This window comes from Streptomyces sp. NPDC127068 (assembly GCF_042724695.1).
Classification (GTDB): Bacteria; Actinomycetota; Actinomycetes; order Streptomycetales; family Streptomycetaceae; genus Streptomyces.
The window spans coordinates 21359-79029 of sequence record NZ_JBHXEN010000032.1; the positions used below are offsets into that span (position 1 = coordinate 21359).

The window sequence follows — 57671 nt, forward strand, 5'->3', positions numbered from 1 at the left end:
TTTTTTTTTTTTATCCCCAGCTCTCATCTGGGGTGGGGTTGGGGGGGCCCCCCGGGGGGGGGGGGGGGGGGGTGCCGCCCCCCCCGCGCCCCCGACGTGGTCCTCGTCCAGGAGGCCCCGCGGTTCTTCCGCTGGCGCAAGAAGCTGGCCCGACTCGCCGCGGCGAGCGGCCTGTACGTGCTGTCCGGCGGAGCGACCGCCGCCGGTCCCGCCCTGCTCTGCTCGCTGGGGGCCACCGTGGAGCGCACCGAGGACACCCTCCTCCCGCTGACCCCCGGCCTGCACCGCCGCGGGTTCGCCACCGCGGTCCTCCGGTTCGGCGCCGCCCGGGTCGGCGTGCTCAGCTGCCACCTCTCGCTCCAGAAGGACGAGCGCCTCGCCCAGTCGGGCCTGCTGCTCGACCGGCTCGGGGAGCTCGGCACCCCGCACGCCATCGCCGGTGGTGACATCAACGAACGCCCCGACGGCCCCGCCTTCCGCCGACTCGCGGACTCGCTCCAGGACGGTTGGGCCACCCGACCCCTGGGGAACGAGTACACCTCGCCGGCCGAGGCCCCGCGCCAGCGGATCGACGCGGTCTTCGCGACGCACGGCATCGACGTGCTCGGCTGCGGCGTCCCCGAGAACCTGCCGGACGTCACGACCGCGGACCTGAGGGCGGCCACCGACCACCTGCCCGTCCTGGCCACCCTCCGGATTCCCCCCGAGCCCCGCTGACCGGCGCGGCCCGGTCCAGCCCGGTTCGCGGTGGCCCACCGCGGGCTCAGGCGTCCGCGGGCACCGGGCGGCGCAGCAGATAGACGCCCGCGGTCACGACCAGGACGGTCATGCAGGCGATGAACACCAGCCCCGCGCTCTCCAGCCCGATCGGCCCGGTCAGCAGCCCGACCCCGATCACCGGCACCGAGATGCCCGCGTACGCCACCACGAACAGGGTCGAGATCACCGCCGCCCGCTGGTCCGCCGGGGACGCCGCCGCCACCGCGGCCATCGCGCCGCGGAACGCCAAGCCCTGCCCGCAGCCCCCGACGAGCGCACTCAGCACCACCAGCGCCAACAGGTCCCAGTGCAGCGCCCCCGCGAGCAGCGCCAGCCCGGCCAGCAGCGCCGCACAGCCCAGCGGCAGGGACCTCCCCACCCCGACCCGGCCGACCGCCAGCTGCCCGGCGGTGGAGGCGAAGAAGGCCAGCGCGACGACCAGACCGCTGACGGCGTGGTCGTCGACGTCCAGGGACTGCGCGAGGAACGCGGGGCTGACCGAGGTGAACACCCCGAACAGCGCGAACCCCACGAAGGAGGCGATCGCCGCGGGCCCGAACACCGTCCGCACCTGCACGGGCAGCCCCGGCCGTCGTGGCCGTACGGCGCTCAGCGGCCGTCGTTCGCCCACCGTTTCGGGCAGGCCCAGCAGGACCAGGGCCGCGCCCGCCACCAGGGCCAGGTGCACGGCGAACGGCAGGTACAGCGGCCAGGGGGCGTACTCGGCCAGCAGCCCGGCGAGCAGCGGGCCGCAGCCCAGGCCGCCCATGTTGGCGGCCGTCGCCACGAAGGTGGCCCGGGCGGCGCCGCCGGGCGGTGCCAGCTCCATCACGTACGCCGTGGCGGCCCCGGTGAACAGCCCGGCGGACAGGCCCGACAGCAACCGTCCCGCGTACAGCCAGCCCAGCCCGGTGGCGCACAGGAAGCAGACCGCGCTCAGCGCGGCGCAGCCCAGCCCCCACGCCAGCACCTTGCGCCGGCCCACCGCGTCCGAGACGTTGCCCGTCAGCAGCAGCACGCCGATGACCCCGAAGGCGTACACGGCGTACACCACGGTCACCGTCAGCTCGGAGAACCCGAACTTCTCCTGGTACAGGGGGTACAAGGGGGTCGGCAGGGTGGTGCCGGCCATGCACACCGCGAACACCGCCCCGCTGAGCGAGCACGCGCGCCATCCCCGGCGGTCACCGTCCACGCCGCCGACCGTAACCCCGCACCCCGCCCGGGCCCGTACCGGCGCGCCCTCCGCACCACAGTTCCCGGCCGGTTCGGGTGGCGGCGGGGTCCCTTCGCGCGCGGGGCACTAGACGACCGCGCCGCGACCGGGGTCGTCGTCCTCCTCCTCGTCGCTGCGCATCCGCCCCACCAGCGTGGCGAACCCGCCGAGGAACCCGCCGACGCCGAGCAGGGTCAGCCACCAGGTCATCTGCCAGCCGAACAGCACCGCCAGCAACAGCAGCAGCGGGCCGCCCAGCACCCCGAGCCAGCCGAACTTGGCGGTGGCGTCGGCGGCGGGCAGCGGCGGCGGCTCCGGCGGCACGAAGTGCCCCTCGTCGTCGCCGTCGAAGTCCTCTTCGGACGCCTCCTGCGGGCTGTAGTCCCGTGGCCCGGCGACCCCGGGCGCGAAGGCGACGGAGCTGCCCAGCGGCTTGCTCGGCCCGTCGGCCGCGTCCTCGCCGGTCGCGTCCTCGTCGCTCGGGGGCGCGCTGGACGGCCCGTCGCCCGTCCTGTTCGGCTCGGCCTCCAACAGGGCCAGGTCCTCCACCGACTTGAACGGCTTCGCCCCGGGCGGGTCGACCGGCTCGTCCCCGTAACCGGCCACGATCGCCTCCCACGCCGCCGTCTCGTCCAGGGGCACGGCCTCACCCGCCGCCTGTTCCGCCGCGGCGCGGTCGTCGGGCTCGCGGCCCTCCTCACGGTCGTGCTCAGCCACCGGTGGCCGTCCCTTCCTCGCCGACACTGGGTGCGATCCGATCGATGAACGCGTGACTCTCCGCGAAGATCCGGTCCGCGTCGTAGTCCAACGTCGCGACGTGGTAGCTCTGTTCCAACAGGATCTCCGTGACGTCCGTGGAGGACACCCGGCTCAGGACCCGGCGCGAGTCCGAGGGCGGCACCACGTGGTCCTCCGGGCTGTGCAGCAACAGCAGCGGCTGGGTCACCTGCGGCAGCTCCCCGTCCACGAGCCGGAAGAACCGTCCCAGCGAGTACGCCGCGTGCAGGGGCACCCGGTCGTAGCCGATCTCGACCGGACCGTCCTTGGCGATGTCCCCGACCAGGCCCTTCGTCGAGGGCACCAGGTGCCGGACCACCGGCAGCACCCTGGCCCCCGCGCCGTGCACGGCGATCGCCGGGTTGACCACGACGATCCCGCTGATCGTGTCGCCGTGCTGGGCGGCGAGGCGCAGGGTCAGCGCCCCGCCCATGGACAGCCCGAAGACGAACACCCGGGCGCACCGGTCGCTGAGGACGCGCAGCTCCCGGTCCACCTCCGCGTACCAGTCCTGCCAACCGGTGGGCCGCATGTCCTCCCAGCGGGTGCCGTGCCCCGGGAGCAGCGGCAGCGACACGGTCAGCCCGCGGGCGGCCAGGAAGTCCGCCCAGGGGCGTAGGGACTGGGGGGAACCGGTGAATCCGTGACAGAGGAGGACACCGATGTCACCGCCTTCGTGGCGGAACGGCTCGGCACCGGGGAGGACCGTCACGTTCGGTCTCCTGTTCGTGTGGGAGGGGGCGGGGGGAACCGGGGCGCCCCGGGGCGGGGGAACGAGAGGGGGCACTTCACGGTACGCGACCGCCCTGACACCGACCAGGGCCATCGGACCGGTTCGGGGTGGACCGGGTTATGGTCTGTTCGACAGAAATAGGAGGCAGTCGGTTGATCTACGGCGCGATGAAGTTTTCCATCGGAGGGCCACTGAAGCTCGCCTTCAGGCCCTGGGTGGAGGGCATCGAGCACATTCCCGCCGAGGGTCCCGCCATCCTCGCGAGCAATCACCTCTCGTTCTCGGACTCGTTCTTCCTCCCCGCGGTCCTCGACCGCAAGGTCACCTTCATCGCGAAGGCGGAGTACTTCACCACCCCGGGCGTCAAGGGCCGGATGACGGCGGCGTTCTTCAAGGGCGTCGGCCAGCTCCCGGTGGACCGCTCGGGAGTGCGCGGCGCGGGCGAGGCGGCGATCCGCAGCGGCATCGAGGTGCTGGAGCGGGGCGAGCTGTTCGGCATCTACCCGGAGGGCACCCGTTCGCCGGACGGTCGCCTCTACCGGGGCAAGCCGGGCGGCCTGGCCCGGGTGGCACTGGCCACCGGCGCGCCCGTGATCCCGGTCGCGATGATCGACACCGAGAAGATCCAGCCGCCCGGCAAGGTGCTGCCCAAGCTGATGCGCCCGGGCATCCGGATCGGCAAGCCCCTCGACTTCACCCGCTACCAGGGCATGGACCACGACCGGTTCGTGCTGCGCGCGGTGACCGACGAGGTCATGTACGAGATCATGAAGCTCTCCGGTCAGGAGTACGTCGACATCTACGCGACCGCCGCCAAGCGGCAGATCGCCGATGCCGCGAAGGCCGAGCGGGAGGCGGCGAAGGCCGAGAAGGCAGCCGCCCAGCGGCCCGCCGGTCGCGCGGGCCAGGAACACCACCAGGAGCCGTCCGGCTCCTGAGCGACGGGCCCGGGCGCCGGGCGGTCGGACGGTCGGGGCCGTGCGGGCCGCCGGCCGGAGCGACACGGAACCGGTACCGACCGCGGTGCCGGGGGGAACACTGGGGGAGCGGTGGGCGGGACGGTCAAACGCTGGCGCGTGACACGCATGTCGGTCGAACAACCGCTGTGGCGTGCCCTCACCGGCTACCGCGTGCTCACCGCGCTGTACGCGATCGGCGTGTTCGTGTCGATGTACGACACCTTCGCCCGGCCGTGGGTCGCCATCGCGTACTACGTCGTGCTGGTGGTGTGGACCGCCGCGACCCTCGACAAGGTCTCCGGGGCGGCCCGCTGCACCCGGCGGTTCCTGTTCGTGGACCTGACCATCGCCCTCACCGGCATCCTGCTCACCCCGCTGGCCGCCTCGCCCGACCGCATCGTCGAGGGTTCGCCGACCCTGCCGTCGATATGGACCGCGGGCGCCGTGCTCGCCTTCGCGCTCAAGGGGGGCTGGCGCTGGGCCGCCGTCGCCTCCGCGCTGGTCGGCGTCGCGAACATCGTCCAGCGGGGTGCCGTCAGCCGGGACACCGTCCACAACGTGCTGTTGGTGTGGGTCGCCTCCATCGCCATCGGGTACGTCGTGGAGGTCGCCCGGGCCTCGGAGGCGACGCTCGCCCGGGCCCTGGAGATCGAAGCGGCCACCCGGGAGCGCGAACGCCTCGCCCGGGACATCCACGACGGCGTCCTCCAGGTCCTCGCGATGGTGCAGCGCCGCGGCAACGCCCTGGGCGGGGAGGCCGCCGAGCTGGGCCGGATGGCGGGGGAGCAGGAGGTCGCGCTGCGGACCCTGGTCTCCGAGGGACTGCCCTCACGTGCCTCGGGGGACGCGGCGGACGGCGCCTTCGTACGGGCCGTCGACGACCCCGGCGATCCCGCGGACCCTCCCGGCCCTGCTGCTCCCGATGACGAAGGACCGCACGACCTGCGGCACCTGCTCAGCGGACACGCGAGCGCCCTGGTGACCCTCTCGGACCCCGGTGCGCCGGTGCTCCTCCCGCCGGCGACGGCACGGGAGTTGGCCGCCGCCGTGGGCGCCGCGATGGACAACGTGCGGCGGCACGCGGGCGAGGGGGCACGGGCCTGGATCCTGGTCGAGGACGAACCGGACGCGGTGGTCGTGACGGTCCGTGACGACGGCCCCGGCATCCCCGAGGGCAGACTGGAGCGGGCCGAGGGCGAAGGGCGCCTCGGCGTGGCCCAGTCGATCCGCGGACGGCTGCGGGACCTCGGCGGTACGACCGAGCTGTACTCCGTACCGGGCCAGGGCACGGAAGTGGAACTGAGGGTGCCGCGCGGCGGCGCCCAGGGGAGGGCGGCACGATGACGCAGGACACGACCGGCAGACCGGTGACGATCAAGGTCATGGTCGTGGACGACCATCCGATGTGGCGGGACGCCGTCGCCCGGGACCTCGCCGGGGCCGGCTTCGAGGTGGTCGCCACCGCCGGCGACGGCGAGCAGGCGGTCCGTCGGGCCCGGGCCACCGCGCCCGACGTGGTCGTCCTCGACCTCAACCTGCCCGCCAAGCCGGGGGTCCAGGTCTGCAAGGAGGTCGTCGCCGCCAACCCCGCGCTCCGGGTGCTGGTGCTGTCGGCGAGCGGTGAGCACGCGGACGTCCTGGAAGCGGTGAAGTCCGGTGCGACCGGTTACCTCCTCAAGTCGGCGTCCACCGAGGAACTGATCGACGCGGTCCGCCGCACCGCCGACGGCGACGCGGTGTTCACCCCCGGGCTCGCCGGTCTCGTCCTCGGCGAGTACCGGCGGCTGGCCGCCGAGCCCCCGTCCACCGCCTCCGACGAGCCGGGCGCGCCCCGGCTGACCGACCGGGAGACGGAGGTGCTGCGGCTGGTCGCCAAGGGACTCAGCTACAAGCAGATAGCCGAACGCCTGGTCATCTCGCACCGGACGGTCCAGAACCACGTGCAGAACACCCTCGGCAAGCTCCAGCTCCACAACCGGGTGGAACTCGTCCGCTACGCGATCGAGCGCGGACTCGACGACTGACCGCCGGCGACCGCCCCCCGGGTGGGTCTCCACCGGGGGGCGGCCACCGGGCCCCGCCCGGTGGCCCCGCGTATATTCCGAACCGGCACCCGATCGCCCCGCACCGTGGAGGGACCCTCGTGGAGATCCTCGCCTTCGGCGTACAAGCCGACGAGAAGCCCCTGATCGAAGCCGCCTTCGAGGCCCCGCACGAGGCCCGCTGCCTGGACGTCTTCCTCAACGAGGACACCGCCCCGATCGCGGCCGGCTACGAGGTCGTCTCCACCAGCGTCAACGCGGACCTGGGGCACCGGGTGCTCCAGACGCTCGCCGCCGGCGGCACCCAGATGATCGCCCAGCGCTCCACCGGCTTCAACAACATCGACCTCGACGTCGCGGAACGCCTCGGCATGACCGTGGCGCGGGTCTCGTACTACTCCCCGTACGCGGTCGCCGAGTTCGCCTGGACCCTCGCCATGGCGGTCAACCGCCGCATCGTCCGGGCGAGCAACCGCACCCGCGACTTCGACTTCCGTCTCGACGGGCTGATGGGCCGCGACCTGCACGGCCGGACCGCCGGGGTGATCGGCACCGGCAAGATCGGCGAGGCGTTCGCCCGGATCGCCCACGGCTTCGGGATGCGGCTGCTCGGCTGGGACGTCGCCGAGAACCCGGCCTGCGCCGCCCTCGGCATGGAGTACGTCGACAAGGACCGGCTGTTCGCCGAGGCGGACCTGATCAGCCTGCACGTCCCGCTCCTCGCGAACACCCAGCACCTGATCGACGCGTCGGCGCTGCGGACGATGAAGGACGACGCGATCCTCGTCAACTCCAGCCGGGGCGGCCTGATCGACACGAAGGCCCTGGTGGAGGAGTTGCGGGCGGGCCGGTTCACCGGTGTCGGCCTGGACGTGTACGAGGCGGAGGCGGGCCTGTTCTTCCTCGACAAGTCCCTGGAAGCCGTCCCGGACGACGTCCTGGCCCGCCTCGTCACGTTCCCGAACGTGGTGGTGACCTCCCACCAGGCGTACTACACGGTGGACGCGGTGACCCAGATCGTGGACACCACCGTCTCCAACGTGCTCGACTACCTCGCCGGCCGCTGCAGCGGGAACGTCCTGGTCCCGGCGTCGCCCAGCAGCTGACCGGCCAACTCCCGCACGATCGCCGCCCCGCGCAGCGTCAGCACCGACTCGGGGTGGAACTGGACGCCCGCGAACCCGGGCCCGCGCAGTGCGTGCACCTCGCCCCGCGCGTCCCGGCTGACCTCCACCCCGTGCGCGGCCAGCTCCAGGGCGGCGTCCGCGTCGCAGCGGGCGACGAAGCTGTTGTAGAAGCCGACGGTCTCGGTCCGCCCGAACAGGTCGACCGCCGTCTGCGCCCCCTGGTACGGGACCTCCTTGCGGACGATGCCGAGCCCCAGCTCCGCCGCGATCAGCTCGTGCCCCAGACACACCCCGAGCACCCCGTACGGGTGGCAGCGGATCAGCTCGGCGGCCAGCTCCCGCAGGAACCGCATCTTCGGGTCCGCCGGGTCCGAGGGGTCGCCCGGCCCGGGGCCCAGCACCACGGGACCCGGATGGGCGAGCACCGCGGCGCGCAGCCCCGGTTCGTCGTAGCGGCGGACCGTGACCTCCAGCCCCGCGGACCGCAGCAGGTGCGCCAGCATCGCGGTGAACGTGTCCTCGCCGTCCACCACCAGGGCGTGCCCCTCCAGCACGTCGGAGCGCTCCTGCATCCGCAGCCAGAACGGCGCCAGTGCGGCCCGCCGCCCGGCGAGCGCCTCCCGTACCCGGGGGTCGTCCGCCAGCGCGCCCCGCACCGTGCCGGAGCGCGCGGGGCCCGGCCGCACCCCGAGGGCGGTGAGCACCCCGGCGGCCTTGGCATGGGTCTCCGCGACCTCGCCCCGCGGGTCCGAACCGCGCACCAGCGTCGCCCCGACCGGGACCTTGAGCGTTCCGTCGGCGCCGATGTCCGCGGTCCTGATGAGGATCGGCGAGTCCAGGGTCTGGGCGCCCCCCGGGTCCCGTCCGACCAGGGCCAGGGCCCCCGCGTAGTACCCCCGGCCGCCGCCGTCCGGCCCCGCCGGCTCGTACCGCTCGATCACCCGGCACGCGTTCTGCACCGGCGATCCGGTCACCGTCGCCGCGAACATCGTCTCCCGCAGCACCTCGCGGACCCCGAGCGAGGACCGGCCGCGCAGCTCGTACTCGGTGTGCGCCAGGTGGGACATCTCCCGCAGCCGCGGCCCCACCACCACACCGCCGCGGTCGCCGACCGTGCACATCATCTTGAGTTCCTCGTCCACCACCATCGACAGCTCCTCGATCTCCTTGCCGTCGGCGAGGAAGTCGAGCAGCCCCTCGGGGGTGGGCCCCTCGGCGGGGTAGCGGTACGTCCCGCTGATCGGGTTCATCACGACCGTGCCGCCGTTCATCCGCACGTGCACCTCGGGGCTGGCCCCGACCAGCGTGCGCTCACCGGTGTGCACCACGAACGTCCAGTACGCGCCCTCCTCCCCGACCAGCAGCCGCCGGAACAGGGCCAGCGCCCCGGCCCGTCCGAAGCCGGGGACCCGACCGGTGTAGGTGCGCCGGATGACGAAGTTGGCGCCCGAGCCCCGGCCGATCTCGTCGCGCAGCACCCGCTCCACGATGCCCGCGTACTCCTCGTCGCCGACGTCGAAGCCGCCGTCCAGGACCCGCACCGGCTCCCCGGCCAGCGCGGCCAGCGCGGTGAGCGCCTCGGCGAGGGGCACCTCGTACGACTCCTCGGGGACCAGCACCGCGAGCGGGGTGCCGTCGTCGCGCACGTCGAAGCCGCGTTCGCGGATCTGGCGGAACGGGACGAGGGCCAGCCCGTCCGGGATGTCGGCGAGCCGCTCGTGGTGGACGACCGGGCCGATCAGCACCTCGACGGTGTCGTGGTCGCGGCCCGGGGTGCGGCGGCGCAGCAGCGCGAACGGGGGGGAGTGGGGGTCGAGCAGACGGTTGAGGTCCACGGGTGATCGGTTCCTTCCCTGGCGGGCGCCGGCCGGGCGGTGCCCGGTGGCGGAGCGGAGGGAACGGCCCCGGAAAAGCAGGAAGGCCGCCCCTCGGGCGGCCTTCGCGTGATCTCGGGTACGCGCAGTCAGTGGGCCGCCGGATGAGCGGTCCACCACCAGCTACGGGTCGAGTGCACGAACATGCCGGGCACCCTACCCGATGCGCCGGTGCCCCCGCACGCGATCCTCCCCGCCGGGTTCCGCCCCGCCCGCGCTCCGGCGGCGCATCCCGCGCTCATTTGCGATGTGCGTCTCAAAAGATGAGCGGACGGATGGACACCCCCGGTCACCCCGTAATGTGGTGGAGGTGACCGTGAACGCTGAATCCCAGTCCGTCGACGCCGGGCCCACCTGGCGCGACCTGCCCGCGGCGCAGCAGCCCGAGTACCCGGATGCCGAGGCTCTGCGCGATGTGATCGCCGACCTCGAAAGCTATCCGCCACTGGTCTTCGCCGGTGAGTGCGACCAACTGCGCGCCCGGTTGGCCGCGGTCGCCAAGGGCGAGGCGTTCCTGCTCCAGGGCGGGGACTGCGCCGAGTCGTTCGACGCGGTCGGCGCCGACCAGATCCGGGCCAAGCTGAAGACCCTGCTCCAGATGGGCGCCGTCCTCACCTACGCCGCCTCGGTGCCGGTGGTGAAGGTCGGCCGGATCGCGGGCCAGTACTCCAAGCCGCGCTCCAAGCCCACCGAGACCCGCGACGGCGTGACCCTGCCGACGTACCGCGGCGACTCGGTGAACGGTTTCGCCTTCACCGAGGAGGAGCGGGTCCCGGACCCGCAGCGCCTCAAGCGGATGTACCACGCGTCGGCCTCCACGCTGAACCTCGTGCGCGCCTTCACCACCGGTGGTTACGCGGACCTGCGCCAGGTGCACGCCTGGAACCAGGACTTCGTGAAGTCCTCGCCGTCCGGTCAGCGCTACGAGCAGCTGGCGCGGGAGATCGACAACGCGCTGAACTTCATGCGGGCCTGCGGCACGGACCCCGAGGAGTTCAAGACGGTCGAGTTCTTCGCCTCCCACGAGGCGCTGCTCCTCGACTACGAGGGCGCCCTCACCCGGGTGGACTCCCGGACCGGACGGCTGTACGACACGTCCGGCCACATGGTGTGGATCGGTGAGCGCACCCGGCAGCTCGACGGCGCGCACATCGAGTTCGCGTCGAAGATCCGCAACCCGATCGGCATCAAGCTGGGCCCGACGACGACCGTCGACGAGGCGCTGACCTACATCGACCGCCTGGACCCCGACCGCGAGCCCGGCCGGCTCACGTTCATCGTCCGGATGGGTGCCGACAAGGTCCGCGACAAGCTGCCGAACCTGGTCGAGAAGGTCACCGCCTCCGGTGCCACCGTCGCCTGGGTCACCGACCCGATGCACGGCAACACCTTCGAGGCCGCCTCCGGTCACAAGACCCGTCGCTTCGACGACGTCCTGGACGAGGTCAAGGGCTTCTTCGAGGTCCACAAGGGCCTGGGCACCCACCCGGGCGGCATCCACGTGGAGCTGACCGGTGACGACGTCACCGAGTGCGTGGGCGGCGGCGACGAGATCTTCGTCGACGACCTCCACCAGCGCTACGAGACGGCCTGCGACCCGCGGCTCAACCGCAGCCAGTCGCTGGACCTGGCCTTCCTGGTGGCGGAGATGTACCGGGACCAGTAGGCCCGTGGCAGTGGGAGTCGGGTGATCTTGCCCGGATGTGTACCGATGGGGCGTGGATGCTGTGATCCGCGCCCCATCGGCACGTCCGGGACTTTTCCGCCACCCTCGGGGCGGGTAAGGTTAGGCAAGCCTCACCGAAATCTCGGGACGGCACCAGCGATCGGCTCGCGCCGGTCCCGAGCGATTCACCGGGGAGGTGACCGCGTGTACGTGTGCAGCTGCTTCGGTGTCACCGAAGCCCAGGTGCGTCAGCACGCGGCGGACGGAGCCTGCACCCCGCGCCAGATCGCCTCCGCGTCCAAAGCGGGCACGGACTGCGGTTCCTGCGTCCGGAGCATCCAGGCGCTGCTCGGCCGGGGCACGTGCCCCCGTCGGGCGCTGGTGGAGCAGGGTGAGCCCGCTCTCGCGAAGATCGGAGTCCCGCGTTCCGGCGGGCGTGTCGCAGGACTCGAAGAAGCCGCCTGACCGTTTCTCCACGTCGCTGGCGGGTCGTGGACGGCCCCGGGGCGGCCGGGGGAGGGGTCTCGGACGGTCGTCGGGCGGCCGTGACCCCGTCGAGGTCAGCTGCTCGGCTGCTCGATCTGCTGGGCCAGGTACAGCGACTCGCCGAGCTTCTCGATCAGCTCCAGCTGGGTGTCCAGGTAGTCGATGTGGTGCTCTTCGTCCTGGAGGATGTCCTCGAAGAGGCGTGCCGAGGTGACGTCGCCCTTGGCGCGCATCACGTCGATGCCGCGCTTCAGCCGGTCGATGGCCTCCACCTCGACCTGTCGGTCGGCCTGGAACATCTCCGTCACCGTCTGACCGACCCGGACGTGGAACAGCCGCTGGTAGTTCGGCAGGGCGTCCAGGAAGAGGATGCGCTCGGTGAGCCGGTCCGCGTGCTTCATCTCGTCGATGGACTCGGACCGCGTGTAGTTCGCCAGCTTGGTCCAGCCGTTGTTGTCCTGGATGCGGTAGTGCAACCAGTACTGGTTGATCGCGGTCAGCTCACCCGTGAGCTGTTCGTTCAGGAACTCGATGACCTCGGGGTCGCCCTGCATCGCAGAGGCTCCTTCCAGGTGGGGACCGGTTCGGTGGCCGCATCCTCGCACCGTGATTCCGAAGCCGTCCAGTAAGTGCCTCCTTAGTAGGAGTTGCCCCCACCGGGCCTGACCTGGTCATGAACACCTACCCGGTCTGTCAGGATGGAGTCATGGGTCAACCGGTCGGTAGCGAATCTCCACAGGCGGCGCAGCCGCAGCTACCGCCGGGGCAGCGACTCCAACGCGGATGGCCCGTCACGCACTACGGTCCGGTGCCCAGATTCCGCCCGGAGCGCTGGGAGTTCAGGGTCTTCGGCGCGACCGCCGACGGCGACAAACGGTGCTGGAACCACGAGCAGTTCTCGGCGCTGCCGTACACCACGGTCGTGGCCGATCTGCACTGCGTCACCAAGTTCAGCATGCTCGGTGCCGAGTGGGGCGGGGTACCGGCCCGGACGGTCCTGGACCTCGCGCCACCCGCCTCGAACGTCACCCATGTGATGGTCTGGGCGGAGTACGGCTTCAGCTCCAACATGCGGCTGTCCGACTTCGACGTCGAGGACGCGATCTTCGCCACGCACAAGGACGGTGAGCCGCTCACCGCGGAACACGGGTTCCCGCTGCGCCTCGTGGTGCCCCATCTGTACGCCTGGAAGGGCCCCAAATGGGTGCGGGGCGTCGAGTACATGACTGCGGACCGACGGGGCTTCTGGGAAGAACGCGGTTACCACAACGTGGGTGACCCCTGGCGGGAACAGCGCTACTCGTACCAGGAGGAGCCCGGCGAGGGCCCCGAGCTCTGATCCACGGCCCGCGGACCCCTTCGACGCCCGGCTACCCCGAAACCGCCGACGCGCCCCGCACCGGCGTGTCCGGGCGCCGGTCCTGGCAAGGTGGTCGGCGGTGTCGCGGCGGCGTTCAGTGGTAGGCGTGCAGCACGGCGTGGCCCTTGCCCTTGGCGATCAGCCACTTGTTCACCGGGGTGGTGATCAGGAAGGCGACCGCGAAGGCGATGGCAAGCGCGTACCAGAACAGCGCGTCGGACAGTTCGGCGTGCAGGGCGCCCGGCCAGAGGGCCAGCACGCTGTTGTCGGTGATCTCCATGACGGTGATCGAGAGGGTGTCGGCGGCCAGGGCGACCTTGACGGCGGCCCGGAAGGCCAGCCCGGCCCGGAGGACCGTGATCATGGTGAACGCGTAGCCGAAGACGAAGGCGAGGAAGATCGCCAGCGCCATGGTCGGCACGTTGTGCCAGCCGAGCGCGGTGCCGATCGCCATGCCCAGCACCTCGCCGACGGCGCAGCCGATCAGGCAGTGCAGCGTCGCCCTGGCGGCCATGGCCCAACTGACCTCGCCACCGTCGTGCCCGTGGCCGCCTCCCTGCCCGTGCCCGTGCCCGTGCCTGTCCTGCCTGCCGTCCTGCCTGCCGTGCTGCATGGGTGCCCCACTTCCGGCCGGTGCGTCCCGTGGTCGATGAGGACGTTCTACCCCTGGGGGGTGGGCAGACCGTCCCTGATCTTCTGGAGGAGCGCCACGTCACCCGCATGCCCGCTCTTGCCGCCGGGAGTCTCGATGACCAGGGGCACGCCCTCGGTCGCCGGATGCGCCAACAGGGCACGGAAGGGATCCTCACCGATGTGGCCGGCCCCGATGTTGGCGTGCCGGTCCTTGCGGGCACCGGCGCCCTCCTGGGAGTCGTTGGCGTGGATCAGTTTCAGCCGTCCCGCGCCGACCGTCGCCACCAACGCGTCGAGGGTCCGGTCCGTGCCGCCAGGAGCGGCCAGGTCGTGGCCGGCCGCGAAGACATGACACGTATCGAGACAGATCCCCAGCATCGGATGGGAGTCCAGCGCCTCGAAGTACGGTCCGAAGTCCTCCGCCCGGGAACACAGCGAGGACCCCTGCCCGGCCGTCGACTCCAACAGCAGGAACGGGTCGTCCTCGTGCGTCAACTCGTCCAACAGCGGCAACATCCGCTCGCGCACCTGCGCCAGGGCCACCGCACGCTCCCGGCCGCCGGTCGCCGACCCCGTGTGCACCACCACCCCCAGCGCCCCGATCGCCCGGGCCCGGCGCAGCGAGTGCCGCAGCGACTCGACCGAGCGGTCGACGGTCGCCTCCGTGTGCGAGCCGAAGTTGATCAGGTAGGGGGCGTGCACGTACGCGGGTACGCCCTCGGCGGCGCAGACCGCGCGGAACTCCTCGTCCTGCCGCGGGTTGCCGGGCGGGGTGGCCCAACCGCGCGGATTGGCGACGAAGACCTGAACGGTTTCGGCGCCCATCTCACGGGCGTACGCGAGACCGGTGGAGGCGAGGCCCCCGGCGACCGGGACGTGGCCGCCGACGGGGTTGCGGAGGTGGGTGACTGTCACCCCGCCAGGGTGGCACGCGCGGACCGGGCTCCCGTACCCGCACCGGGGTGCGCGGGACTCAGCCGATGCGGAGGGTGATCTCCGAGCCCTCGGGGGCCTCCTCGCCGGCGGCCACCGACTGCTCGTCCACCGTGTCCCCGAACAGCCCGAGGATGCCCCGGTCCACCTTCACCGCGAACCCGGCCGCCTCCAGGGTCTGCCGCGCGTCGTCCACGCCGTCCCCGACCACGTCCGGCACCTCGATCATCTCCGGCCCCTCGGACAGCGTCAGCGTGACGGTGTCGCCCTCGGCGACCTCGGACCGCGCCCGGGGGAACTGTTGCGCCACCTCGCCCGCCGGCACCTTCGCGGTGACCCGCTCCGGCGCGATCTCCGACTTCAGCCCCAGCTCCGCCAACGCCTCCTGCGCCTCCTCGAGCCCCTTCCCTTCGAGCTCGGGCACCGCCACCGGGGCGCCCCTGCTCAGGGTGATCGCGACGGCCGAACCCGCCCGGCGCTCCGTACCCGCAGCGGGGTCGGTGCTGATCACCTCGCCCCGCGGGACGGTGGTGTCGAAGGCGTCGGTGACCATCCCCGGCTCCAGCCCGGCGGCCGTGATCTCCTTGCGCGCCACGGCCAGCGTGCGGTCCGTCACATCGGGCACCCGCACGGTCTGCGGCCCCAGCGACACCGTCAGACCGACGCTGCCGTTGCCGCGGATGCGGGACCCGACGGTCGGGTCGGTGGCGATCACCGTGCCGCGGCGGTTGGTGTCGCTGTACTCCCGCCGGACGTCCCCGACGTCCAGCCCCGCGTCGGTGAGCCGCTCCCGGGCGTCCGCCTCGGTCTGGGTGAGCAGCGCGGGGACCTTCGTGAACTGTCCCGAGTTGATGTACCAGACGCCGATCCCGGCCAGCAGGACCAGCAGCAGGGCCCCGAGCCCGGCCACCGCCCGGCGCGGCGGCCGACCGGTGCGCAGGCCGCCGAACCGGGACCGCACGGGTACGGGACTCCCCAGCAGCGCGGTGCGCTGGACGTCGTCGGGGACGGCGATGTCGTCGTTCACCGGCAGCGGGCGGGGTATGCCGAGCGCCCGGGGGATGACACTGGTCCGGTCCTCGGCGCCGTCGTGCGCCGCCTCGTCGGCCCCCGGCGGGACCGCGTCGAGCTGCGCCTCGGTGAGGGCGGCCCGGGTCGACCTGAGCGCCGCGAGCAGCGCCACCGCGTCGCGCGGGCGCAGCCGGGGGTCGCGGGCCGTCGCCGCGGCGACCAGTTCGTCCAGCTCCACGGCCGTCCCGGGGACCGTCGCCGAAGGGGCCGGCACGTCCTCGTTGACGTGCCGGTAGAGGACCTGCGCCGTGGTGTCGCCGGTGTGGGGCTTGCCGCCGGTCAGCATCTCGTAGAGCACGATGCCGCAGGCGTACACGTCCACCCGGGTGTCCGCCGCACCGTCCTCGATCTGCTCCGGCGCGAGGTACGCCGCCGTCCCGAGCACCGGACCGGTCGAACCGGTCCGGGAGTCCACCGAGCGGACCAGACCGAAGTCGGCCACCTTGACCCGGCCGTCATCGCCGATCAGGACGTTCTCCGGCTTCATGTCCCGGTGGACCAGACCCGCCCGGTGCGCCGCGCCGAGGGCGGCGAGCACCGACTCCAGGACGTCCAGGGCGGCCCGCGGGCACAGCGCGACCCGCTCCCGCAGCACGTCCCGCAGCGTGCAGCCGGGCACGTACTCCATCGCGAGGTACACGTAGGCGCCCTGGGCGCCCTGGTCGAAGACGCCGACCACGTTCGGGTGCGAGAGCCGGGCCACCGACTTCGCCTCGCGGATGAACCGCTCCACGAAGCCCGCGTCCACCGCGAGGGCGGGGTGCATCACCTTGAGGGCGACCACCCGGTCCAGCCGGGTGTCCAGGGCGCGGTACACCGTGGCCATGCCGCCGGTGGCGATCCTCGCGTCCACCCGGTAGCGGGCGTCCAGCACGTGCCCGAGCAGCGGGTCCTGAAGCGAAGTGTCCACGGAGGCAGTCTAAGAGCCGGCGCAGTGGGGGCGTGCCGACCCGGGGGCGCGCCCCCGGGCGGTCCGTTCCCCCTTGCGGGGTCAGAACGCGGGGCGCTCCGGGTCCAGCCGGGCCTGCCCCGCGGCGGGCGAACTGGCCTGCGCGAAGAAGCGCCGCGGGATGCGCCCGGCGCGGTGGGCGAGGCGCCCGGCCGCCACGGCGTGCCGCACGGCCTCGGCCATCAGCACCGGCACCCGGGCCCGGGTCACCGCTGAGGCGAGCATCACCCCCGCACAGCCCAGCTCCATGGCCAGCGCCACGTCCGAGGCGGTTCCGGCCCCCGCGTCCAGGATGACCGGGACCCCCGCCCGCTCCACGATCAACTCGAAGTTGTGCGGATTGCGGATGCCCAGCCCGGAGCCGATGGGCGAGCCCAGCGGCATCACCGCCGCGCACCCCACGTCCTCCAGCTTGCGCGCCAGGACGGGATCGTCATTGGTGTACGGCAGGACGGTGAAACCGTCGTCGACGAGGATCTCGGCGGCGTCCAGCAACTCGACGGGATCGGGCAGCAGGGTCCGCTCGTCGGCGATGACCTCCAGCTTGACCAGGTCGGTGCCGAGCGCCTCCCGGGCCAGCCGCGCGGTGAGCACCGCCTCCCCGGCGGTGAAGCAGCCCGCGGTGTTGGGCAGCACCCGGATGCCGAGCCGGTCCAGCACGGACAGCACCGAGCCGGCGGTCGTCGGGTCGACCCGTCGCATCGCGACGGTGGTCAGCTCGGTGCCGGAGGCCACCAGCGAGCGTTCCAGCACGTCGAGGCTGGGGGCGCCGCCGGTGCCCATGATCAGCCGGGAGCCGTAGCTCCGGCCGCCGAGGACGAAGGGGTCGTCGGCCACGTCAGCCTCCCTGGACCGCGGTGAGGACCTCGACGCGGTCGCCGTCCGCGAGCACGACCCGCGGCCAGCCCGTGCGCGGGACGACCGTCTCGTTGAGGGCGGCGGCCACTCCGCCGGGCGCGGTGGTGAGCGAGGCGACCAGGTCGCCGAGGGTCGTCCCGGGGGTGACGTCCCGGTGCTCGCCGTTGAGGGTGACGCTCAGGGTCGTGGACCCGGGGGCGGGTGACGCGCTCATGCGGGCTGCTCCTGGGGGAGGCGGGCGAACCGGAGGGGGGTGAAGGGGCGTGCGGCGTCCGGCAGTGCACCGTGCACCAGGGCGTGGGCCAGGACGTCCCCGGTGACGGGGGTGAGCAGCACGCCGTTGCGGTGGTGGCCGGTGGCCAGCAGCAGCCCGTCCAAGGCGGTGGGGCCGAGCAGGGGAGCGTTGTCGGGCGAGCCGGGCCGTAGCCCCGCACGGGTCTCGACGAGCGGCAGTTCGGTGATGCCGGGGACCAGCTCGTGGGCGTCCCGCAGCAGTTCGTACACGCCGCCCGCGGTGACGGTGGTGTCCCAGCCCAGTTCCTCGCTGGTGGCTCCGAGGACCAGCTCACCGTCCTCGCGCGGCACCAGGTACACCTGCCCGCCGCGCACCACCGCCCGCACGGTCCGACTCAGGAACGGGCCGAAGCCGGGCGGCACCCTCAGCCGCAGGATCTGCCCCTTGACGGGCCGTACCGGTGGCACGACCTCGTCGGGGACCCCCGCGAGTCGTCCGCTGCGGCTGCCCGCGGCGAGGACGACCTGCCCGGCCGCCAGCTCGGTGCCGTCGGCGAGCAGGGCGCCCGCGGCCCGCTCCCGGCGGACGACCAGGTGTTCGGCCCGCTGCCGGTGGAAGACCACACCGGCCGACGCACAGGCGGTGACCAGGGCCGCGGCCAGCCGCCGCGGGTCGATCTGGTGGTCGTCGTCCACCCGCAGCCCGCCGCGCACGCCCGGCGCCAGCATCGGTTCGAGCCGCCGGCACTCCCGACCGTTGAGCCACTGGGGCGTCAGTCCCGCCGCGGTCTGCACGGCGTGCAACTCCCGCAGCTGGGACCGGTCGTCGGCGTCGAGGGCGACGGCGAGGGTGCCGCAGCGCCGGTAGCCGAGGTCCGCCCCGGTGACTTCGGACAGTTCGGCGACGAACGCCGGATAGGCCCGGGCCGAGGCGGTGTTGAGGGCGAGGAGCTGCTCCTCGCCGGGGTGCAGTTCGGTGACCGCGGCGAGCATCCCGGCCGCCACCTGCGCGGCGCCGCCGCCCGGCGCGGGGTCCACCAGCGCGGTGCTCAGACCGCGCCCGGCGGCCCGCCAGGCCGTCACCAGACCGATGATCCCGCCGCCCACCACCAGGACGTCCGCTGAACGAGACATGGGTGCTCCGCTCCTCCCTTCGCCGGCATGACCCGGATCAGGTTCGTACGGTCGGAGGCCGGTCAGCCTCCCTCTCAGCCCGGTGCGTCCGGGCTCCCGCGAGTTACGTTGGCCACCCTAACCCGATGCCCCGCACCCCAGTAAGGGAGTCGTGTCCCGTGCCCGACCAGCCGCACCGCCCCGACGCACCGGCCGCGCCCTCGCTCGACGGACGGGTCCTGGTACCCGTGGCCGACCAGGCGCCCGGCCAGGTCGGCACCCGCACCCGCTTCGCCTACCACGAGCGCGACGGCGTGGTCTGGGCCGACTACGCGGGCGGCGAGGTGGTCCGCGGCCACCTCGTCGGCACCCGCACCGGGGACCGGCTGGACTTCCGGTACGTCCAACTGCGCAGCGACGGGACGACCGCATCCGGACACTGCGCGTCCCGGGTGGTCGCCCTGCCGGACGGGCGGGTGCGGCTGTGGGAGACCTGGGAGTGGGAGTCCCACGAGGGGCGGGGAACGAGCGTGGTGGAGGAGACACCGCCCGAGCCGGGACCGACCGCCGACTGAGCCGGCGTCCGGGTGTCTAGGGTGACGACCGGGGACAGCCGGATGCCGGCCGACGGCCCCACGACCCAACGAGGCGGACGAGGGCGACATGCCAGACGAGACAGCCGAGACAGCCGAAACGTACGAGGCACCCGGGGCGACCGAAACGACTGGGACGACCGGGACGACCGGGGCCACGGAGACGGGCGCGGCGGGCAGGACGGCCGCGACGGCCGAACCGGGCAGTACGGCGGAGCGGCCACCGGGCGTCGTCATCGCGGGCGCGGGCATGGCCGGGGTGCAGACCGCGGTCGCCCTGCGCGAACAGGGCTTCGCCGGACCGGTCGTCCTGATCGGAGCCGAACCCCACCAGCCCTACGACCGGCCGCCGTTGTCCAAGGCCGTGCTCCTGGGCAAGGCCGAGGACTCCGCCTTCGACGTGGACTTCGGGGCGCTCGGCATCGACCTGCGGCTCGGCCTGGAGGTCACCGGCGTCCGCCCCGACGACCACGCACTCGACACCGAGGCCGGACCCGTCCCGTACGACACGCTGGTCATCGCGACCGGCGCCGAACCGATCCGGTTGCCGGGCGCGGACGGCGTCCCCGGAGTGCACCTGCTGCGCACCCTGGACGACGCCGAGCGGCTGCGCCCGGTGCTCGCCGACCAGCACGACGTCGTGGTGGTCGGCGCCGGCTGGATCGGCGCCGAGTTCGCGACGGCCGCCCGTGAGGCGGGCTGCGCGGTGACCGTGGTGGAGGCCGCCGACCGGCCGCTCGCCGGCGCCCTGCCCGCCGAGGTCGCCGCCCCCATGGCCGACTGGTACGCGGAGGCCGGGGCCACCCTGCGCACCCGGGCGCGCGTGGTCCGCGTCCAGCCGGGCGAAGTGGTCCTGGACGACGGCGGCGTGCTGCCCGCCGGCGCGGTGGTGGTGGGCATCGGCGCCCGCCCCGCCACCGACTGGCTCGCCGGCTCCGGGATCGCACTCGGCGCGCACCGGGAAGTACTTGCCGACGACCACCTGCGGACCTCGGTGCCCGACGTCTACGCGGTCGGCGACTGCGCCTCCTTCCCCTCCGCCCGGTACGGCGAACGCCTGCTGGTGCACCACTGGGACAACGCGCTCCAGGGCCCGCGCACGGTCGCCGCCGGCATCGTCGGCGAGGTGCCCGCCGTGTACGACCCGGTGCCGTACTTCTGGTCCGAGCAGTTCGGGCGCTTCGTCCAGTACGCGGGCCACCACGAAGGCGCCGACGCGGTGGTGTGGCGCGGGGAGCCCTCGGGCGCCGCCTGGTCGGTGTGCTGGCTGCGCGGCGGGCGGCTGGTGGCGCTGCTGGCCGTGGGGCGCCCCCGGGACCTGGCCCAGGGACGCAAGCTGATCGAGTCCGGCGCGGTGCTCGACACCGGGCTGCTGGTGGACCCGGCGCGCCCCCTGAAGTCGGCCGTCCGCTGACCCTCCGGGGCGGGCCGCCGGTGGGGCCGACCGGCCCCACCGGCAGCGGGCCGCTTTTCCGATGTCAGAAGGAAGTGGCAGGCTGGGGTACGTGACCGAGATTGACGCAAAGATTGATGCTCTCGTCCCCGCCTGGCTGACCCTCCCGGACATCGCCGAGCGGCTCGGCGTGGAGGTGACCCGTGTTCGGCAGCTCGTCAAGGAGGGCCAGCTGATCGCGGTGCGCCGCGGCGAGAACAGGGCCCTGCACGTACCCGCGGCCTTCATCGACGACGACAAGGTCGTCAAGGGCCTGAGCGGCACCTTGACGCTCCTGCGGGACGACGGCTTCACGGACGAAGAGACGCTCGAATGGCTCTTCACCCCCGACCCCAGCCTGCCGGGCACGCCCGCCCAGGCCCTGAGTGAGAACCGCGGTACGGAGGTGAAGCGCCGCGCGCAGGCGCTCGCCGTCTGAGCCGCGCACCCGCCGCCGTCTGAGCGGCCGACGCCGTCGGTGCGCGGACCCGAGGTGGTCCGCGCACCGTGTTCACCTGCGCGGTACGCCGCGCTCCCTCCGTACGCCCACCTGCGGTGCGCTGTTCGGTGGGGGTGCGCGGTGGCTTCGCGCAGTTCCCCGCGCCCCTGCTCGGGCGCGTCCTGCTCGGCGTGCGCTGTCCTGCGCGGACCCTGGGACGGCACTGACAGCCCACGCACCACCGCACCGTCCACGGGGGGATCCAGTACGCCATGCCCGAATCCACGCGCCGCGCCCGGCTCGCCGACGCGCGCCTCTACCTCTGCACGGACGCCCGCACCCGCCAGGGCGACCTCCCGGAGTTCCTCGACCGCGTCCTCACGTCCGGAGTGGACATCGTGCAACTGCGCGACAAGGGCATGGAGGCCGCCGAGGAACTGGACCACCTGCGGGTGTTCGCCGACGCCTGCCGGCGGCACGGCAAGCTGCTCGCGGTGAACGACCGGGCGGACGTCGCCCACGCCGTCGGCGCCGACGTGCTCCACCTGGGCCAGGGCGACCTGCCCGTCCCCGCCGCCCGGGCGATCCTCGGCGAGGACGTCCTGATCGGTCGCTCCACCCACGCCGACGAGGAGGCGGAGGCAGCGGCCCGGCAGCCGGGCGCCGACTACTTCTGCACGGGCCCGGTGTGGCCCACCCCCACCAAGCCGGGACGGCACGCCCCCGGCCTGGCCCTGGTCCGCCACACCGCCGGGCTGCGCCCCGAGCGGCCCTGGTTCGCCATCGGCGGCATCGACCTCGGCAACCTCGACCAGGTCATCGAGGCCGGGGCCCGCCGGGTGGTGGTCGTCCGGGCCGTCACCGAGGCCACCGACCCGGGCACGGCTGCCGCCGAGTTCGCCCGCCGACTGCGGAACCCGTAGGCCCCGGTCCCCCGCTGCGCCCACTCTGAGGACGGACAGTGTCCGAGGGGTGGACACCGCGGGGGTCTTTCGTCTGATTTATCCCTCGCCCGGTTGGGGGACGGCCCCGGCGTGGCTAACCTGCCCGTATGGCCCTTGGGACAGCTTCCACCAGGACGGATCGCGCGCGTACGGTCCGTGACATGCTCGCATCGGGTAAAACGACGTACTCGTTCGAGTTCTGGGCACCGAAAACCCCGAAGGGCGAGCGGAACCTCTGGAACGCGCTACGGCGCGTCGAGGCCGTCGCGCCGAGCTTCGTGTCGGTGACCTACGGTGCCGGCGGCTCCACCCGCGCGGGCACGGTCCGGGCCACCGAGCAGATCGCCTCCGACTCCACCCTGACCCCCGTCGCCCACCTCACGGCGGTGGACCACTCCATCGCGGAGCTGCGCAACATCATCGGTCAGTACGCCGACGCCGGCATCCGCAACATGCTCGCCGTCCGCGGCGACCCGCCCGGCGACCCCATGGGCGCCTGGGTGCCGCACCCCCAGGGCCTCACCTACGCGGCCGAACTCGTGCGACTCATCAAGGAGTCGGGGGACTTCTGCGTCGGCGTCGCCGCCTTCCCGGAGATGCACCCGCGCTCCCCCGACTGGGACGAGGACATCCGGCACTTCGTCGACAAGTGCCGGGCGGGCGCCGACTACGCCATCACCCAGATGTTCTTCGACCCCGAGTCCTACCTGCGGTTGCGCGACCGGGTGGTCGCGGCCGGGTGTAGCACGCCCGTCATTCCCGAGGTCATGCCGGTCACCAACGTCAAACAGCTCGAACGGCTGTCCCAGCTCAGCAACGCCGCCTTCCCGGCCGAGCTGAAAGACCGCATCCTCGCGGCACGGGACGATCCCGCCGCTGTACGCTCCATGGGAATCGCGTTCGCGACCGAGTTCTGTGCGCGGCTGCTGGACGAGGGCGTTCCCGGGCTGCACTTCATCACGCTCAACAACTCGACCGCGACGCTGGAAATCTACGAGAATCTGGGGCTGCACCACACGCAGGTCTAGATCGGTCGTGCGCGGTGGGGCGCCGACCGCACGAGAGGGGCGTACATGGGCTGGGCGGTCCTCTACATCGCGTTCGGCGTCGTCGCGCTGTGGCTGCTGGGCGAAGTGCTGTTGCAGTACAAGGCCAGGCTCCGCTGGCGGCTGCTGGCCTTCTGCGGCTTCCTCGGCGTGGTCATCGGCGTGGTCGTCTCCTCGGTCGTGGTGATCGGCATCGGCGCGATCGCGTTCGCCATCGGGCAGACGTACGTCACCATGTCCTTCCGCAAGGGCTTCTCCACGGGCTGGGCGATCGGCGGCCGGCCGGGCGCCAGCAAGCGCCGCAAGACGGAGACCGAGGGACGACAGGAGCCCACGCTCCAGGTGTCCGGCATGGAGGAGACGGGCGGATACCCCTCCGACGCCGCCTTCGCCGACGCCGCCACCACCATCGGGCCGGTCTTCGACGCGGACGCCTTCGGCCCCGGGGCGACCGGCCCCGACCACCCCACCGAGGTCTACGCGCCCGAGCCGATGCCGGACGACACCGGCCAGTACGGCGTGTACGGCGACCCCGTGCCCACCCCGCACGGCCAGGGCGTCCCGGATCACGGCTTCGGCCACGAGGCCCACCCCGGCCCCGGGCAGGACTACGGCTACGACCAGGGACAACAGCAGTACGCCGCCTACGCGGACCCCTACCCGACCGCCGCCCCGACGTACGAGGGCGCCCCGCACGACCCCTACGCCCAGCCCGCACCCGGCCAGGACCCGTACGGCGCGGGCTACCAGGAGACGCCGCCCGGCGGGGTCTGGGTCCCCCAGCAGCGCACCACGGCCGCCGACGGCAGCTACGGTGACGACTTCCCGGACGCGCAGCCCTACCCGTACCCGTATCCGCAATCGGACGACGGCCGGGGCGCCTACGACCCCGGTCACGACGAGCGGCAGCCGTACCGCTACTGACCCCCCGGCGTTCCGGGTCCGGTGACCGCCCGTCACTGGGAGCCGCGGAACTCCGGCCCCTCGACGACGAGTCCGGCGACCAGTGCGCCCGACATGCCCGCGTGCGGCAGCCCGCCGCCCGGGTGCGACCACCCCCCGACCAGGAACAGCCCCGGCAACCGGGTGCTGTTCGCCTGGTGCAGCAGCCGCCCCCCGGCCGCCGCGAGCGCCGGGCCGGGCACCGCCCCGTCCGGCACGCCGGTGGCCACCGCCACGTCCGCGGGGGTGCGCACCTCCTGCCACAGCAGCCGCTCCCGCAGGTCCGGCACGGCCCGACCGGCCGCCTCGACCATCCGTTCCGCCGCCCGCCGGTGCTCCACGAGCGCGCTGTCGCCCCCGCTGCCCAGCGCCGGGACGGTCGCCGTCAACGTCACCGCCTCGTGCTCCGCGTCCGGTGCGCCCGCCGGGTCGCCCGTGCGCAGCACCTCCACCGTCGGGTGCGCGGGCAACCGGGGCACGGCGCCGAACAGGGCGTCCAACTCGCCCTCCGGGTCGGTCGAGTGGACCACCGTGCGGTGCGCGGTGCCCCCGGGGCGTCCCCCGCGCAGCGCCAGGAAGACCGTGAGCCGGCTCGCACCGCCCGGTCGGGGCGGCACGTCACCCGGAGCGCGCAGCTCGGTGTCCGGCAGCAGCGAGGCCAGCACGGGCGGCGCCACCCCGGCGACCACGTGGTCCGCCTCGACCACCGTGCCGTCGGCCAACTCGACGCCCGCCGCGCGGCCGTCCGCCGCCACGATCCGGGTCACCGCCGTGCCGAACCGGAACTCCACCCGGCGGGCCGTGCAGCGCTCGTACACGGCGCGGGCCAGGGCGCGCATCCCGCCGCCCACCGACCAGACGCCGAACGTCTGCTCCAGATAGGGCAGGACCGCGGCGCTCGCCGGGGCCGTCCGCGGATCGAGCCCCCAGGCGAGGGGGTGGCACTCCAGCAGCGCCCGCAGCCGCGGCTCGCCCGCCAACTCCAGCTCCGCGACCTCCCGGACCGTCGTCGCCGTCCGGTCCCGGCGCAGCAGCCGCTTGACGGGGCGCGCCGGATACGGCTCCCGCTCCGCCAACACCTGCCAGTTGGGCCACAGGGGCTCCTCCAGCAGCGGACGGCGGGACCGGTCCCAGGCGTCCCGGGCACGGTTCACGAAGGCGGCCCACCGGTCACCCGCGCCCCCGCCGAGGGCCGCGTCCAGGGCTTCGGCGACGCCCGCGCGGGACGCGTTCGGCAGGGACACCACCGTGCCGTCCGCGAAGACGTGCCGCACCGCGGGCTCCACCTGGCACAGCTCGACGCAGCTCTCCAGCGGCTCCTTGCCCGTCTTGACGAACAGATCGCGCTGCACGGCGGGCAACAGCAGCAGTCCGGGCCCGGTGTCGAACGAGAAGCCGTCCCGCTCGAAGCGGCCCAGCGCCCCGCCGTACGTCTCCCCGCGTTCGTAGACCACCACGCGGTGGCCCGCCACGGCCAGCCGCGCGGCGGCAGCCATGGCGCCCATGCCCGCGCCGATCACCGCAATCCGTCCCATGCCGCGACCCTATCCGCCGCCACCGACAGTCCCACCACGCGCCCGGGGACCGCCGGTCGTGGCCGCCCGGGGTCCGTACGGGTACTCAGAGGGCCACCTGAGTACCCGTACGGATGGAAGCGGCCCCCGGACACGGAAGAGTGAGGGCAACGGGAGAGGGACACCGCGGACCGCACCGCCGACACGGGGCGGCGGAACGGCCGCAGCCCTCGACCGCGGCTCAGGCCGGGAACCCGTCCGCTCGGTCACGGGACTGATCGGGCGACGGGAGCAACGGGGAACGCGCCGCTGCGGCGAGGGCTCAGGGGGATGAGCTTCGCTGGAGCGGCGCGCTCCCCGTCAGCCGCCGCCGACCCGCCCCTGGAGCAGCCGGGACAACGCCGCGTGGACGTCGTCCAGGGACCGCTCGGGCTGGAACGACTGCCAGTCCAGCGCAGCCACCAGCACCATCCCGACCAGCGCCGAAGCCGTCAGCGGGACATCGATCTCGCCGCTCAGCTCACCCGCGTCGACACCGGCCCGCAGCACGTCCTCGACCACCGTGACCGCCTCCTGACGCACCACCATCAGGGTGGACTGCCAGGCCCGGTTGGTGCGCCACAGCTCCGCGACGTACAGCTGGGTGAAGGCCGGATAGCGCTCGATGAAGACGAGCCCCGCCCGGACCATCGCGTCCAACGCGTCGACGTTGCTGCCGCCCGCGCGTCTGGAGCCGTCGGCGGCGTCCCGCAGGGACGCGGCGAGCAGTCCCACGCCGTGCCGGAGCAGTTCCTCGAACAGGACCGACTTGCTGGCGAAGTTGTAGTACACCGTCCCCTTGGCCACTCCGGCCCGTTCGGCGATCTCGTCCACGGTCGTTGCCGAGAACCCCTGCTCGGCGATCAGGGTCACGGCGGCCTCGTACAGCTTCTGACGGGTCGCCTGACGTCGGGTGCTGCTCTGCATGGCGTCGATTCTCACAGGCTCGGCCCCGGGTCTCACAGGCTGAGCTCCGGGTGGAGCCGGTCCAGGGTCCACGACTGGCGACGGCGGGCGGTCAGCGCGGTCAGCGCGAGCGCCCCCGCGGTGAAGGCGAGGAGCACCGCGCACGCCTGCCACACCGGGCCCACGTCTCCGCCGGTGATCAGCCGCCGCAGGGCCGCCACGACGTGGGTCATCGGCAGGAACGGGTGGATCGCCTGGAAGAACCCCGGACTGGTCTGCACCGGGTACGTGCCGCCCGCCGAGGTGAGCTGGAGCATCAGCATCGCCAGGACCAGGATGCGCCCGGCCGCGCCGAAGCGGGCGTTGAGCCACTGGACGATCGCCGCGAAGCACCCCGTGACCAGGAGCAGGAAGGCGACCGTCCCCGCCGCACGGGCCAGCTGGAGTCCCAGCCCCCAGTGCAGCACCGACATCAGGGCGCCCGTCTGGAGCGCCCCCAGCGCGGCCACCGGCAGCCAGCCCGCGAGCGCGACGCGCCAGGCGGGTGCCCCGGCCGCCAGCGCCCGCCGGTTGAGCGGTGCGACCACCATGTACGCCACCATCACCCCCACCCACAGCGAGAGCGGGATGAAGTAGGGCGCGAAGCCGGTGCCGTAGTTGGCCGCCCGGTGGACCGACTCGGCGGCCAGCCGCACCGGATCGGCCATCACCTCGGTGCGCCGGTCGCGGTCGTCGGCGGAGTGGTCGGGGATCTTCCCCGCCCCGTCGTGCAGCCCGCTCGCCAGTGCGTGCGCGCCGTCGACCAGGGGGAACAGACCCCCGTCCAGATCGCCCGCGCCGGTCTTCAGACGTTCCACGCCGGCGTCCAGGTCGGCGGAGCCGGTGGCCGCCGCGGTGAGCCCCACCTGGAGGTCCGCGGCGCCGTCGGCGACCTTCTGGGCGCCCTCGTCGAGGGCGGTCACCCCGGTGACCGCGTCGTCCAGGTCCTTGCTCAGGGTCGGTGCGGCGTCGGCCAGGGCCTCGGCCTGGGTCTGGAGCGTGGTGAGGTCCTTCTCCAGGGCGGTGGTGTCGCCCCGGAGGTCGGTGACGACCGTGTCGACGTCCGCCACCAGCCGCGCGGCCCTGGCCGACTCGTCCCGCGCCTTCTTGAGGTCGGCGCAGGAGGCGTCGGGGCCGGGTGCCTGCGGTGTCGCGCCCGGCACCGGGCCGGGGGACTCCTGCGTACCCGGGGCCGTCTGCGGTCCGGGTGCCTCCTGCGGGGCGGGCGGGGGAGTGCCGGCGGCCGTCGGTGCGCCCGGTGCCGCGCACCGGCGCTCGTACACCGAGTCCAGGGCGTCGGCGGCCTCCCGGGTGCCCGTCCGGGCCGCGGGGGCCGTGGTCACGACGGCCTCCAGGTGCTCGCGCAGGGTGCCGGCCGCCCCGGCGACCGCCCGCGCGGTGTCCTCGACGCGGCGCCCGTCGTCCTTGAGGAACGGGCGCACCCGCTCGGCCGCCCCGCTGACCTCGTCCACGAGCGCGCGGGTCCCGTCCGCGACGTCCCGGGTCCCCGTCTCCAGGGCGAGGGCCCCGCCGGTGAGCTTCCCCAGGCCGCCCGCGAGGTCGCCGCTGCCGTCCTTGGCGTCCCGGAGGCCGTCCGCGAGGTCCTCGGCGCCCTGCTTGGCCTTCCCGATCCCGCCTTCGAGTGCGTCGGCGTCGCCGGCCGCCCGCTCGGTCTCCCCGTGGAGGTCCGAGAACGAGACGAACATGCGGTCCAGGTACTGGCGGGACGCGTCGGCGGAGGCCGCCCGACGCACCTCCGCGAACACCGAGCGGGACAGCTGCCCGACGAGGTAGTTGTTGGCGTCGTTGGTGCGCACCTTCAGGGCGCTCGCCTCGGGGGAGTCCCCGGCGCCGCCGGCGATCCGTTCGCTGAGCCGGGCGGGGATCGTCAGGGAGAGGTGGTACCTGCCGTCCGCCACGCCCTCCCGCGCCTGCCGGGCGTCCACCTCGTGCCACTGGAACGCGCCGCCGTCCCGCAGTTTCCCGGCGATCTCGTCGCCCACCGCGATCCGTTCCCCGGCGGCGGTGGCAGCAGTGCTGCCTTCGTCTTCGTTCACCAGGGCGACCGGCACGCGGTCCATGCGGCTGTACGGGTCCCAGAACGACCACAGGTACAGCGCCCCGTACAGCAGGGGCAGCACCAGCACCGCGACGAGCGCCGCGCGCGGGAGCCGTCCCCGGCCGAACCGTCGCAGTTCCAGCACGGCGAGCCTAGGCGGACGCATCGCACTCCTCCGGCTGTTCCTGTTCCTGTTCCTGTTCCTGTTCCTGCTCCTGTGGGCCGGGCGCCGTCGTCACCACGATCACGTCCCCCGCGTCCCCCTGGTCCCGCGGCGCCTCGCTGCACACCGCGAGGACGGTCAGTCCCTCGGCGGCGAGGTCCCGCAACAGCCGCCAGGCCACCGCGCGCTCACGGTCCGACAACTTGAGGTCCAGATCGTCGACGCCCAGCACCCGCGGCCGTCCGATCAGGGCCAGGGCCACCGACAGGCGCAGCGCCGCCAGCCGTTCGAGGTCCCGCACCGCGGTCCGCGGCCCCTTGGGCAGTGCGTCGGGGTCGAGGCCCGCGGCGCTGAGCGCGCCGTCGATCCGGCGACGGGTCTCGGCCGCCCGGTCGGCGCGCGGGCGCAGCAGCGACCGCAGGGAGCCGCCGAACCGCCGCTGGAGCAGCGCCCGTTCCCTCAGGTGTTCGTCGACGGTGAGCGCCGGGTCCAGGTCGGTGACCCCGGGGACGTGGGCGAGGGCGCTGATCCGGCGGACCGCGGCCGACTGCTTCGGCAGCCGCAGACCGGCCACCTCGGCACGGCCCGCGGAGGTCCGCATCCGCCCGGTGAGCGCCAACAGCAGGCAGGTGCGGCCCGACCCGGACGGGCCCTCGACCGCCACCAGCGAACCCGGCGGCGCATCGACCCTGACCCCTTCGAAGGCCCAGCCCCGGGGTCCCTTGACCCCCAGCCGGTCCGCCGTCACCGCGGCTCCGTCCACCGTTCCCCTCCGAGCACTCTTTGAACTGACTAGTCAGTTCAAAAACTATCCCGATGGTCCGCCCGCCCCCAAACCGGCAAGGAACCGCAGGTCAGCCCGCATTGTCAGTGGCGTACTCCACGATGGGGCACATAACGGCACCAGTGTTGTCAACTGACGACAGGAGGCTCGTCATGGCCAGTTCCCCAGCGGCAGCTGCCGCACTCCGCCACGTCGCCGCCGGCCCCGCCCCCTCACTGACCGGTCCCGCCGGCGACGTGCACCCCGTGCCGCGCCGCACCGGAGCCCCGCCCGCCGCCCTCGACATGCTCGCCAAGGCCCGTGCCGGGCTGGCCGAGGCCGCCGCCCTCACCACCCCCAACGAGCGCTACGCCACCGCGCACCTGGCCGCCCTGCGCACCGCGGCGGCCGTCCTCGCCGCCCGGGGCCGCCCCGAGCCGCCCGCCCGGCGCCGGGTCCCCATACGGAGCGCCTGGGAGGTCCTGCCGGAGATCGCCCCCGAGCTGACCGAGTGGAGTGCGCTGTTCGCCTCCGGCGCCGCCCGCCGGGCCCGTGCCGAGGCCGGGATCAAGGACGCGGCGAGCCCCCGGGACGCCGATGACCTGCTGCGGGACGCCGCGATGTTCCTCAGGCTCGTCGAACGGATGCTGGTGCTCCAGCCGGTGCCCCGCCCCCGTCACCGCCCCGGGGCGCTCGGGGACCGGGAGCCGCCCGCCGTGCCGGAGGCCGTCTGACGCCCCCGGCGGCGGCGGAGGCGGGACGGACGCGGGGGAGGCAGCCCGGTGCCGCGGCGAGGCAATAGGGTGGGACGACCTGAAGCTTCGCCGGGCACACGCCCGGGCCCTGTGCCCGGCCGGGGACAGAGCGAGGCACACCCGATCGCTACCGCCGCAGGACGGGCGGTGCCGTGCCGAGGAGTCAGTTGCAGTGTCGGACCCGATGCGCCCCCGCGCCTCCCTCCGTACCGCCGTGGTCTGGGACGTGCTGAAGGACGCCCTCGACCAGCGGGCTACGTCCACGGGACGCGAGGTGCTCGACGTCCTGGACACGGGCGGCGGCAGCGGCAACTTCGCCGTGCCCGTGGCCCGACTCGGCCATCGGGTGACCGTCGTCGACCCGAGCCCGAACGCCCTCTTCGCCCTGGAGCGCCGGGCCGCGGAAGCCGGTGTCGACGGCCTGGTCCAGGGTGTCCAGGGTGACGCGCACGGCCTCTTCGACGTCGTCGAGCGCGGTGGCTACGACGCGGTGCTGTGCCACGGAGTGCTGGAGTACGTGGACGACCCCGCCGAGGGGGTGCGCAACACGATCGGCGCCCTGCGCCCCGCCGGCGTGCTCAGCCTGCTCGCGGCGGGCGTCGGCGGCGCCGTCCTCGCCCGGGCCCTCGCCGGCCACTTCACCGAGGCCCGCCGGGCCCTGGGCGACCCCGACGGACGCTGGGGCGACAGCGATCCCGTGCCCCGTCGCTTCACCACCGAACAGCTCACCGAACTGGTGACCGCTTCGGGCGTCCGGGTGGACGCCGTGCACGGGGTGCGGGTCTTCGCGGACCTGGTCCCCGGTGTCCTGGTGGACACCGAGCCGGGAGCGTTGGACGCCCTGCTGCGGCTGGAGGCGGCGGCGGCCGAGCTGCCCGCCTTCCACTCGGTGGCCACCCAGCTGCACCTGCTCGGAGCCCGTCAGGACCCCGCGGACGCCTGAGTTCCCGGCCGGGATGCCGCTGATCAGGAACGCAGCAGCACATGGAGTACGCCACCGGCCACCCGATCGGGCGCCACTCGCCGTATGATCGAGGGAGACGGTCCGGCATGACGGACTGCCCGTCGGGGAATGGACGCCTCAGCGGGCCGAACCGCCACGACGGGTTCTGACTGGCGAATTGGCGTAGAGGGGCGGGTTTCACGGGGGCGATTCCCTGCCTATCCTGAAGGGAACCCCCCGGTCGCCCCGGCGACTGCACGATGAGGAGGACTCCGTGCCGCTCTCGGAGCACGAGCAGCGAATGCTCGAGCAGATGGAGCGAGCGCTGTACGCCGAAGATCCTAAGTTCGCGACAGCGCTTGAGGGAAGCGGGCTGCGTACGTACACCCGGCGTCGGGTGTACCAGGCGGTCGCCGGCTTCCTGGTGGGTATTGCGCTCCTCATGGCCGGAATGGTCGCCCAGCAGATCTGGATCAGCGTGGTCGGCTTCCTCGTCATGCTGGGGTGCGCGGTGCTCGCCGTTACCGGATGGCGCAAGGCGCCCAAGCCGGGTGAACAGGCGGGTTCCCCACCCGGTGCCCCGTCTGCTCGGCAGCAGAATCGACAGCGCCGGTCCATGATGAACCGGATCGAGCAGCGGTGGCAGCGCCGCCGTGACGAGCAAGAAGGCGGTCGCTGAGGCGCCCGCCCGTCCCTCGGCTTTCCTCAGGGTGCCCCTCCGCCGGAAGGGCACCCTTCGCCGTTCCCGGCGCCCCTTCGATACGTCCACCCGGCGGTGCGCTGCTCCGTGCGGGTGCGTGGTGCTTGCTCGCGCAGTTCCCCGCGCCCCTTTCGGGGCACGTCCGCCTGCGGTGCGCTGTCCGGCGGGGGTGCGCTGCGGTCGTCCGCGCCGTTCCCCGCGCCCCTGTCGGGGCTGCCTCTGGCGGTGCGTCGCCGGGTGCGGGTGCGTGGTGGTTGCTCGCGCCGTTCCCCGCGCCCCTGTCGGGGCACGTCCGCCTGCGGTGCGCTGTCCGGCGGGGCACGTCCCGGCTGAGGTGCGCCCCGAAGGGGCGCGGGGAACTGCGCGGACGACCACCGCGCACCCCCACCGGACGGCGCACGCCCAGGTGACCATCCCGAAGCGCCACAGCGCACCCCACCGGACAGCGCACCGCCAGGTGAACCGCACCGAAGAGCGGGCGCCCAAGAACCGCTCAGCGACGCAGCGCCCCCGCCCAGGCCGGCACCGCACCGGCCACCCGAACCCGCAGCCCGGTCCACCGATCGGCAACCGCCCACACCACCCGCACCGCAGACCGCGGCACCCACAGCGCCCGCACCCGATCCCTGCGCCCCACCGCCGCCCGCAGGGCCCCCCGCACGGTCCGGACCTCGTCCCCGAGCCCCGTCACCGGACGGGGAACCGGCGCGTACAGCGCCTGCTCCACCGCCTCGGCCACCCGCCGCACCGCTGCCGCCGCCGACTCGTCCAGCCGGGCGACCCGCACGATCCGGGCCGCTGCGGCCCGGGGCGTCTCGGAGGCGTCCGGACCGATGCCGTGGTCCCAGGCGGTGTCGACCAGTTCCCGCCACGCCGCCAGGGTCCGTGCCTGGGCGTCCGCTTCGGTGCGCCCCGGCGAGGAGCCCAGCCGGCGGGCCCGCACCCGGGCCCGCCACAGCATCGGCAGGAACGGCAGCGCCAGCGCGGTCACCGCCCCCGCCCCGATCAGCACGGCATGCCACCGCGGACCGCCGTCGCCCGAGGAGCCGGCCGCCACGGCGGGCGCCGTGGTCCCACAGCTGCCGTCCAACCGCTTCTGCTCCACCGAGCAGCTCTCCGTCTCGGACGGCGCCGTCGACGGAGCGTCGGACGCCGACTCGGTGGGCCGCGCCTCGGTGCTCGGCGCCGCCGAGGGGGCCTCGGGCCGGGTGTAGTCCGGTGCCGAGCCGCGGCTCGGCGTCGGCTCGAATCGGGTCCAGCCCACCCCTTCGAAGTACAGCTCGGGCCAGGCGTGCGCGTCCTTCAGCCCCACGGACATCTCCCCGTTCGGGCCGGGGGAGCCGGGGGTGAAGCCGACCGCGACCCGGGCCGGTATGCCGAGGGTGCGGGCCATCGCCGCCATCGCGAACGAGAAGTGCACGCAGAAGCCCTGCTTCTGCTGGAGGAACCGGGCGATCGCGGCGCTCCCGGTGCCCGCCGTCACCTCGGTGTCGTAGGTGAAGCCGCCGTCGAAGGCGAACCACTCCTGGAGCTTCACGGCCCGCTCGTAGTCGTTCGAGGCGCCCGCGGTGACCTTACGGGCCTGCTCGGCGACCTCGTCCGGCAGCGACGCCGGAACCTTGGTGAACTCGCGTTCGAACTCCGGCGGCGGTGCGGGGGCGTTCGCCAGCTGCTGTGCCGTGGGCTCCACGATCAGGCTCTCGACCGTGTACCGGGCGCCACGGGTGGTCTGCTCGTGGTCACCCACCAGGGTGCGGCCCACCGGCTCGAACCGCCACTGTCCGTCGATGTCCACCCGACTCGCCGGGAACGGCATCGGCAGCCAGTCCTGGGCGTACCAGTCCGCGGCCTCGATCCGGGTGGTGACCCCGCGGCGCGCCACCTCCGGGCTGAGCCCGGGGGGCGTCGGCAGGAAGGCCGGTACGTCGGTGACCTCGCGTTGCGAGGGCTTCCACGCACTGCCGTCGAAATCGTCGAGGGCGACGATCCGCAGGTACAGCTCCTGGGTGTCGGGGGTGCTGGTGGTGTACTTCAGCACCTCCCGGTCCTGGGGCTGGTTGAGGCTGTTCTGGAGCGAGACCAACGGGTTCACCGCGGAGATGGTGCCCCCCTCCGACTCGCCCGCTCCGCCGCGCTCGCGGTCCAGCAGGCCGCTGTCCAACGAGGGCAGCGCCAGCGGCACGACCACGGCGATCCCGAGGGCCAGGGCGCCGATCCGGTGGCCGGTGCGCACCCGGACCGTTGGCCGGCCGCTCTCCATCCCGGCCGTCACCGGCCCGCCACGGTTCGGGACCGGTCCACCGAAGACCCGCCCCCACTGGGCGAGCCGGTCCCGTCCCTCGGCGAGCAGGAGCAGCAGATAGCCGACGGCGGCCAGCAGGAACCAGGCCCAGCCCGCGTCGCCGCCGCCGATGCCCGCGGCGACCGAGTACAGCGCGAGCAGCGGCAGGCCCGCCGGGGCCGCGCTGCGCAGCGTCACCGCGAAGAGGTCCACCGCGAGCCCGATCAGCAGGACCCCGCTGACCAGCATCAGCCGTATCCCGTCCGACAGCGGCACCGGGGGCGCGTAGCGGCCCGCGTCGTCGCCCCCGTCCCGCAGCAGCTCGGCGAAGGCGTTGAGGGTGTCGGGACCGGGGACGAACCCCAGCAGCGCGCGGTCCCCGGCGAAGGACGCGGTCAGCAGCAGCACGGTGACGAGGAGCTGGGCGAACACCGTGAGTCCCCGGGACAGCGGGACGCGCCGGGCCAGTGCGCCCACCGCCGTCTGCACGCCCAGCAGCGCCGCCGCCTGGAGCAGCCAGGAGGTCGGCTCGACCAGCGGGAGCAGCGCCGTCGCCGCCAACAACGTGGCCAGCCAGGCGCACAGCGCCAGTCGTATCCGGCCGCTCATGACCAACCCCCCGTGGTTCCCGGTGCCGGGCCCGATCCGACGCGTTCCTGATCCGCCCTGCGCCACGCCTCGGCGACGCTCGACCCCGGTGCCACGGCGAGGGCGGTCCACCCCGCCTCCTGGAGCAGCCGCAGGCGGTGCGCGGCCTCGTCGCCCGGGCGTGCGCCCGGTCCGCCCGTCCACTGCACCGGGTCCAGGACGAAGGCGACCGCGGCGCCCACCCGCTGCCGCATCCGGGCGACCACCGCGGCCTGTTCCTCGTCGAGGTCGCCGAGGAACGCCACGAACAGCCCCTCACGGCCGCCGCGCACCTGGTCGAAGGCGCGTGACAGGCCCTCCCCGTCGGAGTGGTCGACCACGGCCAGCGTGTCCAACATCAGTCCGGCCGTCTCCGCGGACTCCTGGGCGGCCCCGGCGAAGCCGTCGCCCCCCTCGTCGGGCGCCGAGGCTCCGGTGTCGGTGAGCAGCCGGACCGAGAAGCCCTGCTCGATCATGTGGGTGAGGACCGAAGCGGCTCCGGACACGGCCCACTCGAAGGCGGAGTCGGGCCCCGCCCCCTCGTAGGCGAGGTACCGGGTGTCCAGCAGGACCGAGCAGCGCGCGCGTTGCGGTTGTTCCTCGCGGCGGACCATCAGCTCGCCGTGGCGGGCGGTGGACCGCCAGTGGACCCGACGCAGGTCGTCGCCGTAGCGGTAGCCGCGCGGGATGACGTCGTCCTCCCCGGCGAGGGCGAGGGACCGTTGCCGCCCCTCCCCGTACCCCTTGGCGTCGCCGCTGAGCCCGACCGGCGGCAGCGGCTCGACGCGGGGGACCACCGTGAGGTCGTCGTGGGTGGCGAAGGAGCGGGTCAGTTCGCACATCCCGAACGGGTCGCTCAGCCGCAGTTGGAGCGGTCCCAGCGGGTAACGGCCCCGCAGGTCGGACCGGACCCGGTAGGACACCTCGCGCCGGCCGCCCGCCTCGACCCGGTCCAGCACGAACCGGGGCCGCGGCCCGAGCACGTACGGCACCTGGTCCTGGAGCATCAGCAGCCCCGTCGGCAGTCGGGAGACGTTCTCCATCCGCAGGTGGACCCGGGCCTCCGAACCGGCCGACACCCGGCCGGGCGAGAGCCGGCGGCTGCTCGCGACCCGGTACCGGGTGCGCTGGAGGACCAGCGCGCACACCAGCGGCAGGACGGCGAGCAGCAGCCCCACGCGTAGCAGGTCGCCCTGGCCCAACACGTAGGCGCAGACCGCGGCGGCGATCCCGGCGGCGAGGAACGACCTGCCGCGGGTGGTGAGCCCCGCCAGCGCCGCGCGGGCCCCGCCCCGGTCCTCCTGGGGGCGGGCGCCCGACGGATCGGCGGGAGCCGTCATCACAGCCTCCGGGCGCCCGGCGGACGCTCGCCGTAGGCCGGGGGGACCGGCCCGCGGCCCGGGTAGCCACCCGCACCGTGGTGCGCCACCGGCGCGGGGGTGCGCTGGAGGATGTCCAGCACGACCTGCTCGGCGGTGCGTCGGTTCAGCTGGGCCTGCGGGGTGGGCAGCAGCCGGTGGGCGAGTACGGGCGCGGCGAGCGACTGCACGTCGTCCGGCAGCGCGTACTCACGGCCCGCGAGGGCGGCGGCGGCCTTGGCGGCGCGCAGCAGGTGCAGCGTCGCGCGCGGGGAGGCGCCGAGCCGGAGGTCCGGGTGGCTGCGCGTCGCGGACACGAGGTCCACCACGTAGCGGCGGACGGTGTCGGCGACGTGGACCGAGCGGACGGCCTCGATCAGCTTCACGATGTCGTGCGCGTGGGCGACCGGTTGGAGGTCGTCCAGGGGGGACACCCCGCCGTGCACGCCGAGCATCTCCAACTCCGCCTCGGGGCTCGGGTAGCCGATGGACACCCGGGCCATGAAGCGGTCGCGCTGGGCCTCGGGGAGGGGGTAGGTGCCCTCCATCTCGACCGGGTTCTGCGTGGCCACCACCATGAACGGATCGGGCAGTTCGTAGCTGTGGCCGTCGATGGTGACCTGTCGTTCCTCCATCGACTCCAGCAGCGCCGACTGCGTCTTCGGCGAGGCCCGGTTGATCTCGTCGCCGATCACGATCTGGGCGAAGATCGCGCCCGGCTTGAACTCGAAGTCCCGCGCTTCCTGGTCCCAGATCGACACGCCCGTGATGTCCGAAGGCAACAGGTCGGGAGTGAACTGGATGCGGCGCACCGAGCAGTCGATGGACCGCGCGAGCGCCTTGGCGAGCATGGTCTTGCCCACGCCCGGTACGTCCTCGATGAGCAGGTGCCCCTCAGCGAGGAGCACGGTCAGCGAAAGCCGTACGACCTCCGGCTTGCCCTCGATCACGCTCTCCACCGACCCGCGGACGCGCTCCGCTGTGGTGGTCAGATCAGTGAGGCTCGCTCGATCGTCATAGGTCGTCACCCGGCCCTCCTCGGCCCTCCCCCTGGCTCCTCGCGGCGCCGGGGATTCCCCAACTTCGGGCCGGTGCGCTGCGCCGCGGACCGGCCCACCCCGAAACACGGGCACCACGCGTCAGGCGTTCGGCGCGGTGCTCGTACGCGCATTCTGACGTGTCCCGGCCGCCTCGTGTCACTCGGCGCAGGACGAGGCCCGCGTCGTATGCCCCGCTTGTGGTGCTCCGGTGCCTCAGCGTATGCCGTCCCGACGGGCGGCGTGGTCCGTGGCGGGCTCCCGGGCGGATCGTCCCGGTGGGGAGGGGAGTTCCGGCGGCCGGGTCGGATGCCGCGCCCGCGCGCGGCACCCGATCGCCGTTACGACGGGTCGATCTCGCGCAGCAGTCCGGTGCGCACGTCGAAGACGAATCCGCGCACGTGCCCGGTCTCCAGCAGGAACGGCGAGGTCCGCACCCGCTGCATGGACTGCCGGACGTCCTGGTCGACGTCCCGGAACGCCTCCACCGCCCAGGCGGGCCGCTGGCCGACCTCCATCTCCAGCTCGTGCCGGAACTCCTCGGTGAGGGTCTCCAGACCGCATCCGGTGTGGTGGATGAGGACGACGCTGCGGGTGCCGAGCGCCCGCTGGCTGATGGTGAGCGAGCGGATCACGTCATCGGTGACGACGCCGCCGGCGTTGCGGATGGTGTGGCAGTCGCCCAGCTCCAGGCCGAGCGCCGCGTGCAGGTCGAGCCGGGCGTCCATGCAGGCCACCACGGCGACCTTGAGGACGGGACGGGCGTCCATGCCCGGGTCGGTGAAGGCTGCTGCGTAGTCGGTGTTCGCCTCGATGAGCCGGTCGGTGACGGTGTGACCGGCACTTATGGCGGCTTCGGTGCCTGACGGGAGGGGTGCGGAAGTCGTCATGCCTCCGACCGTAGTGGGGACCGACCCGACGGGCAGGGCGTGGGAGTGGACAAAGAACGTCATTGCGCCTTGTTGTGAGGTAACCCACAGGTGTGCAGGTCACCCCGCCGAACGGGTGACGCACCCGCGGTCCCGGCCCGGCCGCGCACTCATCGAGTCTGTGTGCGAACGCCGCCCGCGACGCGCAGGCGCGTTGATTGACCGTGCGACAGGGTGGACTAAAGTGACGCGAAGCGGGAGGCCCCGAGCGCTCCCTGCTGGACTGTGGACATCCAGAGATCCGAACGATCTCCCCGCGCGCGCGACGCGCCCCGTACGGCTCGGCCCCCTCCCGCTCCGGACGGCCGCGCGCTCCCCGACGACGGGGCCCGCGCCGGCGGTCCCCTCTCCCCACCGGCGGGCGGCGGCCCGGCGGTGCGGGCGCCGCGCCCGGACCTGAGAGGGCACATGCAAGGGCGCGCAGGGGACACCCCCGGACCCGACGGCAGCACCGTCACCAGCAGCGGTGACGAAGGGGTCGACGGGGCTCCCGCGGCCGAGGGCACACCGCGGCCCCCCGGTACCCGGCACGTTCCCGTGATGCTGCGGCGCTGTCTGGACCTGCTGGCACCCGCCCTGCAACCCGCCACCGGCCCGGCGCCCGTGGTGGTCGACTGCACCCTCGGTCTCGGCGGCCACAGCGAGGCCCTCCTCACCGAGTTCCCCGCCGCCCGGCTGATCGCCCTGGACCGGGACCCGGAGGCCCTGCGCCTGTCCGGCGAGCGCCTGGCGCCCTTCGGTGACCGGGCGACCCTCGTGCACGCCGTGTACGACGAGCTGCCCGAGGTCCTCGCCCGTCTGCGGGTGCCCAAGGTCGCGGGCGTCCTGTTCGACCTGGGGGTCTCCTCCATGCAACTGGACGAGGCCGACCGGGGCTTCGCCTACGCCCAGGACGCGCCCCTGGACATGCGCATGGACCAGACGACCGGCATCGGCGCCGCCGAGGTCCTCAACACCTACCCACCGGGCGAACTGGTCCGACTGCTGCGCGCCTACGGCGAGGAGAAGCAGGCCAAGCGGATCGTCTCCGCCGTGGTGCGGGAGCGGGAGAAGGAACCGTTCACCCGCAGCGCCCGACTGGTCGAAGTGATCCGCGACGCCCTGCCGCAGGCCGCCAAGCGCACCGGCGGCAACCCCGCCAAACGCACCTTCCAGGCCCTGCGGATCGAGGTGAACGGCGAGCTGTCCGTCCTGGAGCGGGCCGTCCCCGCCGCGGTGGCCGCCCTCGCCGTCGGCGGCCGGATCGCCGTCCTGTCGTACCACTCGCTGGAGGACCGCCTGGTCAAACAGGTGCTCGCGGCGGGCGCGGCGAACACCGCGCCCCCCGGGCTGCCCGTGGTGCCGGAGCGGTACCAGCCGCGGCTGCGACTGCTGACCCGCGGCGCCGAACTCCCCACCGAGCAGGAGATCGCCGACAACCGCCGGGCCGCCCCCGCGCGGCTGCGCGGCGCCGAACGCATCCGCGAGGACGACGCCGGATGACCCGCGGGGCGAGCGGTCACGCGGTACCGGCGGTACGACCGGGGAGGGGCGCATGAGCAGACGACCGGCACTGCGCGGACGGGCCGCCCAACTCGCCGGGCTGCTGCCCGCCGGGCCCAGCCGGGCCGCCCGCACCCCCTTCGTCCTGCTGATGGTGCTGCTGCTCGGCGGCGGTCTGATCACCCTGCTGATGCTGAACTCGTCCCTCAACGAGGGGTCCTTCCGGCTGAGCGAACTGAAGCGGGAGACCACCGAGCTGACCGACGAGGAGCAGGCGCTCCAACGGGACGTCGACGCCTACTCCAAGCCCGGTGCGCTGCTGCGCCGCGCCCGGGACCTGGGCATGGTGCCCGGCGGCAACCCGGCCTTCCTGGAACCCGACGGAAGGGTGCGCGGGGTCCCCGGCGAGCCGGCGCCCACCGCGCTGAGCGCCCCCGGAACGCTCCCGGCCGCCTCGGGCACCCCGTCCCCGGGACCCTCGACCCCGGCCGCCCCCGCCGCGAGCGCGTCCACCGCCCCGACGGGGACCGCCACCTCGACTCCGTCCGCGACCGCCTCCCCGTCGGCCCCCTCGGCCTCGGCCGCGCCCCCTTCTCTTCCCGCATCCTCGCCCAGCCCCGAACCGACGACCTCCGGCAGGTGACACGGTGACCGACAGGGAACCTCCGCGACGCAGGGTCCCCGGCCCGTCCCGTCCGGACCGCCGACCCCGCCGCGACCCCGGTGAACGCCTCTCCCACGACCCCGACCGCCCGGCGCGCCCGGACCGCGGCCGGTCGGACGGTGCCGACCGGCACGCGCACGGCGAGGGCGACCGCCGGGGCGGCGAACGCATCCGCCGACCCGCCGCCCCGCGCCGCCCGGGCGGGTCCGAGCACGCCCGGACCGGTGAAGCAGAGCCCACCGCCGGCGTGCGCCCCCCGCGCCGCCCCCGCCCGTCCACGGGTTCCTCCGGCCCGCCCAAGGGGCCCCGGCAGGGCAAGACGCTGCGGCTGGGCAGCCCCCGGCCCCGGCTGCGGATGGTCAGCGTGGCGATGACCCTCGTCATGCTCGCCTTCGTGGTCCGGCTGCTCCAGGTCCAGGCCGTCGACGCGAGCGAGTACTCCGCGAAGGCCGAGGCCAACCGCTATCTGACCCGGGTGGTCGCCGCCGAGCGCGGCGCGATCACCGACCGCTCCGGGGTCGCCCTCGCGACCAGCGTCGCCGCGTACGACATCACCGCCGACCCGGTGATGTTCAGCCCGGAGGAGACCAAGACCGCGGACGCCGCCGAGCAGGCCGCCGCGCTCCTCGCCCCCATCCTCGGCCAGGACACCGGCGAACTGACCAAGAAGCTCAGGACGCCCAAGACCCGGTACGTGGTGCTGGCGCGTCGTCAGACCCCGCAGGTCTGGAACCAGATCAAGGACCTCAAGAGCACGCTCGCCGACAAGGCCCGTGCCGACAAGGCGGCCGGCGACAAGGACGCCGCGAACGTCCTCGGGGGCGTCTTCCAGGAGCCCACCAGCCAGCGCGTCTACCCCAACGGCGACCTCGCGGCCGGCCTCCTCGGCTTCGTCAACGCCCAGGGCAAGGGCGGCGGCGGCATGGAACAGCAACTCGACCGGCGACTCGCGGGCCGTGACGGCGAGGTCACCTACGCCCAGTCGGGCGGTCGCCAGGTTCCCACCGCGGGCGGCACCGAGACGCCGGCGGTCCCCGGCTCCGACGTCGAGCTGACCATCGACCGGGACATCCAGTGGGCGGCCCAGAACGCCATCGCCGAGCAGGTCAAGAAGTCCAAGGCCGACCGCGGCTACGTGATAGTCCAGGACACCCGCACGGGCGAGGTCCTGGCCATGGCCAACGCCCCCGGCTTCGACCCCGGCGACCTCTCCGCCGCCGGCTCCGCCTCCCTCGGCAACGCCGCGCTCCAGGACGCCTTCGAACCCGGCTCCACCGCCAAGGTCATGTCGATGGCGGCCGTCCTGGAGGAGAACGCGGCCACCCCGTCCACCAAGGTCACCGTCCCCAACCGGCTGCACCGCGGCGACCGGCTCTTCCAGGACGACGTCGACCACCCCACCTGGTACCTCACCCTGAACGGGGTCCTCGCCAAGTCCAGCAACATCGGCACCATCCTCGCCACCGGCCAACTCGGCAAGACGCAGCCCCAGGCGAACCGGGTCCTCCACTCGTACCTGCGCAAGTTCGGCATCGGCGGCCCGACCGGGCTCGGCTTCCCGGGCGAGACCCCCGGCATCCTCGCGGCCCCCGACAAGTGGTCGACCTCGCAGCAGTACACGATCCCCTTCGGCCAGGGCGTGTCCATCAACGCGATGCAGGCGGCCTCCGTCTACTCCACCATCGCCAACGGCGGGGTCCGCGTCGAACCGAGCCTCGTGCGCGGCCACCACGGCCCCGACGACCGGTTCACCCCCGCTCCGGAACCCGAGGAGACCCGGGTCGTCAGCGAGCGCACCGCGCGGACCCTCTCCCGGATGCTGGAGTCGGTGGTCGACGACGAGCAGGGCACCGGCGTCAAGGCCCGCATCCCCGGCTACCGCGTGGCGGGCAAGACCGGCACCGCCAACCGCGTCGACCCGGTCACCGGCAAGTACCGCGGCTACACCTCGTCGTTCGCCGGTTTCGCCCCGGCCGACCAACCCCGGGTCACCGTCTACTGCGCCATCCAGAACGCCACCAAGGGCAGCTACTTCGGTGGCCAGATCTGTGGCCCCGTCTACAAGGAAGTCATGCAGTTCGCCCTCAAGAGCCTCCAGGTGCCGCCGACCGGCACCCCGCCCGCGCGGCTCCCCGTCACGTTCACGCCCTGACCGCACGCGGTGGCCCTGACCGGCCCGCCGAGCGACCGCCGCACCACCCGAGAGCCACCAGGAACCGCCCGTGACCACGAACACCCCTCCGCCGCGGAACCGACCCGGAGTTCCCGCCCGGCGCCCCGCACCCACCGACGGACCGGCCGTGACCGTCGCGAACCGGCCATTTAGCCCCCAGTACGGTGTGCCGGGTACGCTCACCGCCGTGTCACACGCCGATCCGTCACACCTCACCCAGAAGGGCGCTTCCGTGAGCTACCCGGGGCCGCCGCGACCGGCCCATGTCCCTGAGACCACCCTCGCGGAGCTGGCCGATCAGCTGGGCCTGACGGCCCCCGCCCAGGGGAAGGTCACCGGCATCACCCACGACTCCCGCGCGGTGCGCCCCGGCGACCTGTACGCCGCGCTGCCCGGCGCCCGGCTCCACGGTGCCGACTTCGCCGACCAGGCCGCCGGGCTCGGCGCCACTGCCGTCCTGACCGACCCGTCAGGAGCCGACCGCGCCGCCGCCACCGGACTCCCGGTCCTCGTGGTCGACGATCCCCGCGCCCGGATGGGCGCCCTCGCGGCCACCGTCTACGGACACCCCGGCGAGGAACTGCTCCAGATCGGCATCACCGGCACCTCCGGCAAGACCACCACCGCGTACCTGGTGCAGGGCGGCCTGGACGCGGCGGTCGGCGGGGTCAGCGGGCTCATCGGCACCGTCGAGATGCGGATCGGCGACGAACGCGTCAAGTCCGAGCGCACCACCCCCGAGGCCACCGACCTCCAGGCGCTGTTCGCGGTGATGCGCGAACGCGGCGCCGAGGCGGTCGCGATGGAGGTTTCCAGCCATGCACTGGTCCTCGGCCGGGTCGACGGCTGCGTCTTCGACGTCGCCGTCTTCAACAACCTGAGCCCGGAGCACATGGAGTTCCACTCCGACATGGAGGACTACTTCCGGGCCAAGGCACAGCTGTTCACCCCGGACCGCAGCAAACAGGGCGTCGTCAACTACGACGACGCGTACGGCCGTCGACTGGTCGCCGAGGCGACCGTCCCGGTCGTCACCTTCTCCGCGGAGGGCCACCCCGACGCCGACTGGCGCGCCGAGGACGTGGAGATCGGCCCCCTCGGCTCCACCTTCACCGTGCGGGGCCCGGCGGGGGAGCGGCTCAGCGCCCGCGCCCCGCTGCCCGGCCCGTTCAACGTCGCCAACACCCTCGCCGCGATCGTCACCCTGGCCACCGCCGGCCTCGACGCGCACGCCGTCGCCGAGGGCATCGCGGCCGTCCCCGGGGTCCCCGGCCGGCTGGAGCGCGTCGACGTCGGCCAGCCCTACCTGGCGGTCGTCGACTACGCCCACAAGACCGATGCCGTCGAATCGGTGCTGCGCGCCCTGCGCAAGGTCACCGAGGGACGGCTGCACATCGTGCTCGGCTGCGGCGGCGACCGCGACACCACCAAGCGCCGCCCGATGGGCGCCGCCGCCGCCCGGCTCGCCGACACCGCCCTGCTGACCTCCGACAACCCCCGCTCCGAGGACCCCCTCGCGATCCTCGCGGCCATGCTCGCGGGCGCCGCCGAGGTGCCCGCCCACGAACGCGGCGAGGTCCGGGTCTTCGAGGACCGGGCCGCCGCGATCACCGCGGCCGTCGCGCTCGCCGGCCCGGGCGACACCGTGCTCGTCGCGGGCAAGGGCCACGAACAGGGCCAGGACATCGGCGGGGTGGTCCGACCCTTCGACGACCGGCACGTGCTGCGTGACGCCATCGAGTCCTCCCGTGCCGCCCGGCGCGCCCTCGCCGCCGCCGACGGCCCCGCCCCCGCAGCCGCCGCTGCCGACGCCGGCGGTGCGCAAGCCGGCGAAGCGGCCCAGCAGACCCAGGGATGAACACGTGATCGCCCTCTCCCTCGCCGAGATCGCCTCCGTAGTCGGCGGGCAACCCCACGACATACCGGACCCCTCGGTACGCGTCACCGGACCCGTCGTCCGTGACTCCCGCGAGGTGGTCCCCGGCAGCCTCTTCGTCGCCTTCGCCGGGGAACGCGTCGACGGCCACGACTTCGCCGCCCACGTGGTCGCCGCGGGCGCGGTGGCGGTGCTGGCCGCCCGGCCCGTCGGCGTCCCCGCGATCGTCGTGGACGACGTCCAGAGCGCCCTGGGCGCCCTGGCCCGGGCCGTCGTGGAACGCCTCGGCGCCACCCTGGTCGCCCTCACCGGCTCGGCGGGCAAGACCAGCACCAAGGACCTCCTCGCCCAGGTGCTCCAGCGCCACGGGCCGACGGTCTGGACGCCGGGCTCGCTCAACAACGAGATCGGGCTGCCGCTCACCGCCCTCAGCGCCACCGACGACACGCGTTACCTGGTCCTGGAGATGGGGGCGCGCGGAATCGGCCACATCCAGTACCTCACCGAACTGACCCCACCGCGCATCGGGCTCGTCCTCAACGTCGGGAGCGCCCACATCGGCGAGTTCGGCGGCCGGGAGCAGATCGCCCGGGCGAAGGGCGAACTCGTGGAGGCCCTGCCGGCCGCCGCCGAGGGCGGAGTCGCGATCCTCAACGCCGACGATCCGCTCGTCCGCGCGATGGCCACCCGCACCAAGGCCCGGGTCGTGCTCTTCGGGGAATCCGGCGAAGCGGACGTACGCGCCGAGAACGTCCGGCTCACAGCGTCCGGACAGCCTTGCTTCAGCCTTCACACACCCTCCGGGTGCGAAGACGTGACCTTGCGCCTGTACGGTGAGCACCACGTGTCGAACGCGCTTGCCGCGGCGGCCGTCGCCCATGAGCTGGGCATGCCCGTGGATGAGGTCGCACGCGCGCTCTCCGGAGCGGGCACCCTCTCCCGCTGGCGGATGGAGGTCACCGAGCGCCCCGACGGCGTGACGGTGGTCAACGACGCCTACAACGCGAACCCCGAGTCCATGAGGGCCGCCCTGCGCGCGCTTGCCGCGATGGGAGGCGGCTCCCGGGACCGAGGGGGCCGCACGTGGGCGGTGCTCGGTGCGATGGCCGAGCTCGGTGACGAGGCGCTCGCCGAGCACGACGCGATCGGACGGCTAGCCGTCCGGCTCAACGTGAGCAAGCTCGTGGCAGTCGGGGGCAGGGAAGCGGCCTGGCTGCGCATGGGCGCCTATAACGAGGGTTCGTGGGGTGAGGAGTCGGTGCACGTGTCCGACGCACAGGCGGCGATCGACCTATTGCGCGGTGAACTGCGGCCGGGGGACGTAGTCCTCGTCAAGGCATCCCGGGCGATCGGCTTGGAGCGGGTGGCCCTGGGGCTGCTGGAAGGGGACGCGAGCGGCGAGGGTGAGGTCGCCGCCCGATGATGAATCAGATCCTCTTCGCCGGTGTCATCGGTTTGTTCCTGACGCTGGTGGGCACGCCGCTGCTGATCAAGCTGCTGGCCCGCAAGGGCTACGGCCAGTACATCCGCGACGACGGCCCGCGCGAGCACCACAGCAAGCGCGGTACGCCGACCATGGGCGGCATCGCCTTCATCCTGGCGACGCTCATCGCGTACTTCCTGAGCAAGCTCATCACCGGGGCCCCGGTCACGGTCTCCGGACTCCTGGTCCTCGGCCTGATGGCCGGAATGGGCCTGGTCGGCTTCCTCGACGACTACATCAAGATCGTCAAGCGCCGTTCGCTGGGCCTGCGGGCCAAGGCGAAGATGGCCGGACAGCTCATCGTCGGCATCGCCTTCGCGCTCCTGGCCTTGCAGTTCAAAGACCAGCGCGGACTCGCCCCGGCCTCCACCAAGCTCTCCTTCGTCATGGACTTCGGCTGGACCATCGGCCCCGTCCTGTTCGTGGTGTGGGCGCTGTTCATGATCCTCGCCATGTCCAACGGCGTGAACCTCACCGACGGACTCGACGGCCTGGCCACCGGTGCCTCGGTGATGGTCTTCGGCGCCTACACCTTCATCGGCGTCTGGCAGTACCAGGAGTCCTGTGCCGACGCGAACAAGCTGACCAACCCGGGCGCCTGTTTCGAGGTCCGGGACCCGCTGGACCTCGCGGTGGTCGCCGCCGCCCTGATGGGCGCCTGCTTCGGCTTCCTGTGGTGGAACACCTCGCCGGCCAAGATCTTCATGGGCGACACCGGTTCGCTGGCACTCGGCGGTGCCCTCGCGGGCCTCGCCATCTGCTCCCGCACCGAGCTGCTGCTCGCGCTGCTCGGCGGCCTCTTCGTCCTCATCACCATGTCGGTCGTCATCCAGGTCGGCAGCTTCCGACTTACCGGGAAGCGCGTCTTCCGGATGGCACCGCTCCAACACCACTTCGAACTCAAGGGCTGGTCCGAAGTCCTGGTCGTGGTCCGCTTCTGGATCATCCAGGGCATGTGCGTGATCGTCGGACTCGGCCTCTTCTACGCCGGATGGGCAGCGGACAAGTGACCTTCGAGGGCACCCGACCCGCGGATTCCTTCGCGGGGCAGCACATCACCGTCGCCGGCCTCGGCGTGAGCGGCCTCAGCGCCGCCCGCGCCCTGGCCGGCTGCGGTGCGCACGTCACCGTCGTCGACGGCGGTGACGACGACACCCGCCGGCAGACGGCGGCCGTCCTCGCCGAGGAGGGCATCGCGGTCCGCCTCGGCGACGCCGACTCCCTGCCCGACGGGACCGGCCTGGTGGTCACCTCGCCCGGCTGGAAGCCCTCCTCGCCGCTGTTCGCCGCGGCGGGCGTCGACGTGATCGGCGACGTCGAGGTCGCCTGGCGGCTGCGCGGCCCCGACGCGGCACCCTGGCTCGCGGTCACCGGCACCAACGGCAAGACCACGACGACCCGGATGCTCGGCTCCATCCTGCGCGCCGCCGGACTGCGCACCGCCGAGGTCGGCAACATCGGCACCCCGATCGTCGACGTGGTCCTCGGCCAGGAACGCGGCGACGGCGCGACCCACGACGTGCTCGCCGTCGAACTCTCCAGCTACCAGCTGCACTGGGCGCCCTCGGTGCGCGCCCACTCGGCCGCCGTCCTCAACCTCGCCCCCGACCACCTGGACTGGCACGGCTCCATGGCCGCGTACGCCCGGGACAAGGGGCGCGTCTACGAGGGCAACCGGGTCGCCTGCGTCTACAACACCGCCGACCGGGCCACCGAGGACCTGGTGCGCGAGGCCGACGTCGAGGAGGGCTGCCGGGCCGTCGGCTTCACGCTCGGCCCGCCCGGCCCCTCCCAACTCGGGGTCGTCGACGGCATCCTCGTGGACCGCGCGTTCGTGGCGGACCGGCAGCGGCAGGCCCAGGAGCTCGCCGAGGTCGCGGACGTGAACCCGCCGGCCCCGCACAACATCGCCAACGCGCTCGCCGCCGCGGCGCTCGCCCGGGCCTTCGGCGTGCCCGCCGCAGCGGTACGGGACGGGCTGCGCGCCTTCCGCCCGGACGCCCACCGGATCTCGCACGTCGCCGACGTGGACTCGGTCGCCTACGTGGACGACTCCAAGGCCACCAACACGCACGCCGCCGAGGCCTCGCTCGCCGCCTACGAGCCGGTGGTGTGGATCGCGGGCGGGCTCGCCAAGGGGGCGTCCTTCGACGAACTCGTCGCCTCCGCCGCCAAGCGGCTGCGGGGCGTGGTCCTGCTGGGTGCCGATCGCGCGCTGATCGGAGAAGCCCTCGCGCGACACGCGCCCGAGGTGCCCGTGGTCGACGTGGACCGGACCGACACTGGGGCGATGTCCGCGGTGGTCGGGGCCGCCCGGGGGCTGGCGCGCGCGGGGGACACCGTCCTCCTGGCCCCGGCCTGTGCCTCCATGGACATGTTCACCAACTACAACGAGCGCGGGGACGCGTTCGCGGCGGCGGTCCGCGAACTCGACTCCGACGGCGCCTGAGCCGGTCACGTGGACGCGCGGGGCGCCCGTAGGCCTGGGAGGGTTCGCGTGAGTGCGTCGTGGCCGGAGCGTGGCGGTCGGAGTTGCGCGTGGTGAGCGGCAGCGGGCGGGCCGCGGCGGCCACCCGGCGGGAGCCGGCGCCCGCGGTGCCCGTCACGGGGCGGCGCGAGTCGTCGTTGAGGCGCCTTCGCGGCCGGGCCCGACGGGCCTGGGACCGCCCGTTGACCGCCTATTATCTGATTCTCGGCAGTAGCTTCCTCATCACCCTGTTGGGGTTGGTGATGGTCTACTCGGCGTCCATCATCCGGGCGTTGCAGCTCTCCCTGCCCGGGTCGTACTTCTTCCGCAAGCAGTTGCTGGCCGCCGCGCTCGGCGCGATCCTGCTGCTGGTCGCCTCCCGCATGCCCATCAAGCTGCACCGGGCGCTCGCCTATCCGATGCTCGCCGGTGCGGTCACCCTGATGGTGCTCGTCCAGGTGCCGGGGATAGGGGTCGCGGTCAACGGCAACCAGAACTGGATCGAGTTCGGCATCTTCCAGCTCCAGCCGAGCGAGTTCGGCAAGCTGGCCCTCGTGCTGTGGGGCGCCGACCTCCTCGCCCGCAAACAGGACAAACGACTGCTGAACCAGTGGAAGCACATGCTCGTGCCCCTGGTCCCGGTCGCGTTCATGGTGCTGGGCCTGATCATGCTCGGCGGGGACATGGGGACGGCGATCATCCTGACCGCCATCCTGTTCGGACTGCTGTGGCTCGCGGGAGCGCCCACCCGGCTGTTCGCCGGAGTCCTCGCGGTCGCCCTGGTGGTCGGCGCGGTCCTCATCAGGACCAGCCCCAACCGGATGTCCCGCCTCCAGTGCATCGGCGCCTCGGAACTGGGCGGCCCCACCGACCCCTGCTGGCAGGCCGTCCACGGAATCTACGCACTGGCGTCCGGCGGACTCTTTGGTTCCGGACTCGGTGCCAGTGTGGAAAAATGGGGTCAACTCCCGGAAGCCCACACTGACTTCATCTTCGCGATTGCCGGTGAAGAACTGGGTCTCGCGGGCACTCTGTCCGTGCTGGGGCTCTTCGCGGCTCTAGGCTATGCGGGTATCCGCGTGGCCGGACGCACGGAGGACCCCTTCGTGAGGTACGCCGCGGGTGGCGTGACCACCTGGATCATGGCCCAGGCCGTGATCAACATGGGTGCGGTGCTCGGCCTGCTGCCGATCGCCGGTGTCCCGCTCCCGCTGTTCTCATACGGGGGGTCGGCCCTGCTGCCGACCATGTTCGCCGTCGGCCTGCTGATCGCCTTCGCGAGGGACGAACCCGCGGCCCGGGCGGCACTCGCCCGGCAACGGGCCCACGGCCGCAAGCGGACCGCGGGAAGGGGCTCCGGGACGGACCGGGCGTCCCGGAGTTGGAACACGATGCGACGGCGCGTCAGGACGCGCCCGTCCGGAGAGCGGTGAATTTCGGTGCATGTCGTACTCGCCGGCGGAGGTACCGCCGGACACATCGAGCCCGCGCTCGCCCTGGCGGACGCCCTGCGTAGGCACGATCCGACCGTGGGGATCACGGCGCTGGGCACCGAGCGCGGCCTGGAGACCCGGTTGGTCCCCGAGCGGGGCTACGAACTGGCACTGATCCCCGCCGTGCCCCTGCCCCGCAAGCCGACCCCGGAGCTGATCACCGTTCCCGGCCGGCTGCGCGGCACCATCAAGGCGGCGGAGCAGATCCTCGAACGCACCCGGGCGGACGCCGTGGTCGGTTTCGGCGGCTACGTCGCCCTGCCCGGCTACCTGGCAGCCAAGCGCCGCGGCGTGCCCATCGTGATCCACGAGGCCAACGCCCGCCCCGGCCTCGCCAACAAGATCGGCTCCCGGTACGCGGCCCAGGTCGCGGTCTCCACCCCGGACAACAAGCTGCGCGGCGCCCGCTACATCGGCATCCCGCTGCGCCGCTCGATCGCCACCCTCGACCGGGCGGCCGTCCGGCCCGAGGCGCGGGCCGCCTTCGGGCTCGACCCGAACCTGCCGACGCTCCTGGTCTCGGGCGGCTCCCAGGGCGCCCGCCGCCTCAACGAGGTGGTCCAGCAGGCCGCGCCGTACCTCCAGCAGGCCGGCATCCAGATCCTGCACGCGGTCGGCCCCAAGAACGAACTGCCGCACATCGACAACATGCCCGGGATGCCGCCCTACATCCCGGTACCGTACGTGGACCGGATGGACCTCGCGTACGCCGCGGCCGACATGATGCTCTGCCGCGCGGGCGCGATGACCGTCGCCGAACTGTCCGCCGTCGGACTGCCGGCCGCCTACGTCCCGCTGCCCATCGGCAACGGGGAACAGCGGCTCAACGCCCAGCCGGTGGTCAAGGCGGGCGGTGGACTGCTCGTCGACGACGCCGAGCTGACGCCGCAGTGGGTGCAGGGCAACGTCCTGCCGGTGCTGGCGGACCCGCACCGGCTGTACCAGATGTCCCGTGCCGCGTCGGAGTTCGGCCGCCGGGACGCCGACGACCTGCTCGTCGGCATGGTGTACGAAGCGATCGCGTCACGCGCCAGGGCGTGACCCCAGTGCGGTGCGCGCCCAGCGCGTGACGGAAGGCAGGGAACGTGGCCGGACCGACGACCGCGGACGGTGAGCGGGACCCGGGCTCCGGCCCGCCCGGTCCCCCCGGGGAGCCGGGCCGGTTCGCCGCCCTGGCGTCCCGGTTGGCCGGCCGTCTGCCCCGGGCCCGTACCCGCACGCTGGTACTGTCCGCGGCGGCCCTGGCCGTCCTCGTCGCCGGGGGGATCTGGACCCTGTACGGGTCCCCGTGGCTGAGGGTCGGCAAGGTGAACGTCTCCGGAACCGGCGTCCTCGGTCCGGACGAGGTGCGGGAGGCCGCCGGAATCCGGCTCGGCACCCCGTTGATTTCCGTCGACACGGACCGGATCGCGGATCGACTCGCCAGCGAGTTGCCCCGAATCGATGAGATTGACGTCATTCGTTCCTGGCCGCGGGGAATCCGACTGGAAGTCACCGAGCGGAAACCGGTCCTGATTGTGGAAAAGGGCGGAAAGTTCATCGAAGTGGACGGGGAAGCGGTGCGGTTCGCGACCGTCGCCCGGGCTCCCGCGGGTGTCCCCGTCCTGGAATTGACGCCCCGTCGGACCCCCGGGCCCCAGCGCTTCGCCACCGGGGAACTCACCCGTGCCGCCGTCGAGGTCATGTCCGCCGTCCCGGCCCGGGTGGCCCGGCAGACGCGTACCCTCAAGGTCCGTAGTTATGACTCGATCACGCTGGAGTTGGCCGGTGGTCGTACGGTCGACTGGGGCAGCGTCGAGAAGGGCGAGGCGAAGGGCGTCACCCTCACCGCGTTGATGAAAGCGGCTCCCAAGGCCAGGCACTTCGACGTCAGTGTTCCCACCGCCCCGGCGTCAGCGGCGAGTTGACGCACATTTGCCCAGGCCAGCACCCTGAGTGGGCAGCGCTACGGCTGATCACATAGGGTGAAAAGAAAAACGGGAGGTTCGGCGTGTTCGTTGAACGCGCGCCACTTGTCGACTTAGTGTCCTGTTCGGAAGAGTCCAGGGAACAGGCACACTGGTAACCCTAAACTTCAGCGTTAGGGTTCGGGTCGGCGTTCGGACCGTCCCAATTCGGCATTGGCCGTCGCGGCGCGACACGGCGAGCGACGGCACGTAATCGAGGCGAGAGGCTCTCGACGTGGCAGCACCGCAGAACTACCTCGCAGTCATCAAGGTCATCGGTGTCGGCGGCGGTGGTGTCAATGCCATCAACCGGATGATCGAGGTCGGCCTCAAGGGTGTCGAGTTCATCGCGATCAACACCGACGCCCAGGCGTTGTTGATGAGCGACGCCGACGTCAAGCTCGACGTCGGTCGCGAACTCACCCGGGGCCTGGGAGCCGGGGCCAACCCGGCCGTCGGCCGCAAGGCCGCCGAGGACCACCGCGAAGAGATCGAGGAGGTCCTCAAGGGGGCCGACATGGTCTTCGTCACCGCCGGCGAAGGCGGCGGCACCGGCACCGGCGGCGCACCCGTCGTCGCCAACATCGCCCGCTCGCTGGGCGCCCTCACCATCGGCGTGGTCACCCGGCCCTTCACCTTCGAAGGCCGCCGCCGCGCCAACCAGGCCGAGGACGGCATCGCGGAACTCCGCGAAGAGGTCGACACCCTCATCGTCATCCCCAACGACCGACTGCTGTCCATCTCGGACCGCCAGGTCAGCGTGCTCGACGCGTTCAAGTCGGCCGACCAGGTCCTGCTCTCGGGCGTCCAGGGCATCACCGACCTCATCACCACCCCCGGTCTCATCAACCTCGACTTCGCCGATGTGAAGTCGGTGATGTCCGAAGCCGGTTCCGCGCTCATGGGCATCGGTTCCGCCCGCGGCGACGACCGCGCGGTGGCCGCCGCCGAGATGGCGATCTCCTCGCCGCTGCTCGAAGCCTCCATCGACGGGGCCCGCGGGGTGCTGCTGTCCATCTCCGGCGGCTCGGACCTCGGCCTCTTCGAGATCAACGAGGCCGCCCAACTCGTCAGCGAGGCCGCCCACCCCGAAGCCAACATCATCTTCGGCGCCGTCATCGACGACGCCCTCGGTGACGAGGTGCGGGTCACGGTCATCGCCGCTGGGTTCGACGGGGGCCAGCCCCCGGCCAAGCAGCACGGCAGCCTCAGCGCCAGCAGCACCAAGCGCGAGGACTCCGCCCCCGCCCGCTCCGCCGAGTCCCGTCCGACCTACGGCGGCCTCGGCAGCGTCACGCCGCGCGAGGAGCCGCCGGTGAAGTCGGAGCCCGTCGAGGCTCCGGTCGCGGGTGACTACACGTCGGCTTCCTCCGGCGCCCCGGGTTCCTCCGGCCTCTCGCCGCAGGTGCCGCCCGCCCGGTACGACAGCGCCGCGGAGGAACTGGACGTGCCGGACTTCCTCAAGTGATAGGTCGATCCGGCGAGGTGATCCCGGACCGGAGCACCACGAGCGGCGCGCACTTCGCCTTCACCGACAGGTGGGGCGGGGTGAGCGCCGCTCCGTACGAACAGCTGAACCTCGGCGGGGCCGTCGGAGACGACCCCGCCGCAGTCCGTGCCAACCGCCGCATCGCCGCCGGCAACCTGGGGTTCGACCCGGCCGCCGTCGTCTGGATGAACCAGGTCCACGGCAAGGACGTCGTCGTGACCGACGGGCCCTGGGGCGAGTCCCCGGCCCCCCGGGTCGACGCCGTCGTCACCGCCCGGCGCGGAGTGCCGCTCGCCGTGCTCACCGCGGACTGCGTGCCCGTCCTGCTGGCCGACCCGGTCGCGGGGGTCGCCGCCGCCGCGCACGCCGGACGCCCCGGCCTGGTCGCCGGGGTGGTCCCCGCCGCAGTGGCCGCCATGGCGGAACTCGGCGCCGAACCCGCCCGGATCATCGCGCGGACCGGTCCCGCGGTCTGCGGCGGCTGCTACGAGGTGCCCGAGGCGATGCGCGCCGAGGTGGCCGCCGTCGAACCGGCCGCCCACGCGGAAACCACCTGGGGCACCCCCGCCGTCGACGTGTCCGCCGGAGTGCACGCCCAGTTGGAGCGCCTCGGCGTGCACGACCGGAAGCGTTCCGAGGTGTGTACGCGGGAGTCGCACCACCACTTCTCGTACCGCCGCGACCGCACCACGGGTCGGCTCGCGGGCTATGTCTGGTTGGACTGGTAGGGCATGACGGACCGTAAGGGACAACTAGCGGCCAATCTGGCGAAGGTGGAGGAACGCCTCGCGGCGGCCTGTGCCGCCTCGGGCCGGGACCGGGCGGACGTCACTCTCGTCGTGGTCACCAAGACCTACCCGGCCAGTGATGTCCGTCTCCTGTGGGAGCTCGGCGTCCGGCAGGTCGCGGAGAACCGGGACCAGGACGCCGCCCCCAAGGCCGCCGCCTGCGCCGACCTCCCGCTGACCTGGCACTTCGTCGGGCAGTTGCAGACCAACAAGGTTCGCTCGGTCCTCGGTTACGCCTCCGAGGTGCAGTCCGTCGACCGGGCCAGGCTGGTGACCGCGCTGTCGGGGGAGGCGGTGCGCGCCGGCCGCGAGGTCGGCTGTCTCGTGCAGGTGGCGCTCGACGCCCGGGAGAGCGCCCGCGGCGAGCGCGGCGGGGTCGGACCCGACGGGATCGGGGAGTTGGCGGCCCTGATCGCCGGGGCCGAAGGGCTCCGGCTGGACGGTCTGATGACCGTCGCACCGCTCACCGGTCCGTACGCCGGACGGCAACGCGAGGCGTTCGGGCGGTTGATGGATTTGTCGACTGCCCTGCGCGCGGAGCATCCTGCTGCGAACATGGTGTCAGCAGGGATGAGCGGGGACCTCGAAGAGGCCGTTGCGGCCGGAGCGACACATGTGCGCGTCGGTAGTGCGGTACTCGGAGTCCGTCCCGGGCTCGGGTAACGTCACCAAGAAGTCGGACCACAGCAGAAAATATGGTCATTACCGTTGATTTGACGGGCAGACCACGTGGATCGCGGAGACTTGGTTGGCGTCAGCCGATCCACCACGCCGATCCACCACAGAGCGGAGGACTCAGAGCATGGCCGGCGCGATGCGCAAGATGGCGGTCTACCTCGGCCTCGTGGAGGACGATGGGTACGACGGCAGGGGTTTCGACCCCGATGACGATTTCGAACCCGAGTTGGACCCGGAGTCCGAGCGGGATCACCGGCGACACGACACGCCGCACCAGTCCCATCAGGGCCATGGCCAACCGCTACAGTCCCAGCGGGACGAATCGGTACGAGTGGTGCAACCCCCCGTGCAGCGCGACCCCGTGCCCCAGTCCGCCGCGCTCGCGGTGGAATCGGCACGCCCGGCGCGCATTGCTCCCGTGGCATCCATCACACCCGACCGCCAGAGCTTGGAGAAGAACGCGCCGGTGATCATGCCCAAGGTCGTGTCCGAGCGGGAGCCGTACCGGATCACCACGCTGCACCCGCGGACGTACAACGAAGCCCGTACCATCGGCGAACACTTCCGCGAGGGCACTCCGGTGATCATGAACCTGACCGAGATGGACGACACCGACGCGAAGCGACTTGTCGACTTTGCCGCTGGCCTCGTCTTCGGTCTGCACGGCAGTATTGAACGCGTGACCCAGAAGGTGTTCCTGTTGTCTCCTGCTAACGTCGATGTCACGGCGGAGGACAAGGCTCGCATCGCAGAGGGCGGGTTCTTCAACCAGAGCTGAGACGCAGGACCGGCCGCAGGCCGATAATCCGGTACGACGACACAGGCACGAACCAGGGGAGAGGGACAGCACCAGATGCGCGTGTTCTTGGACGTGATCTACATCGCGCTGATGTGTTTCCTCATCGTGCTCATCTTCCGGTTGGTCATGGACTACGTCTTCCAGTTCGCCCGCTCGTGGCAACCCGGCAAGGCGATGGTGGTCGTTCTGGAGGCCACTTACACTGTCACTGATCCACCGCTGAAGTTGCTGCGACGGTTCATCCCACCGCTGCGTCTCGGGGGCGTGGCGCTCGACTTGTCCTTCTTCGTTCTGATGATCATCGTCTACATCTTGATCTCCGTCGTGAGCCGACTGTGAACGATGACGGTCCCCGCTGATGCGGGGGTTGATCCCGCCGACGACTACGTTGAGGTAAAGAGATGCCATTGACCCCCGAGGACGTGCGGAACAAGCAGTTCACGACCGTCCGCCTTCGAGAAGGCTATGACGAGGACGAGGTCGATGCCTTCCTCGATGAGGTCGAAGCCGAACTGACCCGCCTGCTACGCGAGAACGAGGACCTGCGCGCCAAACTGGCCGCGGCGACCCGGGCCGCCGCGCAGAACCAGCAGCAGGCCGGAATGCGCAAGCCTCCGGAGCAGCAGCAGGAGCGACCGGGTCCGGTGCCCGCTGCCATATCGGGACCGCAGCCGGTGCCGCCGCAGCAACAGCAGCAGATGGGTGGCCCGATGGGCGGCCCGCCGCAGTTGCCGAGTGGTGCACCGCAGCTGCCGGCCGGTCCGGGTGGCCACGGCCCGGGCCCCATGCAGCAGGGTCCCGGACCGATGCAGCAGGGCCCCGGTCCCATGCAGCAGGGTGTCCCCGGCCAGATGCAGCAGGGCCCCGGTGGACCGATGCAGCAGGGTCCCGGCCAGATGCAGCAGGGTCCTGGCGGACCGATGCAGCAGGGTCCCGGTCCGATGCAGCAGGGTGTCCCCGGCCAGATGCAGCAGATGGGCGGCCCCATGGGTGGACCCATGGGCGGCCACGGTCCGCAGATGTCCCAGCCCGGTCAGGGTCCCGGTGGCGACAGCGCCGCCCGGGTGCTCTCGCTCGCTCAGCAGACGGCCGACCAGGCCATCGCCGAGGCCCGGTCCGAGGCCAACAAGATCGTCGGTGAGGCCCGTAGCCGCGCCGAGGGTCTGGAGCGGGACGCCCGCGCCAAGGCCGATGCGCTGGAGCGGGACGCGCAGGAGAAGCACCGCGTCGCGATGGGCTCCCTGGAGTCCGCCCGCGCCACGCTGGAGCGCAAGGTCGAGGACCTGCGCGGCTTCGAGCGCGAGTACCGCACGCGGCTGAAGTCGTACCTGGAGTCCCAGCTGCGTCAGTTGGAGACCCAGGCCGATGACTCGCTGGCGCCGCCGCGGGCACCGTCCGCTGCTTCGCTGCCGCCGTCGCCCGCGCCTTCGATGGCTCCCGCTGGGGCGGGTGCGCCCTCCTACGGGGGGCAGTCCATGGGTGGGGCGCCCGCGCAGGGTGGTCCGTCGTACGGTGGGCAGCAGGCGATGTCGCCCGCGATGACGCAGCCGATGGCTCCGGTTCGGCCGCAGGCGCCGCAGCCGATGCAGCAGGCTCCCTCTCCCATGCGGGGCTTCCTCATCGATGAGGACGACAACTGACGGGTCGTTGACCCACGTAGGGCGGGGCCCCCGGTACGCCGGGGGCCCCGCCCTTTTGCTACGCACCTCTGTACGCCCACCTGTACGTGCGCTGTCCTGCGCGGTGCGCTGGATGCTTCGCGCAGTTCCCCGCGCCCCTTATCGGGGCGTTCCGCTGTGGTGCGTTGTTCGGTTGGGGTGCGTCCCGCTGTTGCGCAGTTCCCCGCGCCCCTGGATCTCGGGCGCTTCTCGATGCCGTCATCCGCAGCCACAAACGGGCCCCGATAGGGGCGCGGGGAACTGCGCGAATCGCACCACGCACCCGCGAGAACCGCGCACCGCCAGGTGGACGCACCGAAAAGGGGCGCGGGGAACTGCGCGAGCAACCACTGCGCACCCGCACCCGGCGACGCAC

At 73.0% G+C, this 57671-nt stretch carries 52 protein-coding genes, 1 pseudogene and 1 riboswitch; of the genes and pseudogenes, 33 read left to right on the plus strand and 20 right to left on the minus strand.

Annotation, left to right across the window (positions count from 1 at the left end; all coding sequences use genetic code 11):
• Positions 1 to 87: 87 nt before the first annotated feature.
• Positions 88 to 717: pseudogene (locus tag ACFWIA_RS20790) on the plus strand (endonuclease/exonuclease/phosphatase family protein); the annotation flags it as partial.
• Positions 718 to 763: 46 nt separating this feature from the next.
• On the opposite strand, the gene ACFWIA_RS20795 reads toward ACFWIA_RS20790, so the two are convergent.
• The 3 genes from ACFWIA_RS20795 to ACFWIA_RS20805 all read right to left on the minus strand — a co-directional run bounded on the left by ACFWIA_RS20795 (position 764) and on the right by ACFWIA_RS20805 (position 3464).
• Positions 764 to 1954 (minus strand): MFS transporter, encoded by a 1191-nt coding sequence (locus tag ACFWIA_RS20795; protein ID WP_387007232.1) that lies wholly within the window; start codon positions 1952 to 1954, stop codon positions 764 to 766.
• A 108-nt stretch (positions 1955 to 2062) separates the two neighbouring features.
• On the minus strand, positions 2063 to 2692 hold the full coding sequence (locus tag ACFWIA_RS20800; RefSeq protein ID WP_387007233.1) for a hypothetical protein: 630 nt from the start codon (positions 2690 to 2692) through the stop codon (positions 2063 to 2065).
• Entirely contained in the window at positions 2685 to 3464 is a 780-nt protein-coding gene (locus ACFWIA_RS20805; RefSeq protein WP_387007235.1) for an alpha/beta hydrolase, read from the minus strand. The genes ACFWIA_RS20800 and ACFWIA_RS20805 overlap by 8 nt, the downstream gene beginning before the upstream one ends.
• 176 nt (positions 3465 to 3640) lie before the next feature.
• Here ACFWIA_RS20805 and ACFWIA_RS20810 point away from each other — a divergent pair, with 176 nt between their 5' ends.
• From ACFWIA_RS20810 to ACFWIA_RS20825, 4 genes are all read left to right on the plus strand, one after another.
• Complete coding sequence (locus ACFWIA_RS20810) at positions 3641 to 4423, plus strand: lysophospholipid acyltransferase family protein (protein ID WP_387007325.1); 783 nt, start codon at positions 3641 to 3643, stop codon at positions 4421 to 4423.
• Positions 4424 to 4570: 147 nt separating this feature from the next.
• On the plus strand, positions 4571 to 5788 hold the full coding sequence (macS, locus tag ACFWIA_RS20815; protein ID WP_387007327.1) for a MacS family sensor histidine kinase: 1218 nt from the start codon (positions 4571 to 4573) through the stop codon (positions 5786 to 5788).
• Positions 5785 to 6468: a response regulator gene (locus ACFWIA_RS20820; protein WP_387007236.1), complete on the plus strand. Its 684-nt coding sequence runs from the start codon at positions 5785 to 5787 to the stop codon at positions 6466 to 6468. Before macS ends, ACFWIA_RS20820 begins: the two co-directional genes overlap by 4 nt.
• Positions 6469 to 6587: 119 nt before the next feature.
• A complete protein-coding gene (locus tag ACFWIA_RS20825; protein WP_387007238.1) occupies positions 6588 to 7592 on the plus strand; it encodes a 2-hydroxyacid dehydrogenase in 1005 nt (334 codons plus the stop codon).
• Here the strand turns inward: ACFWIA_RS20825 and ACFWIA_RS20830 are convergent.
• Together ACFWIA_RS20830 and ACFWIA_RS20835 are read right to left on the minus strand one after the other, a co-directional pair.
• The gene (locus tag ACFWIA_RS20830) at positions 7535 to 9448 is read right to left on the minus strand and encodes an anthranilate synthase family protein (RefSeq protein WP_387007240.1); all 1914 of its coding nucleotides are present in this window, start codon (positions 9446 to 9448) and stop codon (positions 7535 to 7537) included. The genes ACFWIA_RS20825 and ACFWIA_RS20830 overlap by 58 nt on opposite strands.
• A gap of 128 nt (positions 9449 to 9576) precedes the next feature.
• Entirely contained in the window at positions 9577 to 9729 is a 153-nt protein-coding gene (locus ACFWIA_RS20835; protein WP_387007242.1) for a trp operon leader peptide, read from the minus strand.
• A 68-nt stretch (positions 9730 to 9797) separates the two neighbouring features.
• On the opposite strand from ACFWIA_RS20835, the gene ACFWIA_RS20840 reads away from it, so the two are divergent.
• On the plus strand, positions 9798 to 11153 hold the full coding sequence (locus ACFWIA_RS20840) for a class II 3-deoxy-7-phosphoheptulonate synthase (protein ID WP_385485639.1): 1356 nt from the start codon (positions 9798 to 9800) through the stop codon (positions 11151 to 11153).
• A gap of 204 nt (positions 11154 to 11357) precedes the next feature.
• Complete coding sequence (locus ACFWIA_RS20845; RefSeq protein WP_387007243.1) at positions 11358 to 11618, plus strand: bacterioferritin-associated ferredoxin; 261 nt, start codon at positions 11358 to 11360, stop codon at positions 11616 to 11618.
• A gap of 95 nt (positions 11619 to 11713) precedes the next feature.
• On the opposite strand, the gene bfr is transcribed toward ACFWIA_RS20845, so the two are convergent.
• Positions 11714 to 12193, minus strand: coding sequence for a bacterioferritin (gene bfr / locus ACFWIA_RS20850; protein ID WP_387007245.1), 480 nt, complete (start codon positions 12191 to 12193; stop codon positions 11714 to 11716).
• Positions 12194 to 12345: 152 nt separating this feature from the next.
• Here bfr and ACFWIA_RS20855 point away from each other — a divergent pair, with 152 nt between their 5' ends.
• Positions 12346 to 12978: a sulfite oxidase-like oxidoreductase gene (locus tag ACFWIA_RS20855; protein ID WP_387007247.1), complete on the plus strand. Its 633-nt coding sequence runs from the start codon at positions 12346 to 12348 to the stop codon at positions 12976 to 12978.
• Positions 12979 to 13093: 115 nt separating this feature from the next.
• On the opposite strand, the gene ACFWIA_RS20860 is transcribed toward ACFWIA_RS20855, so the two are convergent.
• The 6 genes from ACFWIA_RS20860 to thiO all read right to left on the minus strand — a co-directional run bounded on the left by ACFWIA_RS20860 (position 13094) and on the right by thiO (position 18811).
• Complete coding sequence (locus ACFWIA_RS20860) at positions 13094 to 13612, minus strand: DUF4396 domain-containing protein (protein ID WP_387007249.1); 519 nt, start codon at positions 13610 to 13612, stop codon at positions 13094 to 13096.
• A gap of 47 nt (positions 13613 to 13659) precedes the next feature.
• Entirely contained in the window at positions 13660 to 14547 is an 888-nt protein-coding gene (locus ACFWIA_RS20865) for a deoxyribonuclease IV (RefSeq protein WP_387007251.1), read from the minus strand.
• 58 nt (positions 14548 to 14605) lie between these two features.
• Entirely contained in the window at positions 14606 to 16546 is a 1941-nt protein-coding gene (gene pknB, locus ACFWIA_RS20870; protein ID WP_387007252.1) for a Stk1 family PASTA domain-containing Ser/Thr kinase, read from the minus strand.
• Positions 16547 to 16627: 81 nt separating this feature from the next.
• On the minus strand, positions 16628 to 17422 hold the full coding sequence (locus tag ACFWIA_RS20875; protein WP_387007253.1) for a thiazole synthase: 795 nt from the start codon (positions 17420 to 17422) through the stop codon (positions 16628 to 16630).
• A 1-nt stretch (position 17423) separates the two neighbouring features.
• A complete protein-coding gene (gene thiS / locus ACFWIA_RS20880; RefSeq protein ID WP_387007254.1) occupies positions 17424 to 17657 on the minus strand; it encodes a sulfur carrier protein ThiS in 234 nt (77 codons plus the stop codon).
• The gene (thiO, locus tag ACFWIA_RS20885) at positions 17654 to 18811 is read right to left on the minus strand and encodes a glycine oxidase ThiO (RefSeq protein WP_387007255.1); all 1158 of its coding nucleotides are present in this window, start codon (positions 18809 to 18811) and stop codon (positions 17654 to 17656) included. Before thiO ends, thiS begins: the two co-directional genes overlap by 4 nt.
• Positions 18808 to 18921: riboswitch (TPP riboswitch) on the minus strand. (Overlaps the previous gene by 4 nt.)
• A gap of 48 nt (positions 18922 to 18969) precedes the next feature.
• Here thiO and ACFWIA_RS20890 point away from each other — a divergent pair.
• From ACFWIA_RS20890 to ACFWIA_RS20915, 6 genes are all read left to right on the plus strand, one after another.
• Positions 18970 to 19365 (plus strand): hypothetical protein, encoded by a 396-nt coding sequence (locus ACFWIA_RS20890; RefSeq protein WP_387007256.1) that lies wholly within the window; start codon positions 18970 to 18972, stop codon positions 19363 to 19365.
• A 268-nt stretch (positions 19366 to 19633) separates the two neighbouring features.
• On the plus strand, positions 19634 to 20797 hold the full coding sequence (locus ACFWIA_RS20895; RefSeq protein WP_387007329.1) for an NAD(P)/FAD-dependent oxidoreductase: 1164 nt from the start codon (positions 19634 to 19636) through the stop codon (positions 20795 to 20797).
• 91 nt (positions 20798 to 20888) lie between these two features.
• On the plus strand, positions 20889 to 21254 hold the full coding sequence (locus ACFWIA_RS20900) for an Rv2175c family DNA-binding protein (RefSeq protein WP_387007258.1): 366 nt from the start codon (positions 20889 to 20891) through the stop codon (positions 21252 to 21254).
• 272 nt (positions 21255 to 21526) lie between these two features.
• Entirely contained in the window at positions 21527 to 22177 is a 651-nt protein-coding gene (gene thiE, locus ACFWIA_RS20905) for a thiamine phosphate synthase (protein WP_387007260.1), read from the plus strand.
• A gap of 128 nt (positions 22178 to 22305) precedes the next feature.
• Positions 22306 to 23226, plus strand: coding sequence for a methylenetetrahydrofolate reductase [NAD(P)H] (gene metF / locus ACFWIA_RS20910; protein WP_387007262.1), 921 nt, complete (start codon positions 22306 to 22308; stop codon positions 23224 to 23226).
• Positions 23227 to 23271: 45 nt separating this feature from the next.
• Entirely contained in the window at positions 23272 to 24168 is an 897-nt protein-coding gene (locus ACFWIA_RS20915) for a hypothetical protein (protein WP_387007263.1), read from the plus strand.
• Between the two features lie 32 nt (positions 24169 to 24200).
• Here the strand turns inward: ACFWIA_RS20915 and ACFWIA_RS20920 are convergent, their stop codons facing one another.
• The 4 genes from ACFWIA_RS20920 to ACFWIA_RS20935 form a co-directional block, all read right to left on the minus strand.
• Positions 24201 to 25721 carry a phytoene desaturase family protein gene (locus tag ACFWIA_RS20920; protein WP_387007265.1) on the minus strand — a complete coding sequence of 507 codons (1521 nt, stop codon included), beginning with the start codon at positions 25719 to 25721 and terminating at the stop codon, positions 24201 to 24203.
• Positions 25722 to 26060: 339 nt separating this feature from the next.
• A complete protein-coding gene (locus tag ACFWIA_RS20925; protein ID WP_387007267.1) occupies positions 26061 to 26666 on the minus strand; it encodes a TetR/AcrR family transcriptional regulator in 606 nt (201 codons plus the stop codon).
• A gap of 32 nt (positions 26667 to 26698) precedes the next feature.
• Positions 26699 to 28909, minus strand: a complete 2211-nt coding sequence (locus tag ACFWIA_RS20930; protein ID WP_387007269.1) for a YhgE/Pip family protein — start codon at positions 28907 to 28909, stop codon at positions 26699 to 26701.
• Positions 28896 to 29669, minus strand: a complete 774-nt coding sequence (locus ACFWIA_RS20935) for an ATP-binding cassette domain-containing protein (protein ID WP_387007270.1) — start codon at positions 29667 to 29669, stop codon at positions 28896 to 28898. The genes ACFWIA_RS20930 and ACFWIA_RS20935 overlap by 14 nt, the downstream gene beginning before the upstream one ends.
• Before the next feature lie 173 nt (positions 29670 to 29842).
• Between ACFWIA_RS20935 and ACFWIA_RS20940 the strand changes: the two genes are divergently transcribed.
• The 3 genes from ACFWIA_RS20940 (at position 29843) to ACFWIA_RS20950 (ending at position 32046) form a co-directional block, all read left to right on the plus strand.
• Positions 29843 to 30403 (plus strand): SAV_6107 family HEPN domain-containing protein, encoded by a 561-nt coding sequence (locus ACFWIA_RS20940; protein WP_387007272.1) that lies wholly within the window; start codon positions 29843 to 29845, stop codon positions 30401 to 30403.
• Positions 30404 to 30596: 193 nt separating this feature from the next.
• Positions 30597 to 31367, plus strand: coding sequence for a class I SAM-dependent methyltransferase (locus ACFWIA_RS20945; protein WP_387007274.1), 771 nt, complete (start codon positions 30597 to 30599; stop codon positions 31365 to 31367).
• Positions 31368 to 31641: 274 nt separating this feature from the next.
• Complete coding sequence (locus ACFWIA_RS20950) at positions 31642 to 32046, plus strand: DUF3040 domain-containing protein (RefSeq protein WP_385485600.1); 405 nt, start codon at positions 31642 to 31644, stop codon at positions 32044 to 32046.
• A 514-nt stretch (positions 32047 to 32560) separates the two neighbouring features.
• Here ACFWIA_RS20950 and ACFWIA_RS20955 read toward each other — a convergent pair.
• The 4 genes from ACFWIA_RS20955 to ACFWIA_RS20970 form a co-directional block, all read right to left on the minus strand.
• Positions 32561 to 34957, minus strand: a complete 2397-nt coding sequence (locus tag ACFWIA_RS20955; protein WP_387007276.1) for a transglutaminaseTgpA domain-containing protein — start codon at positions 34955 to 34957, stop codon at positions 32561 to 32563.
• On the minus strand, positions 34954 to 36315 hold the full coding sequence (locus ACFWIA_RS20960; RefSeq protein WP_387007278.1) for a DUF58 domain-containing protein: 1362 nt from the start codon (positions 36313 to 36315) through the stop codon (positions 34954 to 34956). The genes ACFWIA_RS20955 and ACFWIA_RS20960 overlap by 4 nt, the downstream gene beginning before the upstream one ends.
• A complete protein-coding gene (locus ACFWIA_RS20965; protein ID WP_387007280.1) occupies positions 36315 to 37361 on the minus strand; it encodes an AAA family ATPase in 1047 nt (348 codons plus the stop codon). Before ACFWIA_RS20965 ends, ACFWIA_RS20960 begins: the two co-directional genes overlap by 1 nt.
• A gap of 350 nt (positions 37362 to 37711) precedes the next feature.
• Positions 37712 to 38260, minus strand: a complete 549-nt coding sequence (locus tag ACFWIA_RS20970; protein WP_387007282.1) for a beta-class carbonic anhydrase — start codon at positions 38258 to 38260, stop codon at positions 37712 to 37714.
• Between the two features lie 576 nt (positions 38261 to 38836).
• Between ACFWIA_RS20970 and rsmH the strand changes: the two genes are divergently transcribed.
• The 16 genes from rsmH (at position 38837) to ACFWIA_RS21050 (ending at position 57277) form a co-directional block, all read left to right on the plus strand.
• Positions 38837 to 39781: a 16S rRNA (cytosine(1402)-N(4))-methyltransferase RsmH gene (gene rsmH, locus ACFWIA_RS20975; RefSeq protein ID WP_387007331.1), complete on the plus strand. Its 945-nt coding sequence runs from the start codon at positions 38837 to 38839 to the stop codon at positions 39779 to 39781.
• Positions 39782 to 39833: 52 nt separating this feature from the next.
• Positions 39834 to 40424 carry a hypothetical protein gene (locus ACFWIA_RS20980; RefSeq protein ID WP_387007284.1) on the plus strand — a complete coding sequence of 197 codons (591 nt, stop codon included), beginning with the start codon at positions 39834 to 39836 and terminating at the stop codon, positions 40422 to 40424.
• A gap of 4 nt (positions 40425 to 40428) precedes the next feature.
• Entirely contained in the window at positions 40429 to 42597 is a 2169-nt protein-coding gene (locus ACFWIA_RS20985; RefSeq protein WP_387007285.1) for a peptidoglycan D,D-transpeptidase FtsI family protein, read from the plus strand.
• A gap of 208 nt (positions 42598 to 42805) precedes the next feature.
• Positions 42806 to 44476: a UDP-N-acetylmuramoyl-L-alanyl-D-glutamate--2,6-diaminopimelate ligase gene (locus tag ACFWIA_RS20990; RefSeq protein ID WP_387007287.1), complete on the plus strand. Its 1671-nt coding sequence runs from the start codon at positions 42806 to 42808 to the stop codon at positions 44474 to 44476.
• Positions 44477 to 44480: 4 nt separating this feature from the next.
• Complete coding sequence (gene murF, locus ACFWIA_RS20995) at positions 44481 to 45917, plus strand: UDP-N-acetylmuramoyl-tripeptide--D-alanyl-D-alanine ligase (RefSeq protein WP_387007289.1); 1437 nt, start codon at positions 44481 to 44483, stop codon at positions 45915 to 45917.
• Positions 45914 to 46987 carry a phospho-N-acetylmuramoyl-pentapeptide-transferase gene (gene mraY, locus ACFWIA_RS21000; RefSeq protein ID WP_387007291.1) on the plus strand — a complete coding sequence of 358 codons (1074 nt, stop codon included), beginning with the start codon at positions 45914 to 45916 and terminating at the stop codon, positions 46985 to 46987. Before murF ends, mraY begins: the two co-directional genes overlap by 4 nt.
• Positions 46969 to 48426 carry a UDP-N-acetylmuramoyl-L-alanine--D-glutamate ligase gene (gene murD / locus ACFWIA_RS21005; protein ID WP_387007293.1) on the plus strand — a complete coding sequence of 486 codons (1458 nt, stop codon included), beginning with the start codon at positions 46969 to 46971 and terminating at the stop codon, positions 48424 to 48426. Before mraY ends, murD begins: the two co-directional genes overlap by 19 nt.
• A gap of 92 nt (positions 48427 to 48518) precedes the next feature.
• Positions 48519 to 49877, plus strand: coding sequence for a putative lipid II flippase FtsW (gene ftsW, locus ACFWIA_RS21010; protein WP_387007333.1), 1359 nt, complete (start codon positions 48519 to 48521; stop codon positions 49875 to 49877).
• A gap of 6 nt (positions 49878 to 49883) precedes the next feature.
• On the plus strand, positions 49884 to 50978 hold the full coding sequence (gene murG, locus ACFWIA_RS21015) for an undecaprenyldiphospho-muramoylpentapeptide beta-N-acetylglucosaminyltransferase (protein ID WP_385485578.1): 1095 nt from the start codon (positions 49884 to 49886) through the stop codon (positions 50976 to 50978).
• Positions 50979 to 51022: 44 nt separating this feature from the next.
• Positions 51023 to 51844, plus strand: coding sequence for a cell division protein FtsQ/DivIB (locus tag ACFWIA_RS21020; RefSeq protein WP_387007295.1), 822 nt, complete (start codon positions 51023 to 51025; stop codon positions 51842 to 51844).
• Between the two features lie 274 nt (positions 51845 to 52118).
• Positions 52119 to 53351, plus strand: coding sequence for a cell division protein FtsZ (gene ftsZ / locus ACFWIA_RS21025; RefSeq protein ID WP_387007297.1), 1233 nt, complete (start codon positions 52119 to 52121; stop codon positions 53349 to 53351).
• A gap of 17 nt (positions 53352 to 53368) precedes the next feature.
• Complete coding sequence (gene pgeF / locus ACFWIA_RS21030; RefSeq protein ID WP_387007335.1) at positions 53369 to 54100, plus strand: peptidoglycan editing factor PgeF; 732 nt, start codon at positions 53369 to 53371, stop codon at positions 54098 to 54100.
• Between the two features lie 3 nt (positions 54101 to 54103).
• Positions 54104 to 54823, plus strand: a complete 720-nt coding sequence (locus tag ACFWIA_RS21035; protein ID WP_387007299.1) for a YggS family pyridoxal phosphate-dependent enzyme — start codon at positions 54104 to 54106, stop codon at positions 54821 to 54823.
• Between the two features lie 139 nt (positions 54824 to 54962).
• On the plus strand, positions 54963 to 55616 hold the full coding sequence (locus ACFWIA_RS21040) for a cell division protein SepF (protein WP_385485570.1): 654 nt from the start codon (positions 54963 to 54965) through the stop codon (positions 55614 to 55616).
• Positions 55617 to 55691: 75 nt separating this feature from the next.
• Positions 55692 to 55976 (plus strand): YggT family protein, encoded by a 285-nt coding sequence (locus tag ACFWIA_RS21045; RefSeq protein ID WP_385485568.1) that lies wholly within the window; start codon positions 55692 to 55694, stop codon positions 55974 to 55976.
• Between the two features lie 62 nt (positions 55977 to 56038).
• Entirely contained in the window at positions 56039 to 57277 is a 1239-nt protein-coding gene (locus ACFWIA_RS21050; RefSeq protein WP_387007301.1) for a DivIVA domain-containing protein, read from the plus strand.
• The last annotated feature ends 394 nt before the right edge of the window (positions 57278 to 57671 follow it).

Bases quoted from the DNA above. Each gene is read 5' to 3' on its own strand.
- macS (WP_387007327.1), top strand. From the start codon at position 4,571: ATGTCGGTCGAACAACCGCTGTGGCGTGCCCTCACCGGCTACCGCGTG.
- ACFWIA_RS20820 (WP_387007236.1), top strand. From the start codon at position 5,785: ATGACGCAGGACACGACCGGCAGACCGGTGACGATCAAGGTCATGGTC.
- ACFWIA_RS20835 (WP_387007242.1), bottom strand. From the start codon at position 9,729: ATGAGCGCGGGATGCGCCGCCGGAGCGCGGGCGGGGCGGAACCCGGCG.
- bfr (WP_387007245.1), bottom strand. From the start codon at position 12,193: ATGCAGGGCGACCCCGAGGTCATCGAGTTCCTGAACGAACAGCTCACG.
- ACFWIA_RS20855 (WP_387007247.1), top strand. From the start codon at position 12,346: ATGGGTCAACCGGTCGGTAGCGAATCTCCACAGGCGGCGCAGCCGCAG.
- ACFWIA_RS20860 (WP_387007249.1), bottom strand. From the start codon at position 13,612: ATGCAGCACGGCAGGCAGGACGGCAGGCAGGACAGGCACGGGCACGGG.
- thiS (WP_387007254.1), bottom strand. From the start codon at position 17,657: ATGAGCGCGTCACCCGCCCCCGGGTCCACGACCCTGAGCGTCACCCTC.
- thiO (WP_387007255.1), bottom strand. From the start codon at position 18,811: ATGTCTCGTTCAGCGGACGTCCTGGTGGTGGGCGGCGGGATCATCGGT.
- ACFWIA_RS20895 (WP_387007329.1), top strand. From the start codon at position 19,634: ATGGCCGGGGTGCAGACCGCGGTCGCCCTGCGCGAACAGGGCTTCGCC.
- thiE (WP_387007260.1), top strand. From the start codon at position 21,527: ATGCCCGAATCCACGCGCCGCGCCCGGCTCGCCGACGCGCGCCTCTAC.
- metF (WP_387007262.1), top strand. From the start codon at position 22,306: ATGGCCCTTGGGACAGCTTCCACCAGGACGGATCGCGCGCGTACGGTC.
- ACFWIA_RS20915 (WP_387007263.1), top strand. From the start codon at position 23,272: ATGGGCTGGGCGGTCCTCTACATCGCGTTCGGCGTCGTCGCGCTGTGG.
- ACFWIA_RS20920 (WP_387007265.1), bottom strand. From the start codon at position 25,721: ATGGGACGGATTGCGGTGATCGGCGCGGGCATGGGCGCCATGGCTGCC.
- ACFWIA_RS20925 (WP_387007267.1), bottom strand. From the start codon at position 26,666: ATGCAGAGCAGCACCCGACGTCAGGCGACCCGTCAGAAGCTGTACGAG.
- ACFWIA_RS20930 (WP_387007269.1), bottom strand. From the start codon at position 28,909: ATGCGTCCGCCTAGGCTCGCCGTGCTGGAACTGCGACGGTTCGGCCGG.
- ACFWIA_RS20940 (WP_387007272.1), top strand. From the start codon at position 29,843: ATGGCCAGTTCCCCAGCGGCAGCTGCCGCACTCCGCCACGTCGCCGCC.
- ACFWIA_RS20955 (WP_387007276.1), bottom strand. From the start codon at position 34,957: ATGAGCGGCCGGATACGACTGGCGCTGTGCGCCTGGCTGGCCACGTTG.
- ACFWIA_RS20960 (WP_387007278.1), bottom strand. From the start codon at position 36,315: ATGACGGCTCCCGCCGATCCGTCGGGCGCCCGCCCCCAGGAGGACCGG.
- ACFWIA_RS20970 (WP_387007282.1), bottom strand. From the start codon at position 38,260: ATGACGACTTCCGCACCCCTCCCGTCAGGCACCGAAGCCGCCATAAGT.
- ACFWIA_RS20980 (WP_387007284.1), top strand. From the start codon at position 39,834: ATGAGCAGACGACCGGCACTGCGCGGACGGGCCGCCCAACTCGCCGGG.
- mraY (WP_387007291.1), top strand. From the start codon at position 45,914: ATGATGAATCAGATCCTCTTCGCCGGTGTCATCGGTTTGTTCCTGACG.
- murD (WP_387007293.1), top strand. From the start codon at position 46,969: ATGGGCAGCGGACAAGTGACCTTCGAGGGCACCCGACCCGCGGATTCC.
- ACFWIA_RS21035 (WP_387007299.1), top strand. From the start codon at position 54,104: ATGACGGACCGTAAGGGACAACTAGCGGCCAATCTGGCGAAGGTGGAG.
- ACFWIA_RS21040 (WP_385485570.1), top strand. From the start codon at position 54,963: ATGGCCGGCGCGATGCGCAAGATGGCGGTCTACCTCGGCCTCGTGGAG.
- ACFWIA_RS21045 (WP_385485568.1), top strand. From the start codon at position 55,692: ATGCGCGTGTTCTTGGACGTGATCTACATCGCGCTGATGTGTTTCCTC.
- ACFWIA_RS21050 (WP_387007301.1), top strand. From the start codon at position 56,039: ATGCCATTGACCCCCGAGGACGTGCGGAACAAGCAGTTCACGACCGTC.